Source organism: Blautia obeum ATCC 29174 (assembly GCF_025147765.1).
GTDB lineage: Bacteria > Bacillota > Clostridia > Lachnospirales > Lachnospiraceae > Blautia_A > Blautia_A obeum.
This window is the reverse complement of record NZ_CP102265.1, coordinates 322,672-380,342: the sequence shown is the minus strand read 5'-3', so window position 1 is coordinate 380,342 and position 57,671 is coordinate 322,672. Positions and strand designations below refer to the sequence as shown.

Here is a 57,671-nt window from a genome sequence, read left to right as displayed (position 1 = left end):
CAGCAGTTTATCACTACTGCAGAATACGATGAATATCTCTGCCGCAGGATTAATGAAGCTGTAAAATTTGCCGGAGACGATGAGATCCAGATCTATCTCTCTTCTTCCGACAAATCCAAAGCAAATGATCTTGCGCAGAAAACAGGTACCCCGCTCCAGGTCTCAAAAGAAGATTTTATCGGCGGTATCCGCGCAGAGATTCCACATAAAAACATACTTATCGATAATTCTTTTTCTGCAAATCTTGCTTCAATGTGCAGAGAATTCAAATTTGACGGAGGGCTGAAGAATGAGTAAAACTGGTATCATCTATGGCATCAATGGCCCTGTCGTTTACTTAAAAGGCGATTCCGGATTCAAAATCTCCGAGATGGTCTATGTAGGTAAGGAAAACCTGGTTGGCGAGGTCATCGGCCTTAAAAAGGGTATGACAACCGTTCAGGTATTTGAGGAGACCACAGGACTTCGCCCGGGCGAAACCGTTACCGGTACCGGCGATGCCATCTCTGTACTTTTAGGACCTGGTATCATCCACAATATTTTTGACGGTATCCAGCGTCCTCTGGAGGAGATTGCCAAATCCTCCGGAAAATATATTTCCCGTGGTGTCAGCGTAGATTCACTGGACACCAAGAAAAAATGGCACTCACATATCACAGTTAAAGAAGGAGACGTAGTAGGTCCTGGCACGATCATCGCCGAGACACAGGAAACTGCTTCTATCCTCCATAAATCCATGGTTCCTCCGAGTATCACAGAGGGAACTGTTATCAAGGCAGCTCCGGACGGTGATTACACCATTCTGGAACCAATTGTCACAATACAGCTGAATGACGGAACCACTAAAGAGCTTGCACTGGCTCAGAAATGGCCGATCCGTATTCCTCGTCCGACGCATTTGCGCTACCCTGCAAGCGTTCCGCTTGTCACAGGACAGCGTATCCTTGACACTCTGTTCCCGATTGCCAAAGGCGGTACGGCTGCCGTTCCGGGTGGTTTTGGAACCGGAAAGACCATGACACAGCACCAGATTGCCAAATGGTCCGATGCAGATATCATCATCTATATCGGCTGCGGCGAGCGTGGAAATGAGATGACACAGGTTCTGGAGGACTTCAGCAAGCTGATCGACCCGAAATCCGGAAACCTGATGATGGACCGTACTACTCTGATCGCCAACACATCCAACATGCCGGTTGCTGCCCGTGAAGCATCTATCTACACAGGTGTTACTCTGGCTGAATATTATCGTGACATGGGTTACGATGTAGCGATCATGGCAGACTCCACCTCCCGTTGGGCTGAGGCTCTTCGAGAGCTTTCCGGACGACTTGAGGAAATGCCGGCAGAGGAAGGTTTCCCTGCTTACCTGGCTTCCAAGCTTTCCGCTTTTTATGAGCGTGCCGGAATGATGCAGAATCTCAATGGTACAGAAGGTTCTGTCTCCATCATCGGTGCAGTTTCCCCACAGGGCGGTGACTTCTCTGAACCAGTCACTCAGAATACCAAACGATTTGTACGATGCTTCTGGGGACTTGATAAGGCTCTTGCTTATGCAAGACACTTCCCGGCGATCCACTGGCTCACAAGCTACAGTGAATACCTCGAAGACCTGACCCCATGGTACCGCGATCATGTATCTCCAAAATTCGTGGCTGACCGAAATCAGCTGATGGCGATCCTGAATCAGGAAAGCTCTCTGATGGAGATCGTTAAACTGATCGGCAGTGATGTACTCCCGGATGATCAGAAGCTGACTCTTGAGATTGCCAGAGTCATCCGACTTGGCTTCCTTCAGCAGAATGCCTTCCATCAGGAAGATACCTGCGTTCCAATGGAAAAACAGTTTGAGATGATGGAGATCATCCTTTATCTGTACGAAAAATCCAAAGCACTCATCAACCGAGGCATGCCGGTTTCTGTACTGAAAGAGGACAACATCTTTGAACGCATCATTTCTATTAAATATGATGTTCCAAACAATCAGCTAGACAAATTTGAACAGTACCGAAAAGACATCGACGCATTTTATGACAAAGTATTAGAGAAGAACGGCTGACAGGAGGAACGTTTTTATGGCAATTGAATATTTAGGTTTAAGTGAAATAAACGGCCCTCTGGTAGTTCTGGAAGGTGTAAAGAATGCCTCTTTTGAGGAGATCGTCGAATTCCATATGGATGACGGAACACAGAAGATCGGCCGTATCATTGAGATTTATGAGGATAAAGCAGTTATCCAGGTATTTGAAGGAACTGACAATATGTCCCTTGGCAACACACATACCCGACTCACCGGACATCCGATGGAGATCGGTCTTTCACCGGAAATCCTCGGCCGTACCTTCAACGGTATCGGTCAGCCGATCGACGGACTCGGTGCGATAACTCCGGAGGTTAACCTTAATATCAACGGTCTTCCGCTGAATCCGGTCACGCGAGAATATCCACGAAACTATATCAATACCGGTATTTCTGCAATTGATGGTCTGACTACTCTGATCCGTGGTCAGAAACTTCCAATCTTTTCCGGAAATGGTCTTCCACATGACAAGCTGGCTGCACAGATCGTACAGCAGGCTTCTCTGGGCGGTGATTCCGATGAAAACTTTGCAATCGTTTTTGCAGCTATGGGTGTTAAATACGATGTTGCAGAATTTTTCCGCCGTACTTTCGAAGAAAGCGGTGCTTCTGATCACGTTGTCATGTTCCTGAACCTGGCAAACGACCCGGTCGTTGAACGACTGCTGACACCAAAGATCGCACTTACCGCTGCAGAGTATCTGGCATTTGAAAAAGGCATGCATATCCTGGTCATTCTGACAGATATCACATCTTTCTGTGAAGCCATGCGTGAGGTTTCCTCCTCTAAAGGTGAGATTCCTTCCCGTAAAGGCTACCCGGGATATCTGTACAGTGAACTGGCTACTCTTTATGAGCGTGCCGGTATCGTACAGGGCGGCACCGGTTCTGTCACACAGATTCCGATTCTGACCATGCCAAATGATGACATCACACACCCGATTCCTGACCTTACCGGATATATCACTGAAGGTCAGATTGTTCTGGACCGCCAGCTGCATGGCCAGGCAATCTATCCGCCGATCAACGTACTTCCATCTCTGTCCCGTCTGATGAAGGATGGTATTGGAGAAGGCTTCACCAGAGAAGATCATCAGGACGTTGCAAACCAGCTCTTCTCCTGCTATGCAAAAGTAGGCGATGCAAGAGCTCTGGCTTCCGTTATCGGTGAAGATGAACTTTCCCCGATTGACAAACGTTACCTTGTCTTCGGTAAAGCATTTGAAGCAGAATTTGTCGGACAGGGTGAAACAGAAAACAGAAGTATCACAGAAACCCTTGATAAAGGCTGGGAGCTTCTGGGGCTTCTTCCGAAAGAAGAACTCGACCGAATCGATACAAAAATCCTGAACAAGTACTATAAAGAGACTGTACGCTAAGGGGAGGTGACTGTTTATGGATCCGAATACCTTCCCCACCAAGGGTAATCTGATACTTGCCAAAAATTCTCTGGCTCTTTCCCGTCAGGGATTTGAGCTGATGGACAAGAAACGAAACATCCTGATCCGTGAAATGATGGAACTGATTGACCAAGCCAAGGATATACAGGCTCAGATTGATGAAACCTTCCGTACCGCCTATGCAGCGCTCCAGAATGCCAATATGGAGCTTGGAATCGCATTTGTACAGCAGGTTTCTTATACTGTCCCTGTGGAAGATTCTGTGAGGATCAAGACACGCAGCGTTATGGGAACTGAAATTCCTCTGGTTGAATATGACAAACAGCTGACAAACACGCCTACCTATGCTTACTACAGCACCAGAGTTTCTCTTGATCAGGCAAAAGCTGCCTTCGAAAAGGTAAAAGAGCTCTCTATCCAGCTCGCCGGTATCGAAAATGCCGCGATCCGTCTGGCTGCAAACATCAAAAAAACACAGAAAAGAGCGAATGCTCTCAAGAATATTACGATTCCTCGTTATGAAGCACTTACCAAGGACATCCAGAATGCACTTGAGGAAAAAGAGCGTGAGGAATTTACTCGCCTGAAAGTTATTAAACGAATGAAGCAGAAGGGGTGATCCCCTCCTGCTTTTTTTGTCCCGGGCAGCAAATCATACCTATATACGGCCCGCATTATTGTCAGATAATTATTCTTTGAAAGTTTAAAATTTTTCTTTTGAATGCAAAATTCTTTAATATTTTCACTATGAAAAAGTCAATAGATTTTTTTATTTTTTTGTCGAATTTCTTAATTTCATCATTATTAACCAAAACATTTGTTTTTTATTTATTTATGTAAATCTCTTATTCCACATTAATTTTTTGTGGATAATGTGGATAACTTTGTGTATAACTCAAATATCTCGATTTTTCAACCTTTCCAAGATGTGGATAACTTTTACACCATTTTTCGCGTTATCCACATTTTCCCCCTTTATTCGACAGCCTTTGTGCAATTTGCTAAATACCCCTCTTTCTTCGACAATTTTTGCCAAAAGAAAAGAGTCACAGTTCTACAAATTGCGTAGAACTATAACTCTTTCTGTTTTATTTTATACTCCACAATAATTTTCCATTATGCGGAACTCTTTTCAGAATTCCTTTTGCTTTTAAATACTGACATTGTGCATGTGTTGTTGCATGTATCTGATAAGCCATCTCATATACCTGGTAATACTTGCCGTGCAGTTCTTTTACTATCTCATGTAATGCCATAGGCTTTTCAGCTTTCTTTAATGTATCAATAATGTGTTCCTGATGTGTGAGCATAAAAGCAAACGATTCCTTTATCAACTCATTCGCTTCCTCACGAGTCAATATTCCCGTATGTGCAGTACATACACAAGTACAATTTAATTCTTTTATTTTATTTAATGCATCAATATAATGTTCCACATTAACAAACAGAGGAAATGTTCCTATTCCACTCTCGTTCATGGTTCCTCGAACCTGAATGCAATCTCCCGTTATTATACAATCCTTTTCTTTAATGTAAAGAAGAATTTCTCCTGGAGAGTGAGCCCCCGTATGGTATATTGTAATTGTCATTCCATTTCCTATATCAATAACGGTTTCTTTTCCTTTAATAACCGTTGTTATAGGAGAATCGTGCCCACTAAAGTCAATAACCGCTTTTTCATATGCATCATCTGGGTACCATTGATCCGTATATGATAAATACATTTCATTAAAATGTTTCTGATGGTCTTCCATCCATTCATAGTCCATTTCATGAGCCATAAACTCAATTTCCGGATTGGAAGTATACATCTTAAAATTACCACCAAAATGATCATGATGACCATGTGTTATAATTATCTGATTTATATCATCGGGTGTCATTCCATGCTTTTCAAGCCAAGGCAGTATATGTTCTTCTGGTGTAGAATAAACTCCAGTATCAACTAACACTGTCTTTTTTCCCCGTAATAAATATAATAATAAGGGAAATCCTCCGAACGGAGCATCAATAACCTCTATTCCTTCTGGAAGACAAATCTTCTGTTCACTCACTTTCAGCTACCTCCTTATTATTTTTGAAACGATACTTTTTTACTTTTCGTAAAATCCGAGATTTTATCTGCTGATACAGCTAATAAAATTACTACACCTTTAAATACATACTGGTATTCAATACCAATTCCCATAAGATCAAATGCATTTGAAAGTACACCAAGTAACAAAATACCAGCCACAGTGCGTCCGACACTTCCTTCTCCGCCATTAATGCTTGTTCCACCAATTACAGTAGCCGCAATTGCATCCATTTCGTATCCAGAAGCGTATGTTGCCGATACAGAACCAAGTTTTGTTGTCATCATAATTCCAACTAATGCACAACAAAAGCCTGAGATTGCAAATGCAATAATTCCATATAAGTCAGTTTTTATTCCAGACAGTCTTGCTGCTCTTTCATTTCCACCTAAAGCATAAATATATCTGCCTGGCTTTGTTTTGCTCATAAATATCTGTCCAACTATAACACAAATAACAAACAACAAAAGGTTAAACGGTATATCCAATATTTTCATTTTTCCAATTGCTTTAAACAAATCATTCGTAGACATTATAGAATCTGAATGTGTATAAATAAGTGCAATTCCTTTCATTGCAATGTTCGTAGCCAGTGTTGTAATCAGTGCATTAATACCTATTTTTTTGACAATTAAACCATTACATGTACCAAAAAGCAGGCCTACAACCAATGCCCCTAACAGTCCTAGCAATACTGAACCAGTAGAATTCGAAACGATCAGCGCCACAGCACCACACATTGCAGTATTCGAACCTACTGACAAGTCAAATCCCCCAGAAATAATTACTATTGTCATACCAACTGACAAAATACCATTCATCGAGATCTGGCTTCCTATATTAAGAATATTATTTTTTGATAAAAATGCTGAATTTAATGTTCCAACAACTATAATTACCAGAATAAGAATAATGTAAATTCCCAGGCTTCTTAATTTTTCTGCATTTAAATATTTTTTCAATGTTTTTCACCCTTTCCAAGTATTACTACGAAATCGCCGATAAAATTTCCTGATCATTAAATGGCTTCTGGGTTTTCTCCCCTACAATCTGACCATTATTTATCATTATGATTCGATCTGATAGCTCTATTAATTCATCCAGTTCTGACGATACAACAATAACACCCGCTCCGTTTTTAGCCGCATTACGTATAATACTATAAATTTCTTGTTTGGCATGGATGTCTACACCATGTGTGGGTTCATCAAACATTAATATTTTTGCATCATCACGGACCCATTTTCCCAAGAGGACCTTCTGCTGATTTCCTCCGGATAACTCATTGCCCGTCTGTTCACAGTTATTTGCTTTTATAAGAAATTTATCTATGTATTTGTTTCCTTCATCCTTTTCCCATTTTGAAGAAATAAAACATTTTGTCTTTTCATAAAGATATGGAAGTGAAATATTCTGTTTAATAGACCATTTCAAAAAAAGTCCCTCAGCTTTTCTATCTTCTGGCAAATAAATTACTTTTTCTTTAATTGCATCTCTGACAGAATGAACTACTACTTTCTTTCCAAGGACTTCATATTCAGCATATCCAAGCGCCCCTCCAATTGCTCTCAAAAGAGAACTTCTTCCAGATCCAAGGGTTCCTGCAATCCCAACTATTTCTCCCTGATATACAGCAAAGTCTATATTATCCAATTTATTTTTCAAACTTCCTTTAAAATGCAATGCAACTGTATCTCTATGGATTCTGGCTTCTGCATTATCCTGCTCTTTTTCCCTTTCTTTCTCTTTCTGATCTGCTTTCTCTCCAATCAGATGCATAATAATATTTTTTTCTGTAAATTCATCTTTTTCGAGGTTCGCTACGACTTTGCCATTTCTAAGCACAGTTGCACAATCACAGATAAATTTCACCTCATCCATTCGATGGGAAACAAATATAATTCCAACACCTTGTTCTTTTATCTTTTTGATATCACTCATAAGATGAAAAGCTTCTTCTTTAGTAAGAGATGCTGTTGGTTCGTCAAGAATCAGAACCTTGGCCTTTGTAGACAGTGCTTTTACAATCTCTACAAGTCTCTTTTGTGCTGTACTAAGTTCAGACACCTTGGCTTTTACAGGTATTTGAAATCCAAATTTCTCTATTTCATCTTTAACTAGCTTTTGCATGGTGGAGAAATCCACTCCACCATGTAAAAGACATTCTCTTCCCAGGAGTACATTTTCATATACCGTCATCTGCTCAACCAGCTGACTTTCCTGATACACTGTTGCAATCCCCTGTTCAATAGCATCTTTTGGATTCTTTATAGTAATGGGGCTGTCCTCAATATAAATTTCGCCTTCATCTGCAGTGATATCTCCTGATAAAATTTTCATCAATGTTGATTTTCCCGCACCATTCAAACCAAGCATTCCCAAAACCTGCCCCTTTTCCAACTTAATGGATGCCTTATCAAGGGCGATTGTGCCAGGATATATCTTACTGACCTCTTTCATTAACAATAACGGCACTATGATCTCTCCTCACTTATTCTTTACCACTCTGCAGTAAATTTATCTACATTTTCCTGAGTACAAACATCTCCTGTTTCTGCAAACAATGGTAAATCCTGTACATTATAAAAAGTTTCTTTTTCAGCTTCTCCACGAACTACTTTTGCAGTTGCTTCCAGTGCTGTGTAGGCTTCTGTTTCTGGAACATACATAATCGTTCCATAAATTTCACCTTTCTTAATCAGATCAAGTGCATCTTTTGATCCACCAATACCTACAATTTTAACTTTATCTGTCATATCCGCATCTTCCAGTGCTTTCGCTGCTCCAACTGCCATATTATCCGAATGGCATATAACCAGTTCTACTTCTGGATTTGACTGAATAATATTTTGCATAGCAGTATATGCCTTATCTACAACCCATTCACCGCAAACTCTTGACACCACCTCGATATCTGGATATTCTTTATTTTCCTCATCAATACCTTTTTTTCTTCCTTCTGTATCTGACATTCCAGGTGTTCCTTCAATAATTGCAATTTTTCCCGATCTGTCAAGTGCCTCTGCTGCAATATCCATTGCTGTTCTTCCCACTTCCGTCTCAATATGTCCTACCAAACCGACAGTTTCTGGATAAACAGGGTCTTCCGCATCGCCAGTTCCAATTTGCGTTGTCAAAGCACATACCTCAATCCCTGCATCTAGTGCTTCGTCTACATATGTACATACTGCACTTGGATCTACCGGAGAAATGACAATGCCATCAGCTCCAGAAGAAATCGCATTTTGGATCGCATTTGCCTGCTGATTCGCGTCCCATCCACCATCTACTAAATTAACTTTAATATTTAAATCTTTTTCTGCTTTTTCGAAGCAATTCTTGTAAGCAGCAATATATGGCTGACCAGATCCCTGGTTAATAAGAGTAATATTCAGAGTATCATCATCTGTTTTTGACGCTGCATTTACTGCAATCGCACACTGTCCCATAATCCCCATTACTAACGCCATGCTTAAAACAACGCTCATTCTTTTTTTCATTTTTTCTTCTTATACGTGCTTCGTATATTTTCCTTTCTCTTTATTTTCACTTTTTCATTTACCTATTAAGAGTTCTTTTTCTGGCACAGTAATAAATGATCTGCTACCATTACCGTTTCCCCTTTTTGATTAATAATTTCAAGAGTTTCTGTCACAAATCCCATGTTTGCTCTCTTTTTATGATCCTTTTTCTCTTTGATTGTAACTTTGGTATGAATAGTATCTCCAATAAATACTGGCTTTATAAATCTGAGATGATCATATCCATATGAAAAAGCCACCGGATTAATCACTGTTGCGGTTAATCCTACACCAACTGAAAATGTAAGAGTTCCATGTGCAATTCTCTGTCCAAATTCAGTTGTTTTACACCATTCTGCATCCATATGATGTGGAAAAAAGTCACCTACTTGACCAGCGTGAATGACGACATCGGCTTCTGTGATTGTTTTTCCTATCGTCACCCTTTCCGCACCAACTTCATAATCTTCATAATAAATTTCCTGTTCCATTTTACTGCCACTCCCTTCTTTATTTTATAATAATAATTTATTATCTTCTCCGACTTCCGGTGCCGGTCTGTCACAAAAGTATTTTATTCCGTCTATCCTAATTGGACATCGAGTTGTCTCAAATACTGGCTCATCATCTTTTTTTATAGTCTGAATCATATCAAGCGTTTTAAATCCCTCTGTTGCAAAAAGTTCTTCCCAATTCATAACTTTTGCACACCAAATATCATTTGCTTCCAGTATTTCTAACCAATAATCAGCTGTCTGTGTTTTCAAATGTTCTTTCAGTATTGCCTTTATTTCATCACGCTTCGTCGCCCATTCTACAGGATTCTCATACTTTTCAAGTGCTTTGCACTCCAGCAAACGCCCAAGCACTACAATAGATGCCATCGCTAATGCCAGATAACCTTCTTTCGTCTCATAAATTCCATACGGTGCTCCAATATACGCATTTGCATTATTTACGCGACTTCTCTGCGGTGTTTTATGTCCATTATTCAAATATGCCGTAAACATCTCAAATTGGATATCAAGAATGGATTCCATAAGGTTTACGCTTATGCAAACGCCTTCGCCTGTTTTTTCTCTTTTTATCAACGCTGCAAGTATTCCCTGAACAAGATGCTGCCCTGCAAACATATCCGCCAGAGACAAGCCAAGCGGCGTAGGTGCGTTCTCGGCATTTCCATTAAGCCATGTCACTCCCGAAAGACTTTGCGCTAAAAGATCTTGACCCGGCTTACTTTTCCACGGACCTTTTTCTCCATATCCGGAAATTTTCCCATATATAATCCGAGGATTCCATTCCTTTAAATTTTCATAAGAAAGTCCGAGTTTTTCTGCTACTCCTGGTCGAAAATTGAAAACAGCAACATCCGCTTTTTGAACCAACTTTTCTATTTTTTTCAAATTTTCTTTTTGTTTAAGATCAATTGATATCCCCGATTTATTTCTATTAATTGCGTGAAATAATGTACTGTCATTTCCTATCTTGCAATCAGAAACGTACATTGTTCTTGCAATATCTCCGCCCGGACGTTCAATTTTAATTACCTCCGCACCAAGATCTGCCAACCTAAGAGTCGCAGACGGTCCAGATAAAAACTGGCTAAAGTCAAGAACTGTAATTCCCTCTAATGGTTTCAATCTGCCGCCTCCTCTCTAAGTTTCATTTCTTCTATAATTTTTTCTGTATGTTCTCCAAGAAGTGGGCCTCTTAAAGAACTCCCCATTTTTTCTCCATTCACCGAAATTGGGCACCTTGTGGTAGTCATAGACTCACCATTTGGAAATACAAATGTCTGCAGAAAATCAAGGTTTTTAAATCCTTCCGATTCAATCATTTTTTCCCAGCTATATACATCTGAACACCAATAATCTTCTTTTTGAAGAATTTCAAGCCAATGTGTGGTAGATTCTGTTTTTAATTTGTCAGCAATAATTTGTTTAATTTCATCTCTTTTTATGAATGCATCTTTATCTGAGTTATACAAGAAAAGTTTTTCAATTTTTAAAAGTCTTCCTAGCTGTTCCAAAGACCCCATTGCTAGCGCAATATATCCATCCTTCGTTTCATAAATTCCATATGGTGCTCCCAAAAGCGGATGCGCATTATTACAAGTAGCACGAACCGGAAGGTGATGACCATTACTGAGATATGTACTAATTCCCTCAAATTGCATATCCAACGCAGATTCCATAAGAGTTACCTCAACAAGTCCTCCACGTTTTGTCTTTGTTCTTCTTATCAATGCTGCAAGTATTCCCTCTGCCATATGTGTCCCTGCATAAGAATCCACAACCGAAAGGCCAAAAGGCGCCGGTGGATCTCCACCGTTTCCATTTAACCATGCGAGTCCAGACATCGACTGAATCAGAAGATCCTGCCCTGGTTTTGTCTTCCACGGACCTTCTTGTCCATATCCGGTAACTGTAGCATAAACAATTCCCGGATTCCATTGACTTACACTCGCATAATCCAGACCATTTTTTTTCATGACCCCCGGTCTGAAATTTTCAATCATGACATCTGCCTTCTTAATAAGTGCTTTCAGAATTTTCAGATCTTCAGGATCTTTCATATTTGCACAAAAGCTTTCCTTACCACGATTGATTGCAAGAAAATTCATGCTATCTTTACCAACCACAAGATTTTCAAGCGTCATTTTTCTTCCACTATCGCCACTTCCTGGTCTTTCTACTTTGATTACCCTTGCTCCCATATCAGCCAGCCGCATGGCACATGACGGTCCCGCCAGATACTGGCTAAAGTCAAGTACAAGTATTCCGTCTAGTAATTTCAACCTTTTTCCTCCTTTGATATGAGATAAAGCTCATTTAATTTACAGATTATTTTCTGTGGATTTCCACCATTCATTACATATTCGCGCACAAAATCACCTGCATTATCCTGAAACTCAAGATATCCACTATATCTTGGTCGAAGGTAAGAATGATCCAGTGTATAAAGCGTATCCTGGAAAAAGTTCATACATCTTCTATTATTTTCACCATCCAGCCAAGCTGATCGATGTCCTGGTTGCCCTCCATTATCAAAAAATATTGTTTTTTGAATTTCTGAGGATGCTGCATATGCTGCAAAATCCACTGCTTCTTCCGTATATTTTGTTTTAGCAGATATAGCAAGCCCTGTTCCTCCTAGTACTGTATGGAGTGGAACTCCATTAAAACTTACAACATCATTGGCTTTAAGAAGATATTTTGCATAACCGCGTCTAGAATAATTGGTATAACCATATGCAAAAGGACAATAATATATTTTATTTTCTGATGCCATCACTTCATGAACAGAAATAGGATCCCAGTTAAACATTTCCTGTGGACAATATGATGCAAGTTCTCTCATCTTCTCCAAAATTTCACATCCGCTCTCTTCATCAACCATGCAGTCATCTGTAAAAAATTTATCTGCCATATTGTCCGCAAACATATAAAAATCCATTAAAAGATTAATTGGAATCCCCGCATATGCGACAATTCCCTGTCTGGCAAGACCAAGAACCTCTTCAAATGTCTCTGGTATTTTCTTGTCTGTGAAATAATCTGGTCTGTACACAGCAATCGGAGTTGCTGCATCAATTGCCAATGCACTTTGATATCCATCAAAATTATAACTATTATGTGAAGCTCCAACAGAGTTCTCTGCCTGATCATTCAAATACTCTTCACTTAAATATTCCTGCAGCGGCAACAGAATTTTATGTTTTGCAGCAAATCCAGCCCATGGATGATCTATAATCAAAAGATCATACGCTTCAGCCAGTTTCTCAACCGGTGCATCCGCAAATTCCTGCAACGATCTTTTCTCCCATGTAATATCTATATCCGGATGTAATTCAGCATATCTCTGAGATACTGCTACAATAGATGTAAATCCACGACTATGTGCCCATGTAATTCCTTTCAGTTTCTTCATATACATTTCCCTTCCATTACAATATATGTGATAATACCAATATTTTTTGTTTGGTGGTACCAATTTGATTGTTTTTTGTTATTTCCATTATTTTTCCACGTTTGGTAGTACCAATTTTAATATACATAACCCTCTGTATTTTGTCAATATGTATATTTTCACTTATTTTTTTCTGTTTTATTGTGTATTTTCACTATTGAACATTATTTCACCTTTATATTATAATCAAAAAAATGATTTATTTTGGTAGTACCAATTCCAATTATTATTACAAATCCAGCTCTTGGTACTACCAATAGAAAGAAAGGAGATCAAAACACACAAATGGAAAAGACTAAATTAATTGCTGCATCCCTATCTATTTTTGACAACAATAATCAAGTAAATGACAGTGAAATGCTTAATTTATGGAATAAACTAGTCGAAGAAGGGGCTGATGGTATTTTCATAGGTGGAAGTGTTGGCGAATGCTTTTTATTAAAAAACAGCGAACGCATTCATATGTTCGAAGAAGCTTCTCGTTTTGCTGCTTCTACTAATCGACCGTTGGATATCTACGCACATGTTGGCGCGCTCTCTACTGATGAAGCAATCGAAATGGCACGCGCAGCTAAATCTGCTGGCATTAAACATATAGCTTCAACCCCACCTTTCTATTTCAGTCTATCTCGAAAAGAAGTGGCACATTACTATTATGATTTAGCCTCCGCAATCAATGATTCTGTATTATACTATGATATTCCTTCAAGCACACATATCGACTTGAACACAGATGATCCAGATATTCAGAGTCTTTTGAAATCTGGTGTAATTTCAGCTATCAAACATACAAATCTCCAATCATACAGAGTTAATAAAATCAAGTCCCTGAATCCCAATATTACAATCTTTGGTGGGTTTGAAAGTCGCGTAATTCCAATGATGGGGTATCACTGTAATGGTTTTATAGGCAGCACATTCAATTTCATGCTCCCACAATACAGAAAAATTATCGAAGTGTACCACAGCTCTCAGTCTTCAAAAGTATACAGAATGGTTCAGGATACCACTTCTGTTTTGAACGTTTTACTCGAAGTCGGATTACCGGCAGCGATTAAATACATTCTTGCCTCTCGTTACGGAATCCAAGCCGGTGAAGTCCGTCGTCCGCTCCTTCCATTAACGTTGGAAGCAAAGAAAAAAATTGATGAAATCCTGAACCAAAAATTATTTGATGTCACTTCTCTTTGATGTTACAATGTATGGTAGATTTAACGAAATTCGAAATTCAGAAAAGAGACAATTTACCATGGCATCAAATAACGATAAAAAACTCACTTCGACAGAAATAGTAATTCAGGAAATTGCAGAGACTATTCTTTCAGGAGAGTTAAAACCTGGCGATAAACTTCTCACCGAGAGAGAACTTGCAGAAAAATATCAAGTCACTAGAAGTTGCGTTCGAGAAGCAATTCGATCACTTTCTTTAATTGGAATGCTTGATATTCGTCCCGGTGGTGGTAGCTATGTTGCCGATTCTCAAAAGGCAATTCCTGCTAATACAGTATTGTGGATGTACCACCAAAATCTTCATGAATACGGAAATATTTACGCCGTCAGAAAGTTAGTTGAAACAGAAGTATATTTGGAATGTTTTGATCATATGACCGACGCGGCGCGTAATTATATTGCGCAAGCGCGAGACATGCTCTTAAATGTAAATACTGAAACGATTAGTGCTCAAGAAATGGAAGCTACTTTAGCTGATATTGATTTGAATATTGGTAATTTCTGTGGAAACAATATTCTGTGTAAACTAATGCAAACTGTTATCACCTTACGAATGGAAGCTTCTTTAAACATCCTTTCTCTTAACTCTTCAAGAGTAAGCGCTGTATATTATAGATGTAAAATATTAACTGCTATGTTACAGGACGATCGAAAGATAGTAAAAGACAGTATTAGAAGTTTCTTCAAAAATTCTATCAAAGAATTAAACCTTAATAAAAAAAGCAATTCTTAAATTATGCCCAAAGAAAAGAGTTACAGTTCTACAAATTGCATAGAACTATAACTCTTTCTGTTTTATTCCATATAGGTTCCAACGCCTACCGGTGTATCATAATTATAATCTGTAATCACAATTCCTTTATTGGAATTCAGTGCATGAACAACTTTGCCATTTCCGATATATAAAGCCACATGAGAAATTCCGTTTCCGTAGAAAACAAGATCCCCGACTTCCATATGGCTCAGATCTTTTTTCACAGAAGCACCATACTGAGCTGCTGCCACTCGTGGAAGCGCATAACCAAAAGATGCAAATACGGACATAACAAAGCCGGAACAGTCAGCACCATTCGTAAGGCTTGTTCCTCCCCATACATACGGATTACCAACAAACTGTACAGCAAAGTCGGCAACTTCCTGACGCTTCGCCACACGTTTCTCTTCTTTTCGCTTAGCAGCTTCTTTCAGCGCCTTTTCGCGAATACGGGTAGTTTCCTCTTTCATCTCCTGCGCACGTCTTGCCACTTCCTGCGCATCTGCATATTTCTTCGCTTCTTTTTTCAGCTCCTGGTACTCCTGTGCACGGACTTCTGCATGTGCCACGATCTGATTCGCCATCGCACTGATATCACCACCGGATACACTGTCATCCTCTCCATCAGAGAAATCCTCATCTTCCTGGTCTTCTTCTGCAATCTCCATTTCAACATCTGCAGAACCACTGGAAAAATCCGCCGCCTGCACGCTCCATGTACTGCTGATACAACATATTGCCAATAACATTGCTGTTATTTTTTTCTTCATCTATTACTCCTTTGCGTTTGTTAAATACATAATTTACGCGCAACAGTTATGTATCTTAACACAATTGTAATAGATTTGTCAAATTTTTCTTTATTTACGCTTTAATACTCCATCAAATAGCGCTGAACAGATGCCACTGCATTGGCTCCATCTGCCACTGCAGTTACTACCTGACGCAGATTCTTGGTTCGGATATCGCCGGCGGCAAAGATGCCCGGTGTACTTGTCACGCCATCTTCTCCAGCAATGATATAGCCGCTTTCATCCATCTTCACAAGATCTTTGAACTTTCCACTTCCCGGCACGATTCCTACTGCAATAAATACTCCATCCACCGAAATTTCCTTTTCCTCATCCGTTTTTACATTTCGTACTTTCAGTGCCGTCACTTTGTCCTCACCTTCCACAGATACCGGTACACTGTCCCACACCAGTTCAACATTATGGCAGGCAAATAAGCTGTCCTGAAGAATTTTTTCCGCACGAAGTTCATCACGTCTGTGTACCAGATAAACTTTCTTGCAAGTCCGGGAAAGAAGAATTGCATCTTCCACAGCCACATTTCCGCCTCCTACTACTGCAACTGTCCCTTCCTGAAAAAAGGCCGCATCACAGGTTGCACAATAGGAAACTCCCATACCACCCAGTTCTTCCTCTCCGGGAATTCCAAGATGACGGTGTGTCGCTCCACAGGCTATGATTACCGCCCTTGCATGATATTCATTCTTTTTGGTCCGGATCACCTTGATCTCTCCCTCGTCTGTAACAGAAAGAACTGGCTCTCTCTTTGGTTTCAGTCCAAGTTTTTCCGCATGGCCTGCCATCGCCTCACCCAGATCCAGTCCGGTGATTCCAGGAAGTCCCGGATAATTGTCTACTTCATATGTGTCCACGATCTGTCCGCCCTGCACAAATTTTCTGTCCAGCCAGATTGTATTTAACTTTGCTCTTGTGGCATAGATTGCAGCACAGATTCCTGCCGGCCCTGCACCAAGAATTGCCAGATCATATATATTATTTTCCATCAGCTTCCGCCTCACTTTCTACGTTGCTGTTCACTCACAGCTGCTGCCTATCAGTTTAGCATACAATCGTTTTTTTTCCAATAAGATAGTAAAAAGCACTCCTTCGAGGTCTTTATGAAGTTATCTTTCCACAGACCAACATCCCGTATTCTGATTGCAGGCACGTTGTGTCTCGTTTTTCTGCTTGGAACTATCCTTGGCTGGGCAAACACACACCTGCTCTCCGCAGACAATCGTTTTGAGCAATTTACAGAAGAACTTTTTCAAAAAGAAGTTTCCGGCAATATGCTGAACCTTCATTATTCACTGGCTTATCCGGAAAAGAAAGGGATACAACGCCCCAAAGCTACACTTGGTACAATTTCTCTGCCTTCTTCACAATTAACAGACACATCTTCTGCCTCCCTTTCCAATACCTCCTCTGAAGCAGAAGATTTTACATCCCAAACGCTCAAAAAGCTTCAGACATTCAAAGCCTCCGGTCTTTCTGAATCCAACCGGCCCACACTCGACATGCTTCTTCTGTATTACAAAACACAGGCTGACTATCAGGACTATTCCATCCTTTATGAACCTTTAAGTCCCAGTCTTGGAATTCAGGCACAACTTCCCGTCCTGCTCGCCGAATATGCCTTCTATCAGAAGCAGGATATCGCAGACTATCTGAACCTTCTTGTCTCTGTAGAACCATATTTTGAAAGCATTCTTGCTTTTGAACAGGAAAAATCACAACAGGGATATTTTATGAGTGATACAACACTGGACCGTGTTCTGGACCAATGCCGTAGCTTTATCAAGGAGCCCGATTCCAATTATATGCTGGATATTTTCGCCGAAAAATTGAAATCTTTCGGAAAACTTCCTCAAAAAGAACAGGATATTCTCATCCAAAAACATAAACAGATTCTTCTGAACAAGGTAATTCCTGCCTATCAGAATCTGATTCTTGGTCTGCAGTCCCTCCGTGGCACCGGCCGCCCAAGTCAGGGACTTGCACACTTAAATGGAGGAAAAAAATATTATGAATATCTGATAAAGAGCCAGACCGGCTCCTATACACCAGTCAGAGAAATGCAGAAACGACTTGCCGGGCAGATTGCAGCTGATATGAACAATGCACAGAAGATTCTGAAGCAAAATCCTTCTCTGCTTCGCAAATTGAACAGCCATTTCGACCTTCCCGAAATGGAACCACAGGACATTCTCACTGCTCTCTGCCAAAAAACTGGTAAAGATTTTCCGGCTCTGCCAGAGACAGACTACACCGTACGCTATGTACATAGATCCATGCAGGAATACCTGAGTCCGGCTTTCTATCTGACTCCTCCGCTTGACACCCGAACACCCAATATCATCTATATTAATCCTTCAGACCAGCGCAGTAACCTGGAACTTTTTACAACTTTGTCTCATGAGGGATTTCCAGGACATCTGTATCAGACTATCTTCTTTGGAAACACAGAACCTTCTGATATCCGCTATCTGATCACCTCCAGCGGCTACATCGAAGGCTGGGCAACTTATATAGAATCTTATGGATATCAGTATGCTTCCAATTATCTGGATGATAATGATGGCTCTGACTATGTCTGCCTTACCTGGCTGAACCGCAGTATTAATCTGTGCATCTATTCCCTTCTGGACATCGGCATCCATTATTATGGCTGGAGTCAGGACGAAGCCGCCAGATTGCTGAAACTTTTTGGAATCACAAATACAAATGCAATATCTGAGATCTACCAGTATATCGTGGAAACGCCCGCCAATTATCTGAAATACTGCTGGGGATACCTCTGTTTTCTTGATCTGAAGACAGAATGGCAAACTGTACTCGGCAACAACTTTAATCCAAAAGCTTTTCACCAATATCTTCTTGAAATCGGTCCTGTCCAGTTTCCAGTACTGCAAAAATACATGCAGAAACATCTCCAAAAACTGACAGTCAAAGAAAACGGCCATTCTGCCGCTGTAAATTCAGATACAAAAAGGAGGTGCAGCTATTTGCACCTCCTACTCTTTTCCGTAATCATCAAAAAATCTCTGCAGTTTCAGCAATGCTTTCGTTAAATCCTTGGTTTCCTGCGGATTCAGGCTGTCAAGCACTGCCATGACCATCTTCTCATGAAAGATTTTATGATGAAGATAAGCTTTTTCTCCTTTTTCTGAAAGAGAAACCAGGACAACTCTCCTGTCCTCTTCACTTCTGGTTCGTTCTATATAGCCTTTTTTCACAAGATGGTTGATTGCAATCGTCAGTGTTCCCACCGTAACAGACATTGTTTTGGCCACTGTAGACATATTCTTGGATTCCTGTATACCGATCGCTTCCATAATATGCATATCATTTACTGATATATCTTTATATTCTGATGTGATCAGTGCTCGTTCTTCAATATCAAGAATATCTTTAAACAACCTCACCAGAATATTATTCACTGTTTCATATGAATTCATGCGTCTCTCCTCCGCTTCCTGACCCCTGGGCGCAGTCTCTCTGTATTCGTTATTTTTTATTATAGCGTATCTTTATTTGAAGCACAAAGTATTTTTACACTTATTTTTTTACTTAATTCTTTCTTTAAAGTAATCTATTTGCTATAATGGTGAATTGAACATAAACAGACTTTTTTAGGTCTCACAAAATACACAAAGGAATTTATTATGAAAAAAAACAAAAACATCCCCTTAAACCTGAAAGAACAGATCAATTCCCGCATTGGCCTGATCTGTTCCATTGTAGTCATGCTCCTTCTGGTTCTTGTTTTTCACCAGCTTGATTATCAACTGATCCAGAAACCTGCAGACCAGGCTGCAAAAGAAGCAGCCAAGCAAAAGGAAGAAGCCGAGGCAGCTGCCAAAGCTCCGGAAATTTCCACTGCAACTGTTGTCGCAGTCGGTGACAATCTCTTTCATGATTCACTGATTGAATCCGGCAAATCCGACTCTGGTACATGGAACTATGACAAAATTTACGAAAATGTCAAAGATGAGATCCAGGCTGCCGATATTGCCATGGTAGACCAGGAAACCGTCTTTACAACAGACCATGATGCTGTCAGCGGTTATCCATCCTTTGCAACTCCGACGGAAGTTGGTGATGCACTGATCAATGCAGGATTCGATGTAATCGAGTCTGCAACCAATCATATCGATGACTACGGATATGACTGTATGGCACAGACACTGAATTACTGGAAAACCAGCCATCCGGATGTACCGGTTCTCGGAATCCATGAGACAGAAGAAGATGCAAATTCCGTCAAAGTGCTGGAGGTAAACGGTATTAAGATTTCTTTCCTTGATTATACATATGGTACCAACAATTCCGGTGCCGGCGAAGGCAAAGAATACATGATCGACATCTTTGAAAAAGACAAAGTAGCTTCCATGATCCAGAAAGCCAAAGAAAACAGCGATGTATTGATCTTTGTCGCTCACTGGGGCAAAGAAATGGAACCAATGCCTACTGAATACGAAAAAGAATGGGCAACCTTCCTTATGCAGCAGGGTGTTGACGTTGTGATCGGCGGTCATCCGCATACCCTTCAGCCATACGGAACTATGTCTGATAAAGAAGGCCACAGTATGCTGCTCTTCTATTCACTCGGAAACTTCGTATCCACTCAGGAGTCTTTTGATGCACTTCTCGAAGGAATGGGCTGCTTCACTATCCAGAAAACAGTCAAAGACGGACAGACTTCTATCGAGATCATTGATCCGCAGATCAAGCCAATGGTAATGCATTACAACAAAGACGCTGGCGTATTCAGTCCGTACATGCTGTCCGATTACACCGAAGAACTTGCTTCACAGCATGAACTACGAACAGTCCTTGGAGATGACTCCTTTACACTCGCCAACCTTCAGAACCGCTTTAAAGAAATCATGTCCCTGACCGTAAAACCATCCTCCAACACCGATCTCCTCGATGTTACCTTCAATTCCGATGGTGATATGGTCAACTCTAATGGAGAATACGTAGACGATACCTGGTCTGTAAGTGCAGCCAACGCCCAGGATGATACCGCTGCCGATAACTCCGACAGCTCTGATGACTCCTCAGACAGTTCTGATGATAGTTCCGACTCGTCTGACGACTACGATTACAGTGACTCATCAGACAACTCTGATGACTCCGACTACTCCGACGAGTCTGATTACAGTGATGACTCCGACTATTCAGACGACTCTGAATACTAACACCTACCTTCTTCCGGTCCAGGCTCACCACCTGTTCCGGAAGCTGAGAGAAAAAGAAATAACGAATTTACGGAAATGTAGAATAAAATTCCATTTATGTATTCGAGCATACAGACGTCTGAGAAAATTTGTAGAAGTACTTAAAGACAAAATATTATGTTGTATCAAAAAATGATGCTGTCTGAGCGTAGCGAGTTCATCATTTTTTGATACGCTTTTAATAATATTTTTTCTTGCTAGTACTTCTGAATTTCTGAATTGTCTATTGCTGAATACATAGCAGGAGTTTTAATTATATTTTTTAGTTCTTTCTCACTTCCGGAACAAAAGCCGCTTTGCATTCTCCTCTGTCACAGCGATCACTTCTTCGCCGCTGATTCCTTTCAGCTCCGCGATCATCGCTGCCACATACGGAAGATTCAGCGAACTGTTTCTTTTACCACGATTCGGCTCCGGACTTAAGTACGGACTGTCCGTCTCCAACACAAGCTGCTCAAGCGGCGCATACTCCACCACTTCCTTCAGCTTCTTCGCACTCTTAAACGTTACAACTCCGCCAATTCCAAGATAAAGTCCCATATTCAGGTATTCCCTTGCTATTTCCTTTCCATAAGAAAAACAATGGATAATCCCTCCATGCATTCCCTCTTTCATGCATTCCTTCACCAGCTCCAGCGTATCCCTGGCTGCATCCCTGCTGTGGATCATAAACGGCATTTTTTCCTCTCTGGCAATCTCCATCTGTGCGCGAAACATCTTCTTCTGAATCTCATGTTCCCGTTCTTCTTTATGCCAGTAATAATCCAATCCAATCTCTCCGATCGCAACTGCCTTTGGCAGATGGCACAGACGACGGATTTCATTCAATGTATCCTCTGTCATCTTTTCTGCATCATCCGGGTGAATTCCAAAGGCGCCATAGACAAAGGGATATTTTTCCATCAGTTCTTCTGTCGCTTTCAGACTCTCGATCGATGCACATGCATTTACAATATGTCCAATTCCATGTGCTTCCATAGAATTCAATAATGCCTCTCTGTCCTGTTCAAAAGCCTCATCATCATAATGTGCATGTGTCTCAAAAATCATATGTGTTTCCATCCGTCTTTCCGCTCCTCAATCATAAACTCTCATCTCTGTTTACTCCGTCAATCTGTTCAAACTCCATTCCCGCACGGATGCTTCCTCCATGCAGAACTCTTGTAAAAACACCCTCTCGCGGCATAATACAATCCCCCATCTTCTGAAAGATTGCACATCCATGATGGCATTCCTTACCAATCTGCGTCATTTCCAGAACAACTTCTCCACAACGAAATCTGGTTCCAACCGGAAGTGATGAAAAATCAAACCCCTGCACTACAAGATTTTCTCCAAACGCTCCATCCTCTACTTCGGCACCTCTCGCACGAAAAGCTTCTATTTTTTCATAAGACAGAAGGCTGACCTGTCGATGCCATTTGCCTGCATGTGCATCATTTTTAATTCCCCAGTCCTCTACAAATTCTGCTTCCTCTACCGGATGTTTCTGCGTCCCCTTTTTTTCACTGATACAGACTGCGATCACTTTACCCATAATCAAATTCTCCTATATTACAATTGACCAGTCCTGGACTGGTCATCTGTATTTTTCTATATTATTATTTTCGTGCACAATTACCGGCTTCGCCCGTAAGGATCTCTATTCCATGTCCCAGTGCATCAATGATATATTCCAGACTTTCCCGCACTGCCTTTGGACTTCCCGGCAGATTGATGATCAGTGTCTTTCCTCGAATTCCTGCAGTTGCACGGCTCAACATTGCACGCTTTGTGATCGTCATACTATAAGCACGAATCGCTTCCGGAATTCCCGGAACCTTACGTTCAATGACTTCCTCTGTTGCTTCCGGCGTTACATCTCTCTCAGAAAAACCAGTTCCACCTGTCGTCAAAATCAATTCTGCTTTTTCTGAATCTGCTATTTCCTGCAATTTACCTGCAAGCATTACCTGATCATCCGGAAGGATATCCATGGAAATCACTTCATATCCTTCTCTTTCCAGAATCTCCCTGATCGCGGGCCCGCTTAAATCTTCCCGTTCTCCCCTGTATCCGGAATCACTTGCTGTTATAATTGCTGCGCGTTTCATATTATCCTCCTATCTGTGACATGCACAAACTCTCTGTATCGTCTTCTTTTGCTTTTTCTCTGAAATGATGGCCATCCGGTTTTTCTGCCAGTGCGGCTCTGATCCTGTCCTTCAGCTCCTCATCTGTTCCTCCGTTTCTGAGAACGGCACGCAGATCACGTCCCGCCGTATATTGCAGACAGGTTTTCAGATATCCCTGTGACGTAAGCCGTATACGATTACACTGGCTGCAGAATTTATGGCTGATTGCGCTGATAAACCCAATTTTTCCCTCAAATCCATCAACAGTATAATACGTACATGGCCCATTTCCAAGAGGTTTTCCATTATATGGAATCATTTTTCCAAATTTCTGTTCCACCAAATTCATAATCTTTTCCTGTGTCATTCCTGCAAAAGAACTTCCATATCCAATCGGCATCATTTCAATAAAACGTACATGAACCGGATTTTTACGTGCAAACTCTGCTATCCCACAAAGATCCTGTTCTTCCAATCCCAGTGGAACACAATTGATCTTTAACTGTACTTCCGGATATTTCATTGCCTCTTTGATTCCATCAAGTGTTCCATCCAAAAGATCCCTTCGGGTAATTTTGCAGAAACATTCTCTGTCCAGAGTATCAAGGCTGATGTTCAGACTGTCCAGCCCGGATTCTGCGAGTGCCTTCATCTGTCCTTTCAGAAGGATTCCATTTGTCGTCAGTGTGACCTTCTCAATCCCTGAGATTTCCTTTATCTGGTAAATCAGTTCCGGAATCCGCGAACGCACTAATGGTTCCCCTCCGGTAATCTTAATTTTTGTGATTCCAAGTTCCGCCATCACTTTGCATACGCGAATGATCTCCGGCTCCTGCAAGATTTTTTCTCGCTCTGTCAGCCGGATTCCCTCCTCCGGCATACAATAAATACACCGGAGATTACAACGGTCTGTCACGGAAATCCGGAGATAATCTATATTTCTCCCACAACGGTCAATCATTGTTCTTCCTCAAAACGAAAATCTCCGCTCTTTCCTCCTGTTTTTTCTATCAGATGAATCTCTGACATAACCATGTGTTTGTCGATGGCCTTGCACATGTCATAAATTGTCAGAAGCGTTACCTGAACACCAGTCAGGGCCTCCATTTCCACACCTGTCTTTCCCTCCGTTTTTACGGTACATAAAACATGTATCCGGTTCTTTTCCTGATCCAGTTCATAATCGATCGCACATTTCTGAATCGGAAGCGGATGACACATGGGAATCAATTCAGATGTTTTTTTCACGCCCATGATTCCAGCCACCCTCGCCACGCCAAGGACATCGCCTTTTTTGACATTTCCCTCCGTAACGCATGCCATGATCTCCGGACCTACCGCAATATATCCGGTTGCCAGTGCAGTCCGATAAGTAACATTCTTTCCGGAAACATCCACCATCACTGCATTTCCTTCTTTATCAAAATGTGTAAGTCCATTTTCCATGGCTTTTTCCTCCCTGAAATCTTACGCAGATTATTTTGGACACATGTCTGATCTTACGCCTGACTGTTATCTGCAATATTAATTATCTACAGTATACCCATAAACCATATTGCTTCGCAAGTATAATACAAAAACAAATCCCCCGTGTTCGCTTTCACGATACACAGGGGATCAGACTTTCAGTTACTATAATTTTATTTACACTAACTATTCAAATGCTATCTTATATTTAGCAGATTTCTGCTCCTGCCGGCATTTCTTTTTCCGGCACCATCAGAGAAAGATTTCCATCTGCATCTTCTGCACAGAGAATCATTCCTTCACTGAGGATTCCGGCAAGTTTGGCTGGTTTCAGGTTCGTAACGACCATAACTTTCTTTCCAACCATCTCTTCTGCACTGTAATGAGATTTAATTCCGGATACGATCTGACGTACCTGACTTCCGATCTTGACCTGAGAACAGAGAAGTTTACGGGATTTCTTCACTTCTTCACAGGCAATGATCTCCCCAACCTGGAACTGAAGTTTCCCAAAATCGTCAAATGTGATCTCTGGTTTTGCTTCAATATCAATCACATTTTCTTCTTTTTTCTCTTCAACCGGTTCTGCTTTCTTTGGATGAAGTTCTTCTACTTTTGCAAGCACTTCTTTGAGGTCAAGACGCGCAAACAGGATCTCCGGTTTCTCTGTTACTTTGTTTCCTGACGGATAGAGTCCGAAGGTCTTAAGGTCTTCAAGAGTACGTTTTTCTGCATTTAACTGAGCAAGGATGCGCTCTGTTGTCTCCGGCATGAAGGATTCCAGAAGAGTTGCACCCATTGTGATTCCTTCGACCAGATTGTAGAGAACTGTTGCCAGACGGTCTTTCTTTGCTTCATCTTTTGCAAGTGCCCATGGCATAGTTTCGTCAATATATTTGTTCAGACGTTTGAACAGAGTAAAGACTTCTGTCATTGCATCTGCGACACGCAGTTTGTCCATCTTCTCAGCAACTTTGCCCGGAACAGCCAGTGCAAATGCTTTGAGATCTTCATCAACCGGTTCAACGACACCTTTGTTTTCTACCACGCCGCCAAAGTATTTATTTGACATGGAGATGGTACGGTTTACAAGGTTTCCGAGAGTGTTTGCAAGCTCGGAATTCAGTCTTTCTACCATCAGTTCCCATGTGATCACACCATCATTTTCAAACGGCATTTCATGAAGTACGAAATAACGGACAGCATCTACACCAAAGAAATCTACAAGTTCATCTGCATAAATAACATTTCCTTTGGATTTACTCATCTTGCCATCGCCCTGAAGCAGCCACGGATGCCCAAATACCTGTTTCGGAAGCGGCAGGTCAAGTGACATCAGGAAGATCGGCCAGTAAATAGTATGGAAACGGATGATATCTTTACCGATCAGATGAAGGTCTGCCGGCCACAGTTTGTTGAACTGTTCGGAGCTTTCGCCATCGCAGTCATATCCGATTCCTGTGATATAGTTTGTCAGAGCATCCAGCCATACATAAACAACGTGTTTCGGATCGAAATCTACCGGAATACCCCATTTGAAGGAAGTTCTGGATACACAGAGATCCTGAAGTCCCGGAAGAAGGAAGTTGTTCATCATCTCGTTTTTACGTGATTCCGGCTGGATGAAATCCGGATGTGTATTAATGTAATCGATCAGGCGGTCTGCATATTTGCTCATTTTGAAGAAGTATGCTTCTTCTTTTGCCGGAACACATGGACGTCCGCAGTCCGGACATTTGCCGTCTACAAGCTGTGACTCTGTAAAGAAAGATTCACAAGGTGTACAGTACATTCCTTCGTAATGTCCCTTATAGATATCTCCTTTTGCGTACATTTTCTTAAAGATCTTCTGAACCTGTTTCTCGTGGTCAGCGTCTGTGGTACGGATGAATTTGTCATAAGATGTATTCATCAGATCCCAGATTCTCTTGATCTCGCCGGATACGTTATCTACGAATTCCTTTGGTGTGATCCCTGCTTCTTCTGCTTTGAGTTCAATCTTCTGGCCATGCTCGTCAGTTCCTGTCTGGAAAAATACATCGTATCCTTCCTGTCTCTTGTAACGTGCGATCGCATCTGCCAATACGATCTCATAGGTATTGCCGATATGCGGTTTACCGGATGTATAGGCGATCGCGGTTGTAATATAATACTTCTGCTTGTCCATTTTATCTCCTCCTGAATATGAAATTTAATAATACTCAACGGATTGCTGCGCAGCACGCTGCTTCCGCAGTCCTTGGGTATAAAAAAACGCCCTCTCTATTCTATATAGAGAAGACGAGTCCTGCCCGTGTTACCACTTCTGTTCGTTCCTGCCTCGCGGTCAGAAACCTCATCGGGTGCGATTCCAGTCTGACATTCCAATCATTTCTATGATGATCTGTCGCTGTCATGATACCCTTCCGCTATAACAGGCGGTCCTGTTGCAGTCTGAATAATTGCCGAACTATCATTTCCAACATATCACATGATTGCCTCATTGACATCGATGCTCATCTCGACTGCACCTCTCCCAAGCCATCTTCCATCTGCACCTGCACTTCCCTCTCAGCCACAGGAATCGAATGATTCTTTTTCATTCTGCACTACTCTTCTACTCATAGAATAGCAATTCTTCCATCGGGGAATTCTCTGTAATGTGGCCAACAAATGTACTCTCTTGTTCGTTGAGTTTGCTTATATTCTGCGGAAATTCATGTTTCCGCTTCTTTAGAAATAGTAGCATATTTGCCTATATTTGTAAACTGTGAATTTCGATGCCATAAATATGCATAATCCTACATATTTAGCACACACTACCTCCTGTCAGCATCCTCTATCTAACATGAGAATTGACTACCTGATGTTCCAATTGACGAACATATATTCTGAGTTGTATTATAAATTCAAGAAGCAACTCTTAAATTATCTGACACTAACTATTTCTATTTTTCCCCAAAGGAGGGATTTTTATGCAAGCTTTATCACAGACAAACACAGGCGATACCTGTACCATTAAATGGATGTTCGGTGTTCCGGAAATCCTTGAAACTATGAGAAACATGGACATCAAAGAAGGCAGCACCATCCAGGTTATTCAGAAATGCCGCGACTGGCTGATCATCGGAAGCAATAACCGCCGGCTGGCAGTTGGAAATGAAGTAGCAGACCGGATACAGGTATAAAACAATGTTAAATACCCGACATCTGTCCGAAAAGTCCAAAGAAATTGAACTCCAGAAAGATCCTCAGCGCAAAACCCTGAACCTGATCTCCGACTGCCTCAAAACACATAATGTGGAGTATATGCTGATCTGAAAATCGACAAAAGACCTCCTTCTGACATCATTCAGAACAAGGTCTTTTATTATTATTTCATCTTAAATTCAATCGTCACCTTAAACAGATCCCCATCGAGATACAATCTGAACTCTCCACCCTGGAGCTGTACCAGATCCTTCGCGATCGACAGTCCCAAGCCGCTTCCTTCGGTATTTCGTGAAACATCACCGCGGATAAACCGCTCCGTCAGTTCATCTGCCGAGATATTCAGTGGCTGTGCGGAAATGTTTTTGAGGGAAAGCTGCACATTCGGTCGATCAACTTTTACATCCACATAGACTCTCGTATTTTCCATTGCATATTTCGATACGTTTCCAAAAACATTCTCCAGTACTCGCCAGAGTCTGCGTCCGTCTGCACAGATGATTGCTTCTTCTTCATCGAAATGGACCACCATCTTCAGGTTTCTTTCTTCAAATTTTTCTTCAAATTCTCCAATCACCTGGTTTACAAGTTCAACAAAATTGAGTTCTGTCATTTCCAGGGAGATATTTCCGGTACTTGCCTTAGAAGCTTCTACGACATCTTCTGTCAGAACTTTGAGGCGCTGTGCTTTATTCTCTAAAACATCCAGATATCCTCTGATTTTAGGATCTTCAGGATTTTCTCGTTTGAGAAGATCAATGTAATTTATGATCGAAGTCAGCGGAGTCTTAATATCATGAGAAACATTTGTGATCAGCTCTGTTTTCATTCGTTCGTTTTTCAGACTGTTTTCCACTGCTGCATCCAGTCCCTCTCCGATATGGTTGATATAATCCGCTATCTTCTTCTGTTCACCGAAAAGTTTCTCTGTCGGAATCTTATATTGAAGATCTCCGTCGGTGATTTTTTTCAGACCATCAAGAATCTGTTCTCTTCCCCAGGCTTTTTTGAGCAGATAATAAAGAGCTACCCAGCAGGTCACTACAAACACCAGAAGGAAAAATGGAATATCTGCGCCAACAAATAATCCTGTCGCCATAAATAGCAAAAATACAAATACACCAAATGCCACGATCGTCTTTATTCTGCTGACCGTATTATTACTCAGAAAAACAATCATATCCGCAAATTTCGAAAAAATCTTTCTGATAAAAAGCAGGACATGTCTGAGTACGCTGTCCCGCCAGATTGATCTCGCCTTAATACGACGTACCAGACTGAGCCATCCCATGAGGAACCATGCGCCGCTCCAGATGCCCAAGATTCCCATTCCGACCAGATAACCTGCCATTCGCATATCTCCCGAATCCATCATCTGCATCATGATCGCAACTCCATAGATCCAGATTCCAAATACTAGCAATGCCGCGATTTCTGTATACCACCGGTCAAAGAAATTCAGATGCACTTCCTGATCTTTATTTGTCTTTCCTGCTGCGATCGTCAGGATTACCAGACCGATAAGTGCCAGAATAAATCCCACACCAGTCAAAATGAGCAGTGGCATGATCCATGGTTCAAATTTATCGTAATATGTTTTCTCCTGTGCAACATAGTCCAGTACAGGAAACGCAGAATCCGCTGAAATACAGTAAATATAATTTTCTCCTGCCGGGCCAGAATTTTCGATCATTTGCTGCCAGTATGCCAGCGTTTGATCTAAAGTGTTTTCCATTCCCACCATGCAGTCCTGCTGTTTCGGTTCAATAACCATGAACGCCTCATTGCTGTCCACAATATCGGTCATTATCTTCTTATAGTTGGAGAAAGTCACTGACTTTATATTGCTATATACTTTTTTTGTTTTTGTATCTACGTAAAGATACTTATAATTTGTATTTCCCTGCGCATACGCATCCAATACATCTTTAGAATCCACAGCATTATTGTATTTTACCAGTGCTGCATACAAATACTGATATGCTTTTTGAAGATTTCCGTTCCATTCTTTATTGTTATTCACAATATCAAGGATACTGTCTGCCCCGTCTGGTTTGTATTCCTCTTTCAGTGCCGCATCATTGTTTCCACTTGGTTCATAATTCCAGATATTTGTATAAACAACATTTCCATCTGCATCTTCTACATACTCTACATCATCCATGCGAATTCCGGAATAGTTATATCCATCATCATAGTAAGCATATTCTTCTCCGGAAAGCATCGATAATATATCCTTTGTATATTCCTGGCTTAGCTTTTCTTCATCACTTCCCCAGACAAACTTCAGCTCTCCACTGATGATCTTATCCGCAAAATCATTATAGTACATATAATAATCACTGCTGTCCGGTCTTCTGCAGATCAGGACATTCACACTTCTGTCCCAGGAACCCTTTGACCACTCTGTCAGGTCACCGGCTTTATATGCAAGCCCGGATGTATTTTTATTTGAGAGACTTTTACCTTCTTTCAGCTCTGTAAGATCGACCAGATCTTCCTTACTGCTTTCATTTAAAATCTCCGTTTCGCCAAGTGCTTCCAGGATCGTATGCGATGTTTCGTACATGTTTTCCGTAAATCTCTCAGAGTCTACATATTTACGGCTGTCCAGCGGACGAATGCCCTTGCTCATAAGCAATATCGATGCGCCACCGCAGACACAGCCTACGACCAGAGCAACTATCGTCAGACAAACCATCAGGCCTTTCAGTCCACTTTTTTTATACCATCTTTTTTTCATTTTACCCCATTTCCTTTCTGTATAAATGCCCTTCCGGAAGTGCCGGGATTATCCACTTTCCATAGCAGAAATTCAGATCTTTTCCACTTTATACCCAAGTCCCCATACTACTTTGAGGTAGCGTGGCTCTTTGGGATTGATCTCAATCTTTTCTCTGATATGGCGAATATGAACAGCTACCGTGTTATCTGCTGCGATTGCTTCTTCATTCCAAATGTTCTCATAAATCTGATTAATAGAAAAAACTCTGCCCTGATTTTGCACAAGAAAAAGGAGAATACGATATTCAATCGGAGTCAGCTTCACACTTTCTCCATCAACAGTAACTTCTTTACGGTCATCATCGATCATAAGTCCGCCCGTTTCGTAAATATTCTCTTTTTTCTCGGTCATTGCCCCCAGCTGTGTATATCTGCGGAGCTGAGATTTCACCCTAGCCACCAGTTCCAACGGATTAAAAGGCTTTGTCACATAATCATCTGCCCCGACATTCAACCCAAGAATTTTGTCCGCATCTTCTGATTTTGCAGATAAAATTATAATAGGAAGAGCGTTTTTTTCACGGATCTTCAATGTTGCCCGTATTCCATCCAGCTTCGGCATCATCACATCAATGATCAGAAGATCCACCGGATGATTCTGCAAAACTCTTATTGCCTGTTCACCGTCATATGCTTTCAGGATATGATGTCCCTCCTGCGTCAGATAAATCTCTATTGCCTCTACGATTTCCTTGTCGTCATCGCATACCAGTATCTCTGCCATTTCCCCTGCCTCCTGTTTTTCATGCTTTTACTATACCTGTTAAGAATTAATATCCATGAGGTAAAATATTAAGATTTTCTTATGATATTAAACGAAGTTGTCCATTGGTATCCTATTATAGCAAATAATATATAAAAACTCTTCAAAAAAGTATAATTTCTCTGTTGACAAAGCTGGACCATTATGGTACAGTATAGTCACAGCAAGAAGCAATAACGATTACTATTATTAAATAAAACAATTTTCAATTATGTAAAGGAGATTAAGATTATGGCAAAATGGGTATGTAATGTATGTGGTTATGTTCATGAAGGTGACGAGGCTCCGGAAGTCTGTCCAGTATGTAAAGCACCTGCTTCCAAATTCACAAAACAGGATGAGAACCTGACATGGGCTGCTGAACATGTTGTTGGTGTAGCTCAGGGTGTCAGCGAAGACATTCTTGAAGATCTGAGAGCAAACTTCCAGGGTGAATGCTCCGAAGTTGGTATGTACCTTGCAATGGCAAGAGTTGCCCACAGAGAAGGTTATCCGGAAATCGGTCTTTACTGGGAAAAAGCTGCTTACGAAGAAGCAGAACATGCTGCTAAATTCGCTGAACTTCTTGGCGAAGTTGTTACTGACAGCACAAAGAAAAACCTTGAAATGCGTGTAGAAGCTGAAAATGGTGCTACCGCTGGTAAATTTGACCTTGCAAAACGTGCCAAAGCTGCCAATCTTGACGCAATCCATGATACTGTTCATGAGATGGCAAGAGACGAGGCAAGACACGGCAAAGCATTTGCAGGTCTGCTTAAGAGATATTTCGGTTAATAAATTGTAGAAAGGAAACGATATATGGCAACCTTAAAATACAGCCGTCAGCGAGAAGCCATCAAGGACTTCCTTATGACCCGCAAAGACCATCCTACCGCAGATGTTGTTTATGAAAATATAAAGAAAATATATCCCAACATCAGTCTGGGAACTGTATATCGCAACCTTTCTCTCTTATCTGAGATCGGAGAGATTCAGAAGCTGTCCAATTTTGGAGGTGCTGACCATTTTGATGGATGCGTTACTCCACACTGCCACTTCATGTGTAAGGAATGCGGACAGGTTCTTGATCTGGAAACCGAGGATTTAAACAGCCTTGCAGAAAAAGCTGTCAAAAACTTTCCTGGTAAGATTTCAGATTGTGATATACGCTTTTTCGGAATATGTCCGAAATGTGTGAACAAATGATGTATTTTTTGATATTTGCTTGACTTTAACTATTTGATATGATAGATTGAAGCTACAGTTATTGAGAATAATTACTATTATTAAACAAAACTAACTTAATTAAGAAAAGGAGATTACGATTATGGCTAAATGGGTATGTAGTGTATGTGGATACGTTCATGAAGGTGACGAGGCTCCGGAAGTCTGTCCAGTATGTAAAGCACCTGCTTCCAAATTCACAAAACAGGACGAGAACCTGACATGGGCTGCTGAACATGTTGTTGGTGTAGCTCAGGGTGTCAGCGAAGACATTCTTGAAGATCTGAGAGCAAACTTCCAGGGTGAATGCTCCGAAGTTGGTATGTACCTTGCAATGGCAAGAGTTGCTCACAGAGAAGGTTATCCGGAAATCGGTCTTTACTGGGAAAAAGCTGCTTACGAAGAAGCAGAACATGCTGCTAAATTCGCAGAACTTCTCGGCGAAGTTGTTACTGACAGCACAAAGAAAAACCTCGAAATGCGTGTAGAAGCTGAGAACGGCGCTACAGCTGGTAAATTCGATCTTGCTAAACGTGCAAAAGCTGCTAACCTCGATGCAATCCATGACACAGTTCATGAAATGGCAAGAGACGAAGCAAGACACGGAAAAGCATTCGCTGGACTGCTTAAGAGATATTTCGGAGAATAAAATTTTAAATTTTATATGAAACAGCTGATCCCCAGGGCATATGCCCCGGGGATCTTTTTTAATCAGATTTTTTTATACTCTCCGCAATCTTTTTCTTACTGTCATTCCGCACTTCATCACGGAGACGTGTCAGATACTCCGAAAACTGCACTTTATCATTTCCGTAAGTCATCTGCAGATCATATTCCAGCGGAATCCATGTACTGATATCCGACTCATTATGCTGGATCAGAGCTTCCAGATTATCCAGTGCCTTATAGATTCTGGCTTCCAGCGTCTTCCGCTCTTCCATTTCTCTGTAAAGCTCCTGCATTTCACTGACAAAAGGTTCCGGCAGCTGCATCATCCATTCGTTTAAAAGTGATGCTTCTTTTTCTTCATCTTTTTCTGACTTTTCAAAGGTTGGTATGTCCCCGGTAAATGCCTCTCCAAGGTCATGGATCAAGCACATTTTCATTAATTTTTCCAGATTTGCTTCCGGAAACTCATCACTGACAAGATATGCCATCAACGTAATTCTCCAGGAATGCTCCGCCACACTTTCCCTGCGGCCTCTGGATGTATAACAGTGCCTGGTGGCATCTTTCAGACGCTCCGCCACAGCTAATGTTTCTATCAGTTTCTCAGGTTCCATCTATCTGCTCAGTCCCCTTTTTGTATTTTAAGTTGTTTTATTATAACACTTTTTAAGCAGTATCGTCTATAAATAATCTTTTTCATACTCAGGCAAAAGCCTCTGGTACCTGGCAGAAATCTCGCATTTCAAACAAAAACGATCTCCGCAATTGCTCACGGAGATCGCCTCTTACACTTTATTTGTTGCTGCGAACAGTAACCTTCATTTTATTATTTCACAGTCACTTTGCATGTCATTTTCTTAGAACCACTCTGAACTGTGATCGTTGCTGTTCCCTTTTTCAGGCCTTTCACTACACCCTTAGATGTTACAGTTACAACTTTTTTGTTAGATGATTTAAAAGTAATTTTTTCATCTGTGTTCTTTGGTGTTGCTATGGCTTTAATCTTGAAAGATTTTCCCTTGGAAACACTTTTTGCTGCCGGAACACCGGAAAGATTTGTTGTTTTTACGCCGGTAACCTTTACAGTTACAACAACTTTCTTACTTCCTGATTTGACAGTGATCTTTGCTGTGCCGGCTTTTTTCGCTTTGATCACACCTTTGGAGCTGACGGTAGCTACCTTCTTATTTGAAGAAGAATATGTAACTTTCTCTTTGCTTGTTACTGGTGTAACTGCAATAGAAGAAGCCAATTTCTTGTAGGTAGCTCCTTTTGCAAGTGTCAGTGATTTCGTTGTTGTTGTAATCTTAGTGGTTTTTACTGCTGCCTTCTGAACAGTTACCTTGAAGCTTGCTGTCTTTTTGCTTGCAAGAGTAACAGTGACTACAGCACTTCCCTTCTTCTTGCCGGCAGTCAGCTTGAATGTTCCATTTTTGTTTACATTTGTTACTTTTACAGTTCTCGGTTTATTTGAAGTAACTGCTGTAACATAGTCTCCTTCTGAAAATCCCGTTGCTTTGAATGCAGTTGTGGACTGACCTGTTTTCATTTTCAATGAAGAAGCTGTCAGATAAATGGTACCTGGAACTTTTGCTATTGTATTCTGCTTCTCAAGGACTGTACCACATACAGAACAATGACTTCCTTCGGTCTTTCCGTCTGCAAATACAGTCGGAGCTACTGCTGCATCTTTCATTACAGTATGGCCTTTTACAGGGATTGACACAGTCTGCACTGCATCACAGGAAGCACAATTTTCAACCTTACTTCCTGCTTCTGTACAGGTAGCTTCTTTTACAACATTTTTAGTCACCCAGCTGTGGCTGTGTACTTTATCTGTGGCATCAAATTCATATCTCTTTGTATCAATTATTTCCCATCTTCCTGTCTCCAGTTTTTTCTCCCATGCCTTAAAAAAGATCCATGTAGCATCTTTTGTCTTTCGGGTCATGGTCGGAACATCCCAGCCTTCCGTATACTGTACGCTCCAGTCATTTTCATCATACACCGTTTCAATTTTTAATGTCTCTGGATCTCCAACACCTGTTAAATTTCCATTTACATAATGATACAGAGCAACGCCCTTCTTCGCATAATCAATTACTTCTCCAACCTGCGGATTCAGTTTATTTCCATTTGCATCTGTAAGAACATCCGGTCCCAGCATCGGTGTGTTATTACCATGGTCTCCGTTATCTCCATCATCCCCGTCATCTCCATCATCATGTAAAGAATCTACCTGATAATCACGTCTTGCGATATAATTCCATCTTCCGTCTTCATCTTTCTCCAGAGCTGTCAGAGCAAAGCTGGTACCGTTTTCCGTTATTCTCTCCAATATCGGAAGTTCCTGCCCGGAAACTTCAATCCATTCCCATCCTTCTGTATCGTAGTCATTATCAGGTTCACCTGTTTCCTCATCTGTCCCTCTATAAATAATAATCTTATAATTATCTCCTGTTACAGGACTAAGCTTCTTCGTATCTTTTTCATAACGGAAAAGCTGTGGTTGCATATCTTTGGCAATATCAATCTGTTCTCCCACCTTAGGATTAAGTACATTTCCATCTGCATCCGTGGCATTTTCCGGCATGATCACATATTCACTGATTTCAAAATAAACTTTACTGGTAAATGTTTTAAAAGCATCTGAGCTGACTGTCACATAAATACCAAAAGCTCCTGTTACCCCATGAGAATTTATAACAATATTATTATCATCTACAGAGACATCTACCTTTCCGGTATAGTCCCAATCATCTTCCATTGGTTTAAGTTCTAATTTGTATGCTTCTGAAATTGTCTCATCGCCATCTTCATCAGAATGATACACGCTGGTTGAAATCGTCATCTGGCTGTTTGGAAGCATAGTACCATTTCCTGTATGCCCGTCCATAAAATCATACATCAGACTATATTTGGATTCTTCTTCCCCTACAGCCTCTATGCTTTCATCTCCGGCTGTAAAATCCACATTCTGCGTTTCTTCCGCTTCTTCCTGGATTTCTGCATCCTCACCGTCTCCTACGGAAAACTCATCCTCCTGAATATTTACTTCTGCATCCTCTGAAGCAGCCCCTTCTGATTCTACTGCTGCTTCTGCATCAGCATCATCCTGGCTCATTTCCACTTCCTGCTCAACATCTGCTGTGAGTTCTTCCGCTGCTACCGGTACAACTACACTCTGTGTAACAGTAAGCGCCATTGCCAGAAGCATTGCGATTTTGTTTCTTTTCATATAAACCCCATTCCCTTCTTTTTTATTGTCTGCAAACAGACTGATAAATTATTATAAAATGAAAAAGAAACAAAACCCATTACCTCGCAGCATAGTTTATGTTTTTATTTACAAAAAAGCTCCTGCAAATTATATCGCAGAAGCTTTCAGACTGTTCTTTATTCAAATGTCGCTTTCGCTGTATCTACTGCATGATCTGCTTTATTCTCAATATCCGCATCATTTCCCGAGAACACGCTTCCGGCAAAATCAATAACCTCATTTCCCGGCAGACTGTCAATGCAGACAGCAGTTCCATTATCCGTAAATGTATTATTCACATAGTTTGGCGCAGTACCGTAAGCCATAGAGGTATTAAATTTCAAACCAACCGTATTATTCGCGAACGTACATTCCATTGCATTAACCCATGCACCATTCTGTGCAACAGCAGCCGTATCCCAACCCGTGAAGTTGCAATCGGTAAGAAGCACCAGACAATACGCATCCAGTCCGATTCCACCCTCACCTTCAAAATTAATCCCCGACAGATCTGCATAGTTGCCATCATGTCCCTTTATACTGACAGTTCCGGTAAAAGTAGTCACCGCATCACCGTCTTTGCTTCCTGAAATGCCCCAGACATGATCGCCAAAAGTGATATCTCCGTCATAGGTCACTGCCGGAAGATGCAGATATACCGGAGTATCTGAGGGTACCTCTTCTTCAATGGAAGCAAGCAGGGCATTCAACTCTTCGGTGGTCTCCATCGGTGTATCTTCCGGATAATAGCTGACTGCCGGCTGTTTTTCAATCGTAAGTCTCGTACTGAGAAAAATTGTATCTCCATTCTTCATGGTAAGTGTCCACTGGATATCATTCGTTCCACTGTCAGATACATAATTGATATCAGAAACATACGCTGCATTTGGGAAGCTTTCATTGTATACCGGTTCTACATATTCCATTTTCTGCGATCCCTCTGATGGCTTTGTATCTACTTTACAGGACTCTACCTCTTTGGAAAAATCTTCTCCAGCCAGTTCTCCTGTATCTTTGTTTAATACATACAGCTGACATGGAAGTGCACTGTTCATGCCTTCCGACAGCGTATCTGTGCGCTCACCCTGGGCATGTCCAGTCATACCGCCTTCCTCAGAAAAACTCAGCAGAACTTTGTATGATTTTCCCTTATCCGTATAAGTGATCTGAGCACCGCCTTCATATGTTTTTGGTCTGTGATAGATAGAAAAAGCGATTCCGATAACCGCAGCTACGGCCAGAACTGCCACTCCTATCACTGCTTTCTTTCTCCACTTTCTTGGCGTCTTTATCTCTTTCTTTTCTGTCTGAACTGTTGTACAGTGCGGGCAGAAAGACGCGTCATCCGGCAGTATCTCCCCACATTTTATACACTTTTTACTCATTGACTTTCCCCTTTATCTCTTTTTGTTTTCTTCTCTATTTTTATAGAAAATTTGCTACAGAACCTCCAGCAGATGAAGAATATTCTTGTATCTTTTTGATGGATTAACCATTGTACAGCGTTGAACAATTCTTCCCATTCTGCCACCTGCAAGTTTCCTGGAAGGATGTTCGCCGGTCAGCATAATATTAAGTAAAACACCAAGCGCATAGATATCTGCCCGTCCATCCGACTGCGAAAGGCCATACTGCTCCGGTGCTGCAAATCCAGTTGTTCCCAGAATCTGCGTATCTTCCTGAATTGTGCTTTTATATATTCTTGATGCATCAAAATCGATCAGAACAGCTTCTTTTCCACGTATAATAACATTATCCGGCTTCACATCTCTGTGCACCACACCCATAGAATGAAATACCCACAATGCAGAACAAAGCTGTCTTGCAATCTGTTTCGACTCCGCAATTGTCAGAAGACCGCCTTCTAGGATCTCGCTAAGCGTATCGCCCTGCACATATTCTTCCAGCAGAGCTGTCTTTCCATCTTTTTCTCCGACTTCCATTATTTGCGGCAGATTTGGACAGGAAACATTCAGAAGTTTCTGATAAACTTCACTGTTTCCATAAAAATGCCGGAAAATATAACGGGTGCCGCTGTCTCTGTGACGTACAAGTGAGACCTCGCCCCGTTCACTTTTTTTGATCAGCATGAGCACATCATATTCGCTATGAACTGCACCCAAAAGACTGTCGTAAATATTCATATTTCTCATCCTTACTCGTTACTGTTGTAACTGATATTCCTTTTTACTATGCGGTCTGCATATTGTTTTTCAGAACTGTTTATAGTATATTTTAATTTATGTATACTATTTAAAATATTATAACTTATTAGTAATTATTCAGCAAGTAATATAACAAATAGAATATTTGTATTACTATTAATACTATTCGTAAAGCAGCACGAATAGCAATATATTGTTCAAAAATAACGATGAGTAAAGGCGCGGATTATGAAAAAGAAAAATACAGATGGTTTACAGCAGGAACTTATGGATTCACCAGATCTGACTCAGTTTCTGTCACAAAACCAGGAACAGTTTGTAAATAAAAATGTAGCAGAATTATTAAACCATCTGTTTGAAAAGAAAAATATCTCAAAAGCAGCTCTCGCCAAACAGGCAGGCATGAGCGAAATCTATCTGCACCAGATTTTTGCCGGTCGCCGGAATCCTTCCCGAAACCGTCTGCTGTGTCTGTGTTACGGTCTGAATGCAAGCGTAGAAGAAACCCAGGAATTATTGAGACGTTGCGGAAAAGCCCAATTATATCCCAAGCTGAAACGTGATGCAATTATATATTACGGACTTCTGCACAAACTTGATCTTTTTGAGATCAACGACAAACTGTTTGATGAAAACGAAGAAACTTTATTCTGAAACTACATCTTTTCATTTATCACATAATAGAGCAAAATCCCCTTTAAAACATGATATGCTATCAGTACCTTGGATATATCAATGTTTTAGGGGGATTTTTTCTGTCTGTCACTAATAAAATGGTTGAAAGTCTGTTGCAATGCCAAACATTTTCCCAAATGTTCTTTCATATTATAGAAAAAGTGCGTATACTAAATATATATATATATATGAAACAGTCTCTCAAACAATAAAAAGGAAGTGTCATTTATGAGCGTAATGAATACATACAGTGGGCGAAAATTTGATCCCATGAAGATCGCCCCGGAAGATGTTTATCTGGAAGATATTGCACATGCTTTAAGTCTTGTCTGCCGCGGTGGCGGGCAGATCCGGTGGTTTTATTCTGTAGGCCAGCATTCCATTAACTGTGCTCATGAAGCTCTGGCACGTGGATGGTCTGACCGAATGGCTCTTGCCTGTCTTCTGCACGATGCAAGTGAATGTTACATTTCCGATGTCATCCGCCCGGTTAAAGTCCATCTGCAGAACTACCTGGAAATCGAATCTATGATCATGGATGCGATCTGGGAAAAATTTCATCTTGATGACCTAACTGATGAAGAGAATCAAAAATGGAAACAGATTGATAATGAAATCCTGGAACTGGAATTAAAAACTCTTATGAAAGGTGAAAAAGACAGGGAGATCATCCCCCTGTCTTCTACTCCCGACCTGTCTGAGCGCACTTTCAGTTCTGTAGAAAAAGAATTCAAAGAACTTGCACTTGAACTGTTTCAGAAACTTTCTTAATTTCGTCCAAAACTTCGTATCTCCTGCCGCACATTATCTTCCATACAATACAGAGGATGACTCACCCAGCCGGTTATACAATTTTACTGCATCATCAATATGCGGATTACCCGTGCCCGGTGCACCAGCTGTTACAAGAATGTATTCTACTCCATCAATTTCTGCAAAACTTGCGAGGCAATGACCTGCCTGACTCGTGTATCCGGTCTTGCCTCCTTTGATCTCTCCATCGATCACAGAAGTATCCGACAAATTCTTAAACATCGTACTGTAAAATGTGATTCCATCCGGATGAATATTTGTTCCTGATGTAGAATGATATGGACTTTCAATGATCTCACGGAAAGTGTCATTTTTTATCGCATAACGAAGCAACAGCGCAATGTCTTTTGCTGTGCTGTAATGATCTTCCCTGTGCAGTCCTGAAATGGAACTGAAATGAGTACCTGTCATTCCAAGCTTCTCTGCTTTTTCATTCATAAGAGTTACAAAATCACTCACCGAACCCGCAACGGTGTCTGCCAATGCTACGCAGCACTCTGCACCGGACGGAAGCATGACTCCGTAGAGAAGATCAATTGCCTTCACTGTCTCATTCGGCTGAAATCCAGCCTGCATTGCATCCTGCACATAAAGATCCGCTACCATATCGTTTGTAATCGTAATCTCCTGATTCAAATCCTTGAGATTTTCAATCGCAAGGATTGTAGTCATGATCTTTGTCATAGAAGCCGGATACATCTGTTCTTCACCATTGATATCACCGATGACTTTACCACTCTTTGCATTCATGAGCACCGCATAAGGGCTGTTGATCCCTGTGATATCCAGTTCCTCGACTGCAGGTTTACGGATACTGTTTACGAAGTTGGTGATTCCTGTTCCCAGTCCCAGATTATGCCCCACGATCATTACAAGAACGACAACTACGATCAGTTCTGCAGCAATCAGACCCTTGAGCCTGCCCTTCTTTTTTCTTCGACCGTTATTTCTTTTATTTCCTGTATTTGGAGTATTTCTACGTTTCTTATCAGCCATACCGCCCCTTCTTTTCTATTGAAGTTTCTTATTATTGTATCATATTACCACAAAATCCTGTAAAAAACTTTAATGTTTTATTAAGAAAAAAAGGGAACCCTGTGATGGGTATGATTGGAGATGCAAGGGCGGGGGTGGGTGTATCCGGAGTGGGAAAATTCATCGGTTCTAAAGTACTAAGACTCTGATATTTTGCTAAAAGCGATCATAAAAATGTCAAACTCGCTTCGCTCAAACAGTGCCATTTTTATGCTCAACACAAAATCCCAGAGCCTAAGTACTTTCACGAACCTCTTCAGGCTTCCCCCTCCCGGATACACCCACCCCGCCTCCAACATACTCCACAAACTCACTCACCAACCCTTGAAATAAATTGTCGCTCCACCACATCGCAACCATTCCTAAAAAGTATCCACCATATTATATCTCTATTATCCATTTCTTCCCCAGCAAACTCAGCCTTTTTGTTTTTCAGCGTGGCCGACAAGGGGGAGTCCGAGGGGGAACAGCGGCCTTCGCAACTGTGAGCGAGTTCCCCCTCGGATTTTTTTCCCATTTGCCAAATAGCGGGACCCCGGGCAGTACCCGGCAAAATTAGGGAAATAAAAAAGACACCCTTTTAAAGGATGTCCTTTTGTCATTTATTTAGGCGAATTTAGCCGGGTTAACCTTCACACCAGGTCCCATAGTAGGTGTAAGAACGATACTCTTCATGTACTGTCCTTTCAGTGTGCTTGGTCTAGCTTTAACGATCGCCTCAATCAGCGTCTGGAAGTTGTCGCTTAACTGTTCCTCAGTAAAGGAAGCTTTACCGATCGGAACATGGATGATATTGGTTTTGTCAAGACGGTATTCAATCTTACCTGCTTTGATATCATTGATCGCTTTTGTAACGTCCATAGTTACTGTTCCAGCTTTCGGGTTTGGCATAAGACCTTTTGGTCCAAGTACACGACCAAGACGTCCTACAACACCCATCATGTCTGGTGTAGCAACAACAACGTCGAAATCCAGCCATCCTTCGTTCTGAATTCTCGGGATGAGATCTTCTGCTCCTACGTAATCAGCTCCAGCTGCTTTAGCTTCTTCAGCTTTAGCGTCTTTTGCGAATACAAGAACACGAACTTTTTTACCAGTTCCATGAGGCAGAACTACTGCACCACGGATCTGCTGATCTGCATGACGTCCATCGCAGCCTGTACGGATGTGAACTTCGATAGTTTCGTCAAATTTAGCAACTGCGGATTTCTTTACAAGGCTGATAGCCTCAGCGGTATCATATAATGTTGCGCGGTCTACTGCTTTAGCAGCTTCCACGTATTTCTTTCCTCGTTTCATTTCTATAACCTCCTGTGGTAATTGCGGGAATTTCCCTCCCACTCACTTCAATTAATTTTTTCTCAGTCTACGACTTCGATTCCCATACTTCTAGCAGTACCAGAGATCATGCTCATAGCTGCTTCAAGGGATGCTGCATTCAGGTCTTTCATTTTCAGTTCAGCGATTTCCTGAATCTGAGCTTTTGTTACTTTTGCAACCTTTGTTTTGTTCGGTACGCCGGAACCTGATTTGATGTTAGCTGCTTTCTTAAGAAGAACAGCTGCCGGCGGAGTTTTGGTTATGAAGCTGAAACTTCTGTCTGCATAAACAGTGATAACTACAGGAATGATAAGATCTCCCTGATCTGCTGTTCTTGCATTAAACTCTTTTGTGAACTGTACAATGTTTACACCGTGCTGTCCAAGAGCCGGACCAACCGGTGGTGCTGGAGTTGCTTTACCAGCAGGAATCTGTAATTTAATATAACCTGTTACTTTTTTTGCCATTTTTCGGCACCTCCTATGTGGTATTGGCGGGGGTTCTTCCCTCCCACTTGAATGTGTTACGCCTTCTTAATATCTGCGAAACTTATTTCTACCGGCGTTTCGCGGCCAAACAATTCAACATTGATAGTAACCGTCTGCTTCTGAGTGCTGATTGCAGTAATAACACCTGCAGTATCTTTCCATGCTCCAGCTGTTACAACAACCATATCACCCTCTGCAAAGTCTACCTGAATGTCATCATTCTTGATTCCTAACGGGAGCATTTCTTCTTCCGTAAGCGGAACCGGTTTGGATCCCGGTCCTACGAATCCGGTAACACCTCTGGTGTTGCGGACAACATACCAGGTATCATCATTCATGACCATGTTGAGAAGCACATAACCAGGAAACATCTTTTTCTGGACCTGCTTGGCAGCACCGTTACGCATTTCCACAACTTCCTGCAGCGGAACGCGAACCTCCAGAATCTGGTCTTCCAGGTGTCTGTTTTCGATTGTTTTTTCAATGTTGGCTTTTACTTTGTTTTCATACCCTGAATAAGTATGAACAACATACCATTTCGCTTCTGACATACAATCACCGTTATCCTTATTTCACTAAAAGATTTATTCCTTCCAGAATAGCTGAGTCAAATACACTGATGATCACAGCAAGTACAACTGTAATAATTGTAACTGCTATAGTCTGTTTTACAAGTGTAGCCTTGTCAACCCAGACAATCTTTTTGAATTCCGATTGAAGTCCCTGAAACCAATTTCTCTTCTGACCTTTGCCAGCAGATTTTTCTTTCTCTTGCATAGTCTAACCTCACAATCGTTTGTGATTATTTTGTTTCCTTGTGCAGAGTATGGGTACGGCAGAACTTACAATATTTCTTTGTTTCAAGACGCTCAGGATGATTCTTTTTCTCCTTGGTCATATTGTAGTTACGCTGCTTGCACTCCGTACATGCCAATGTAATCTTAACGCGCACAACTTCCACCTCCAGTGTTTTCATTTGCGTGGGCCTTTTTGCCTTTTTCGGGCATAAAAAAAAGACCTAACTTCCATGTCGCTCGTCTAGTTTAGCACAACCATACTATATAAGTCAAGCTTTTTCCTGCAAAATACAAGCTTTCTTGCAAAATAATAAAGAAAGAACAATAGATTTCTCTTGTCAACAAACCTTTGGTAGTGTATGATAAGTAAGGTCACAGCCCTCAGATTACTGGGGGTTCTATAATTTAATAAAGAAAATATAGGAGCGGATTTTATGTTTAAACGATTTAGGGATGACATGAAGAAGTACTGGAAGTATGCCATTTACTCTTCTAAAGCCCAGTTGAAAGCTGAAGTAGCCAATTCCTATCTGAACTGGCTCTGGTGGGTACTGGATCCTCTGTGCTTCATGTTGATCTATGTATTCATGTTCGGATATGTATTTAAGTCTAAAGAACAGTACTTTGCGATCTTCGTTTTTGTCGGCATCACTCTCTGGGACTTTTTTAACAAGTGTCTGTTGCAGAGTGTCAAGATCATCAAGAACAACAAACCAATCGTATCCAAAGTATATATACCAAAATTCATCCTTCTGGTTATCAGAATATGTGTCAACGGCTTCAAGATGTGCATTTCTCTGCTGATCATCGTTGCTATGCTTGCTATATGGCGCGTTCCGCTGACTCTGAATATCCTGTATGTGATTCCAATTCTGATCACACTGGTTACTGTAGTTTTTGGTATCAGTTGTTTTCTGCTTCATTATGGTGTATTTGTAGAAGACCTTGGCAATGTTCTGCGTATCGCACTTCGCCTTGTATTCTACCTGACCGGTGTATTCTGGAACATCATGAGTCGTCTGCCGGCACCATACAACAACTACATCGGCAAGGGAAACCCGATCGCATTTCTGATCACATCCATGCGTCAGTGCGTAATCTACGGACAGGCACCTCATCGTAAGCTTCTGCTTCTGTGGTTCCTGATCGGGCTGGTACTCTGTGCCCTTGGTATCCGCAAAATCTATAAGAGCGAAAACAGCTATGTAAAGGTGATTTAATATGGAAGAAAAGCATGCAATCGAAGTCAAAGATCTGGTTATCAGCTACCAGAATCTGAAAAAAACTTCTATTAAGAAAACTCTGCTTCATCTGAAACGTCAGAAACCTGACCGTTTTGTTGCAGTAAAAGGAATTTCCTTCTACGTTCGCGAAGGCGAGATCCTTGGTATCATCGGTAAGAACGGAAGTGGAAAATCCACCACACTGAACGCACTGGCTGGTATCTTTTCTCCGGACAGTGGTTCTATTGACCTGAACGGACACAGTATTTCACTCCTGTCCATCGGTGTCGGTTTCATCCGTGAGATGACCGGCCGTGAAAATATCACTCTTTCCGGTATGCTTCTTGGTTTTACTGAAGAACAGGTCAAAGCCAAAGAACAGGAAATCATTGATTTTGCTGAAATCGGCGAGTTCATTGATATGCCAGTCAGAACTTATTCCAGCGGTATGTATTCCAAACTGGCTTTTTCCATCACAGCTATTCTTGAAACAGACATTATGCTGATCGACGAAGTATTGAGTGTCGGCGACCAGAAATTCAAAAAGAAGAGTTATGAAAAGATGAAGAGCCTGATCTCCAACAAAGATCGTACCGTAGTTATCGTCTCCCATAGTATCGAAACTCTGAAACAGCTTTGCGATACTGTTATGTGGATGCACGAAGGACAGATCAAGCGAATCGGTGATCCGGACGAAGTCCTTGATGAATATGTAGCTTTTATGGAAAAAAGCTGAAAAAAAGTCACGGGGTAAACCCCCGTGGCTTATTCTTTTTCTTCCGGATCCACCGGTTCTTTCTCAGAAAGTTCTTTTACCGGATCCACTGAATCCTTCAGTGCATTTGTCTGATTATCATTTACTCCTTCAGAAACTTCTTTCTGGAAGAATATCTTCACTGTCATCATAAGCAGTTTCAGGTCAAGTACAAAAGAGTAATTCTCAATATAGAACAGGTCCAGCTTCAGTTTATCATAAGGTGTGGTGTTGTATTTACCATATACCTGCGCATAACCGGTAAGTCCTGCCTTAACCTTCAGGCGATAATAAAACTCTGGAATTTCCTTGCAGTATTCGCGGACAAGCGTCTGTCTTTCCGGTCTCGGTCCAACCAGAGACATATCCCCCATAAATACATTAAATAACTGAGGCAGTTCATCCAGATGCAGATTGCGGAGTACTCTTCCTACCGGGGTGATCCTGCTGTCATGTTTGGATGCAAGTCTTGCACCGTTCTTCTCGGAATCCACGCACATACTACGGAACTTACAGATCTTAAATGGTCTTCCGCCCTCCGTAAGTCTTTCCTGTCGATATAAGACCGGACCTCTGTCATAAAACTTCACACACAATGCAATGATCAGCATCAGTGGAGATGCAACTATGATTCCAATACCCGAAACAATAATATCCAACAGCCGTTTTGCTGCACGCTGCTCAATAGAAAGTCCCATGTTCTTCGCAACAAGAAGCGGTGTGTCAAACAAATGAATGCGTTCGCTTCCCATCAGGATCACATCAGAAATCTTCGGACTGAGATAGCACCGGATAGAATGTGCAAAACAATGTTTCAGATAACGGTTACGGATATTTGCCGGAAGATCCCATATGATCACTCCGTCATATTCCTTCATCATCCGGTAAATTTCTTTCTCACCCACACTGATATGAACTTTTCCGCTGATATCATATTTATCACGTCTGGAATTCATTTTACTGATCAGATCACCAGGATCACGGTCTCCATAAATCACCAGAAGTTTCCTTGCCTGATATAATTTTGAATAAATATATCTGGAACCCCATATCCATACAAGGATGATCACAAACTGAATCAGTGTCATCTCTATCATTGGCCATGGTCTCAGGAACCATCGGTTGATCAACGTGATCTGAAAATATGTCACGATATTTGTACAGATCGTAGCCAGCGTCAGAGAATAAAATACATCTATGCGTTTCAGATATCCTACTTTCAGACCTCCATAAAGTCTGGAAAACAAAACATTGATCAATCCGTAGATTGCAATCAGGACCCAGTTACCTTTTCTCCAGAACGGTTCAAAAATAAGTCCTCTGTAATAGTCATACCAGATATATGCAAAAACAGCTGTCTGTGCGATCACAACAAGACTTGCCAGACAAAATACTATAAAACGTTTAAAATCCTCTCGTCTGTTCACTATATCCCTCTCATCCGTCAAATAGCACTTTTATTTTTCCCTTTAACCTTGTTATTATAACGTAAAACATACTTTTCGTCCAGTGATTGTCGGCTCCTTTCCAGCCTTGTATACAGCATTTCTCGTCCGCTCCTCTGTTTTTGTTACTTTTTTATGTTTTTGTCGAAATTTTTCCATCAATTTAATACACACTTAACAATCATCAAAAAAAAATATCAATCAAGCCACACTTTTTTGCTCAAAAATGTAGAAATGTTTTTGTAAAAAATGTATAATAGATTCATATAAGCAATCTAAAAGGAAAGTGAGGGTTCACTATGAAACAAAACAACATGTTAGCGATGATCCTGGCTGGCGGACGTGGAAGCCGTCTTCATGAACTCACCAACAAAGTAGCCAAGCCGGCAGTTTCATATGGCGGAAAATACCGCATTGTTGATTTCCCGCTCAGCAACTGCGCTAACAGCGGAGTGGACATTGTCGGAGTACTGACTCAGTACGAATCCGTTCTTCTGAATAGTTATGTAGCAGCTGGCGGACGCTGGGGACTTGATGCCAGAGAAAGTGGAGTCTTTGTTCTTCCACCACGTGAAAAAGCTGATGCAGATCTTGACGTTTACAGAGGTACTGCTGACGCGATTTCTCAGAATATCGATTTTATCGATAAATATTCTCCGGAATATCTTTTAGTTCTTTCCGGCGACCATATTTATAAAATGAATTACGACAAAATGCTGGATTACCATAAGGAAATGAATGCCGATGCAACGATCGCAGTCATTGAAGTACCGATGAAAGAAGCAAGCCGTTTCGGTATCATGAACACAGATGGCAACGGCCGCATCGTTGAATTCGAAGAAAAACCAGAGCATCCGAAGAGCAACCTTGCTTCTATGGGTATTTATATTTTCAACTGGAAGCTTCTCCGCAAGATCCTTCTTGCAGATATGAAGAATCCTGATTCCCACCATGACTTTGGTAAGGATGTTATCCCGTGTCTCCTTAACGACAATAAAACACTTGCCGCATATAAATTCAAAGGTTACTGGAAAGATGTCGGAACCATCGACTCTCTCTGGGAAGCAAATATGGACCTCATTGATTCCAGAAATGAGCTGAATCTGAACGATCCAACATGGAAGATCTACACAGAAGACACACCTGCTCTTCCTCAGTACATAGGACCAAATGCCAAAATCGACAAAGCATTTATCACACAGGGCTGTGTTGTCGAAGGTGAAGTTAAGCATTCTGTACTGTTCACCGGATGCAAAGTCGGCGAGGGTGCCAAGATCATTGACAGTGTACTGATGCCAGGCGTAGAAGTTGCCGCCGGCGCAGTTGTTCAGCGTGCACTTGTTGCTGATAATGTCAAGATTGGCCAGGATGCTGTTGTAGGCAGTGCAGACAGTGAAAATATCGAACTCGTGTCCAAACGTGTAAAGGGGGTAGAATAATATGGCAAGAGCATTTGGAATTGTCACATCTTCCGGAACCCATATCAAAGTAGAAGGACTTCAGCAGTATCGTCCAATCGGTGCTTTTTCCTTCCTTGGAAGATATCGTGTCATTGACTTTCCTATTTCAAATATGAGCAACAGCGGTATCGACCGCATCCAGGTATATGTAAGAACCAAGCCACGTTCTCTGGCAGAACATCTCGGAACCGGACGTCATTACAACATCAACTCCAAACGTGGCAAGCTGCAGCTTATGTTCGCTCAGAACAGTTCCGAAAATGATGTATACAATACAGATATCGCATCATTTTATGAAAATATTGAATTCATTGAAAGAATGCATGAGCCATATGTGATCATCGCGCCATCTTACATGGTATATGCAGAAGATTACAGGGAACTTCTTCAGACACATATTGATTCCGGTGCTGATATCACACTCCTGTATCATTCTGTGGACAATGCAAGAGAAAAATTCCTGAACTGTGATATTCTGAATCTGAACAAACAGAAAGGTGTTGAATCCATCGAAAAAAACCGTGGAAGTGCCCAGAAACGCAACATCTTCATGGATACATATGTTATGAGTAAAGAGCTTTTCATTGAACTGATCAAAAAAGCCCGGAAAATTTCTTCGATGTACACTCTGCCTCAGATTGTCAATGAATCTTCTGCGGATCTCGATATCCGCGGTGTTTCACACAGAGGATATTTTGCATCCATTACTGACTTTAACAGTTATTACAACGCAAATATCTCTCTGATCGACATCAAAACTGCAGAAGGACTGTTCAATCCGGAATGGCCAATTTATACCAAAACCAACGATTCCTGCCCGACCCAGTATCTGGAAGGTGCATCTGTCAAGAATTCTGTTATCTCCAATGGCTGTCTGATCGAAGGAACAGTCGAAAATTCCGTTATCGGACGTGGATGCCAGATCAAAGCCGGTGCTGTCATTAAAAACAGCATTGTATTGTCTCATACTGTTGTCGGCGAGAATGCTCATCTTGAAAATCAGGTAATGGATAAATGGGCCAAGGTCATCCACGGCAATGAGATCATCGCAGAAGAAGGACATCCTGGATATATCCGCAGAGAAGATGTTCTTTAATCAGAATATGCCATTAATTAAAATCATTCTTTAACCTCAAAAAGCGCAGTCGCATTTATTACGACCGCGCTTTTTACTTTACTTTATAGGAAATTACTCCGTAATGTTCCAACAATTCAGCCTCTGTATTATTTTTCCGTCATTGACATATATTCATAATTAAGAAGCAGTTTTTTCTTTCCGCACTGCTCACGATATTGACTGAAAATACGTTCCATGATATTTGGAATTGTTTTTTCATCTGGTTCAAACAGAATGATCAGATACTGCATGGAACTGTAACGCGTGCACACATCAACCTTTCGTATTTTTTGTCGTATTGCCTGCTCCATACATTCCAGTGCATATTCTATGTCTTCGATATTTAATACAGAATCCGCTTCCGTTTCCAGCGTTACCATCACCAGATAACAATGACATTTGTATCTTTTTTCCATACTATTCATATATTCATATATCTTGGCGAATTCACGATAATCCAGCTCAAGTGCCCCGGAATAATCGCCGCTGGCGCTCAGTGCTTTGGAAACCAGTGTCAGATCTTTTCCTGTTCCATAGCCAACAATCTTTTCCCCTTCCATCTGTTGATAGAAGAAAAAGCTTCCTTTTCCATTCTGTTTCACATAATACAGGGCCTTATCTGCCTTTGAATAGCATTCTTCAAAAGGATCTCCTTTATTTACTTCACAGATTCCGGCAGAAACAGAAGCACAACGGATCGCTACATCCTTTTCCTTGCTCTGTTCAAATTTTTCCTGGATTTCTGTGACGATCTCTGTTATCTTTTCTTTTGAAACGTTCGGCACAAACATCAGGAATTCATCCCCACCCAGGCGGCAGACAACGGAATGATGTGCATATTCCATCAAGAAAGATCCAAGTAATTTCAATGCTCTGTCTCCTGCTTTGTGTCCATAAAGGTCATTCATCTTCTTGAGGTTATCCATGTCAAGAAATACCAGATAACCGCTGTCCTGCTGCATAAACTGTGCCGCAAGCTTTTCACCACGATTTCTCATTGGCAATCCTGTCAGAAAATCAAATCCTTCACTGTCTTCCTGTGTTTTCATTGTTATCATTACAGTGGAGATGAACTTTTCAATTTCTGCTTCCATATTCAGAAGATTATCTTCTTTATCTGCAAGCTTGCCGTCTTCTCTGATCACTACGCGACCTTCATTCAACATTTTCAGAAAGACTCCTGCGATCTTGGGGTCAAACTGTGATCCACAGTTTCTGGATATTTCATTATATATAACTTCATCTCCAAGCGGATTTCTGTAAATCCGCCTTGACTTCATAGCATCATAACAGTCTGCTATGGCTATAACTCTTGCATACAGCGGAATTTCTTCGCCCTTCAATCCATCCGGATACCCCATACCATCGTATCTTTCATGATGGCTTCGAGCCACCTCTTTCACATGATCGATCAACGTAATATTTTTTAGTATCTCTGCTCCAATGACGGTATGCTCTTTAATTACCTGAAACTCTTCTTCCGTCAGTCTGGTTGGCCTGTTCAGAATGTTATCCGGAATACCGATCTTACCGATATCATGCAGATGTGCTGCATTTTTAAGATTTCTGATTTCTTTTTTATCCCACCCAAGTTCTTCTGCAATCAGAGCTGCGTATTCTGCCACCCGATAAGAATGTCCTCTTGTATACTCATCTTTCGCCTCAATCGTTGTGGAAAGTGTCCGCATCATCTGCAGTGACATGGTTTCCATCTGTTTCCTGCGCTTATTTAACTCTGCTCTCTGACGGCGGCTTTCCACTTTCTGGATATTTTTGATCGTTTTCAGCAGGTTTGTGCACAGCAGTATGATCATTCCGATTCCTATAAAGATTCCTGATGCGGAAACTCTGAAATAAACCAGGCTCGACTCTGCTATAATAGCGATCATTGCCAATATAATACTGAAAAAAGTATATTTTTCTGACACATATCCTCTTTTCAGGTCACAGACCATCGTAATGAACCCAATCAGAACGCTGCCTGCAAGGATCACATGGGCAACAGGAAGTGTCTCGATATAATCCGCAATCCCAAGAATATGAAGTGCTGAACAGATCAGAGCATTCAGAAATGCTATGCTTTCTACCACTCCAAATACTTTCCGGTATCTTCCTTTCTGCAGCGTATCCATATAATATCCGATTGCGATCGGACTTAACATGATCATTACAAAACACAGCGTTGCAAGTGCTGACGGATTCGGAAAAAACAGCTGCCGCATCTTGGACTCACCAAGCATCCAGATTGCTGCCATAAAAACGCACCAGCCCAGATATTCCATATCAAATTTCGTCTGATAGGCAATCCCGAGAGAAAACCCAAAAATGATCGTAATGATTCCGGCAAACAACAAAAAAAGAGCAATGACAGTCTCCAGTCCATACGTCTGAAACAGATACCCCCAGATTGCTGCCTCATCTCCACAATAAACAGTATTTACCACTCCAGAATATTTTGCTGTATTTGTGGTAAGTTCAATACGCACTTCTTTTCCTGCATCATCTTCTGATGTCGGACAGAACACATAACAGCTTGCTGAGTTTTTTCCGACAAGTCTAGTCCCTGATGTATCATATTCCATTCTCAGTTCTCCATCCACATAAAATCGGACCGACTGAAGTGATGAACGGATTGCCAGTGTATTCTCATGATAATCTTCCGGCAGTCTGGTCAGGATAGTCATCGTATCCTTTGCTTTTACATCATACTGTCCCGGAACGCTGATCTTTTCACTGCTTCCATCTGATTTCTGCCAGGTAAAAGTTCCCTGGTAAATAAGATTTTTTCTGTTGTATTTCCATCCCTTTCATTCTGTCCAAAAAACTGCAATGCTATGATACAGAGCAGACTTAATATCATCAGAATATAGAACAGAAATCTTTTTCTGCTGCTTACGGTATAATTATTTTTCAAAACTTCTCCTCCCTTTGTCATTGAACCCTAAGAAGTTTTATTTTATATATTTTACAATATAAAAAGCCACCGCACAAGAGTGCGGCGGCTTTGTTCACATATTCTTCTTTTTATAGAAGAATCGTGATCGTCAATCCTTTTCCGTTTTTATTTTCTGCGGTAATTTTACCTTTATGCGCCTGTACGATTGCTTTTGCAACTGACAGGCCAATACCAGATCCACCTGTACCTGAATTTCTTTTTTATCTGTAATATTGTCTACCGTCCAGTCCAACAAGAATGAGCTCCACTCCCTCAATGATCATGAAGCCTCCTACAAGCACACCCATGGAAAGGATCGTGATCATCGGCCGGAAGATCAGAAGGATTCCAACGAGCAGACCAAGGATATTCAGAATCAGTGAAATCGTATAATAAGTCATTCCGTAATGCATCTTCATATACTGCAGATGAGAAAGTCTGGAAATACAATGCGCAATAATCCAGATTGGAAGAATCATTGCAAGCGCCCAGTTTCCTGCTTCCGGATGCGCCGCGAGCATAAATCCGGCCATCACACTCAGGATTCCTGTGACAAGTGAAACTATCGGTCCAAACCCGGTAAAGTGTTCCATTTTGACATACAGAACAATATCCCCAATTCCGCTTAAGATTGCAAGCACACCACACAGAATCACGATCCAGGTAAGTACCCCTACCGGCTGACGCATGATTACAACACCAAATATGATCAGAATGATACCCACGATTAATTCAAACCATCCAATATCAGATCGTCTGTTCATCTGCATCCGCCTCCTTCTTCTCAGCTCCTGATTCTATTTTCGTTTCTGTATTTGTCTCTTTTTTTGCCTCGCCATTCAGGATTGCCATAAATTCATCTCCTGTGATCGTCTCTTTTTCATAGAGATAATTGGATAACTCATCCAGTTTCTGACGGTTATCAAGAAGAATTTTTTTCGCTTTCTCATGCTCTCTCTTAACCAGTTCCACAACCTTACGATCAATCTCATTCTGCGTATCCGCAGAGCATGCCAGGGATGCGTCACCGCCAAGATACTGATTTGTCACGGTTTCCATAGCCACCATATCAAAGTCATCACTCATACCATAGCGGGTGATCATGGCCCGGGCAATCTTGGTTGCCTGTTCAATATCATTGGATGCGCCGGTTGTTATCTCACCAAATACCACTTCCTCTGCAGCACGGCCACCGGTAAATGTTGCAATCTTATTTTCCAGTTCCTGCTTTGTCAGAAGATATTTGTCTCCCTGCTCTACCTGCATGGTATAACCAAGCGCACCAGAAGTTCTTGGAATGATCGTAATCTTCTGAACCGGTGCAGAATGTGTCTGCATTGCTGCTACAAGAGCGTGTCCAATCTCATGATATGCGACTACCTTTTTCTCCTGATCTGAAAGTACCGCATTTTTCTTCTGATATCCTGCAATAACAACTTCAATACTTTCTTCCAGATCTGCTTCTGTGACTACTTCACGATTATCACGAACAGCACGAAGAGCTGCCTCATTTACAATATTGGCAAGCTCTGCACCGGAAGCTCCTGAGGCCATTCTTGCGATCGTATGGAAATCCACATCGTCAGAAAGCTGAACTTTTTTTGCATGTACTTTAAGGATTGCTTCACGACCTTCAAGATCCGGAAGTTCTACAGGTACACGGCGGTCAAAACGGCCCGGACGGGTCAGTGCCGGGTCAAGAGATTCCGGACGGTTGGTTGCTGCCAGAATAATAACACCGTTATTTCCCTCAAAACCATCCATCTCAGTAAGCAGCTGGTTCAGAGTCTGCTCACGTTCATCGTTTCCACCTGCCATCTGTCCGTCTCGTTTCTTACCGATAGCATCGATCTCATCAATGAATACGATACAAGGTGCTTTTTCCTTTGCCTGTTTAAAGAGATCACGAACCTTGGAAGCACCCATACCAACAAACATTTCCACAAATTCAGAACCGGACATCGAGAAGAACGGTACATTGGATTCTCCGGCTACTGCTTTTGCCAGCATGGTTTTACCGGTACCTGGAGGGCCGACAAGCAGAACACCTTTCGGCATGGAAGCTCCCACCTTGGTGTATTTCTCCGGATTATGCAGATAATCAACGATTTCCTGCAGATTTTCTTTTGCTTCTTCTTCACCGGCTACATCACTGAAGCGGATACCTTCGGTTGACGGTACATAAACTTTGGCATTGCTTTTTCCCATTCCAAATGCCATGGAATTCTTACCGCCCATCTGATTCATCATTTTGCGGCTCAGGTACTGTCCCAGGGCAATAAAGATGATCAGAGGAAGTACTCCTGTCAGCAGAAAGCCTGCAACCGGTGACAGTTGCTGATCGATCTCTTTTGAGAATTTTGCACCAGCCTTGTAAAGACGTTCTGTCAAAGTCGGGTCTTCCATCACGCCTGTTTTATAGATGGTATTTTTATCATCTTTATCTGTAAAAAGGATCTGATTATCCTCAATCTGGACATCATCAATCTTTTTATCTTCGATCTTCGACATAAAAGTTCCATAATCGACTTCTTTGACCATTGTTTTTGTGAGCATCGGGGTTACAAGCACATTAAAAACAATTATGATCAGAAGCACGATTCCATAATAATAAAGTAACGGCTTCTTTGGCGATTTTACTTCTTTCATTCGTGTCTCCTCCGATTTTTCTTCTTTTTATATATTATAATTCCAGTTTCTGTCCTTTTGTATAGACAAAAAAAGAAAAGTGTTCGGTTTTTCCACACTTTTCCTTTTCTGTCCCAGATATTTTTCTTTTCCTGCGCGCCTTTTTCTATATAATGTAGGAAAAGTGAAAGAAGTGAGTCGCGTGATATTTCAATTCAGAACTTACGAAAACGGGCGTATCTTGTTTCGAGAAGCTCTTCCTCGGAAAGAGATGTATATTTTTGAAGGAAAGTACAGATTTTATCGTTCAGGCGTTCAGCCACCTGCCACATACTTTCCGGTGTCAGATTCTCCGGTTCAGGAATCACCTGCTCAATGATTCCTTTCTCATACAGATCCGATGCTGTCAGTTTCATGACCGCGGCAGCTTCTTTTGCCTTAGTACTGTCCTTCCAGAGAATACTTGCAAATCCTTCCGGTGAAAGAATAGAATATATGGAATTCTCCAACATCCATACCTGATCACCTGCTGCCAGGGCAAGTGCCCCACCGCTTCCACCTTCTCCTGTCACAATAGACAGAACCGGTGTTTTCAGTCCGGCAAGCTCCCAGAGATTACGGGCAATAGCCTCGCCCTGTCCTCGTTCCTCTGCCTCGATACCACAGAAAGCTCCCGGCGTATCCACAAAACAGATTACCGGACGCTGAAACTTTTCTGCCTGCTTCATCAGGCGCAGCGCCTTGCGATATCCTTCCGGCATCGGCATGCCGAAATTGTGTGCAATGTTTTCTTTGGTGTTGGTTCCTTTTTCCTGCACGATAACAGTGACCGGTTTTCCATGAAATTTTGCGATTCCACCAATGATTGCCTTATCATCTCCGTAATTTCGGTCTCCATGAAATTCCATAAAATCCGTAAAAAGTGCTTCTATATAATCACTGCCGGATGGACGGTCAATCTTGCGTGAGATCTGTACACGATCCCAGGCTGTGAGGTAAGGGTTGATGCCAGCGTTAATCAGACTGGAATCTCCTTTGTCGGAGTTACCCTTGTCAGAATCACACTTGTCATTTACCAGGTTTTCAAAACCTGCTTCAGAATCACTCGAGTGATGTAATTCAGCTGCATCCGTTCTGATCCTGTTTTCTGTTTTCCAGGATACCGCATGTATCTCCAGGATCTTACCAAGTGTTTCCCTCAGATTCTCACGCCTTACAATATCATCTACAAAACCATGCTCAACCAGAAATTCTGCTCTCTGAAATCCTTTCGGCAGTTTCTGACGAAGAGTCTGCTCAATGACACGCGGACCTGCGAAACCGATCAGTGCACCTGGTTCCGCCAGAATGATATCCCCCAGCATCGCAAAACTTGCCGTCACACCACCTGTCGTAGGTTCTGTCAAAACACTTACATAAAGCAGTCCGGCCTTGCTGTGACGTTCCAGCGCCGCGGAAGTTTTTGCCATCTGCATCAGAGATGTGATCCCTTCCTGCATTCTGGCACCACCGGAACAGGCAAAAATGATAACGGGAAGTTTTTCCTCCGTTGCACGTTCTACTGCTCTGGTGATTTTTTCGCCAACTGCCCAGCCCATGCTTGCCATCAGGAATCTTCCATCGCAGACTGCGATCACAGTATCTCTGCCATTTATTTTGCCTTTGCCTGTGACAACAGCCTCTTTGAGCCCGGTCTTCTCCTGAAGTGCCTGTACTTTTTCCGGATACCCTTTGTAATTTACAGGATTTCCACCGATCAGATCCTGATTCCATTCCTCAAAAGTTCCCTCATCGATCACCATCTGGATTCTGCGATATGCATGTACGCGGAAATATCCTCCGCATTTCGGACAGATATAATATCCCTGTTTTACATCTTCTGCAATGATGGCAGCTCCGCACTTGTTACATTTACGAAGAAGTCCTTCCGGTACCTCCGGCCTGGAAGCACGGACCGCACTATGGCTCTGTATTCTGGAAACAATTCTTGTCTTTTTGAACATGTTATCCAACTTCATGATCGTTCACTCCTGTTAATACCAAAACTATACGTTACTGTTCACTCCGTTTACAGTAACACTTTATTTATCTGCTTCCATTCTTTCGATGAATTCTACATCTGTATTTCCTGACTGAAAATCCGGATGATCCAGGATTTCATACTGATAGTCTACATTGGTATCGATTCCCTCTATGATCACTTCACCAAGCGCACTCTGCATCTTACGGATTGCTTCGGTACGGTTCTTCGCCCACACGATCACCTTCGCGATCATGGAATCATAATACGGTGGGATCGTATATCC

General features: G+C 41.5%; 54 protein-coding genes and 1 pseudogene (2 of these 55 only partly in view). 18 read left to right on the top strand and 37 right to left on the bottom strand.

Annotation, left to right across the window (positions count from 1 at the left end; all coding sequences use genetic code 11):
- The 4 genes in view from NQ503_RS01745 to NQ503_RS01730 are tightly spaced (at most 16 nt apart) and all read left to right on the top strand, a layout consistent with a single transcriptional unit that may run on beyond the window.
- Nucleotides 1-297, top strand: partial view of a V-type ATP synthase subunit E gene (locus NQ503_RS01745; RefSeq protein WP_005425715.1) — the 3' portion only. It extends 291 nt beyond the left edge of the window; 297 of the gene's 588 nt are visible here — the last part of the coding sequence; its start codon lies beyond the left edge, outside the window; it ends in the stop codon at nt 295-297.
- Nucleotides 290-2,059 (top strand): V-type ATP synthase subunit A, encoded by a 1,770-nt coding sequence (locus tag NQ503_RS01740; RefSeq protein WP_005425713.1) that lies wholly within the window; start codon nt 290-292, stop codon nt 2,057-2,059. Before NQ503_RS01745 ends, NQ503_RS01740 begins: the two co-directional genes overlap by 8 nt.
- A gap of 16 nt (nt 2,060-2,075) precedes the next feature.
- The gene (locus NQ503_RS01735; RefSeq protein WP_005425711.1) at nt 2,076-3,458 is read left to right on the top strand and encodes a V-type ATP synthase subunit B; all 1,383 of its coding nucleotides are present in this window, start codon (nt 2,076-2,078) and stop codon (nt 3,456-3,458) included.
- Between the two features lie 16 nt (nt 3,459-3,474).
- Nucleotides 3,475-4,098, top strand: coding sequence for a V-type ATP synthase subunit D (locus tag NQ503_RS01730; protein ID WP_005425709.1), 624 nt, complete (start codon nt 3,475-3,477; stop codon nt 4,096-4,098).
- Nucleotides 4,099-4,567: 469 nt separating this feature from the next.
- Here the strand turns inward: NQ503_RS01730 and NQ503_RS01725 are convergent, their stop codons facing one another.
- From NQ503_RS01725 to NQ503_RS01690, 8 genes are all read right to left on the bottom strand, one after another.
- Nucleotides 4,568-5,533, bottom strand: a complete 966-nt coding sequence (locus tag NQ503_RS01725) for an MBL fold metallo-hydrolase (RefSeq protein ID WP_055066433.1) — start codon at nt 5,531-5,533, stop codon at nt 4,568-4,570.
- Nucleotides 5,534-5,550: 17 nt separating this feature from the next.
- On the bottom strand, nt 5,551-6,516 hold the full coding sequence (locus NQ503_RS01720; protein ID WP_044925793.1) for an ABC transporter permease: 966 nt from the start codon (nt 6,514-6,516) through the stop codon (nt 5,551-5,553).
- 25 nt (nt 6,517-6,541) lie between these two features.
- The gene (locus tag NQ503_RS01715; protein ID WP_005425698.1) at nt 6,542-8,014 is read right to left on the bottom strand and encodes a sugar ABC transporter ATP-binding protein; all 1,473 of its coding nucleotides are present in this window, start codon (nt 8,012-8,014) and stop codon (nt 6,542-6,544) included.
- Nucleotides 8,015-8,052: 38 nt separating this feature from the next.
- The gene (locus NQ503_RS01710; protein ID WP_005425697.1) at nt 8,053-9,054 is read right to left on the bottom strand and encodes a sugar ABC transporter substrate-binding protein; all 1,002 of its coding nucleotides are present in this window, start codon (nt 9,052-9,054) and stop codon (nt 8,053-8,055) included.
- 65 nt (nt 9,055-9,119) lie between these two features.
- Nucleotides 9,120-9,566, bottom strand: a complete 447-nt coding sequence (locus tag NQ503_RS01705; RefSeq protein ID WP_005425695.1) for a MaoC family dehydratase — start codon at nt 9,564-9,566, stop codon at nt 9,120-9,122.
- A 24-nt stretch (nt 9,567-9,590) separates the two neighbouring features.
- The gene (locus tag NQ503_RS01700; RefSeq protein WP_044925790.1) at nt 9,591-10,715 is read right to left on the bottom strand and encodes a CaiB/BaiF CoA transferase family protein; all 1,125 of its coding nucleotides are present in this window, start codon (nt 10,713-10,715) and stop codon (nt 9,591-9,593) included.
- Nucleotides 10,712-11,872, bottom strand: a complete 1,161-nt coding sequence (locus NQ503_RS01695; RefSeq protein WP_044925788.1) for a CaiB/BaiF CoA transferase family protein — start codon at nt 11,870-11,872, stop codon at nt 10,712-10,714. Before NQ503_RS01695 ends, NQ503_RS01700 begins: the two co-directional genes overlap by 4 nt.
- A complete protein-coding gene (locus NQ503_RS01690; RefSeq protein WP_005425689.1) occupies nt 11,869-13,005 on the bottom strand; it encodes an ABC transporter substrate-binding protein in 1,137 nt (378 codons plus the stop codon). The genes NQ503_RS01695 and NQ503_RS01690 overlap by 4 nt, the downstream gene beginning before the upstream one ends.
- Nucleotides 13,006-13,329: 324 nt before the next feature.
- On the opposite strand from NQ503_RS01690, the gene NQ503_RS01685 reads away from it, so the two are divergent.
- Nucleotides 13,330-14,235, top strand: coding sequence for a dihydrodipicolinate synthase family protein (locus NQ503_RS01685; protein WP_005425683.1), 906 nt, complete (start codon nt 13,330-13,332; stop codon nt 14,233-14,235).
- A gap of 58 nt (nt 14,236-14,293) precedes the next feature.
- A complete protein-coding gene (locus NQ503_RS01680) occupies nt 14,294-15,007 on the top strand; it encodes a FadR/GntR family transcriptional regulator (protein WP_044925786.1) in 714 nt (237 codons plus the stop codon).
- A 62-nt stretch (nt 15,008-15,069) separates the two neighbouring features.
- On the opposite strand, the gene NQ503_RS01675 is transcribed toward NQ503_RS01680, so the two are convergent.
- Both NQ503_RS01675 and trxB read right to left on the bottom strand, forming a co-directional pair.
- Nucleotides 15,070-15,798, bottom strand: a complete 729-nt coding sequence (locus NQ503_RS01675; protein ID WP_005425679.1) for a C40 family peptidase — start codon at nt 15,796-15,798, stop codon at nt 15,070-15,072.
- A gap of 101 nt (nt 15,799-15,899) precedes the next feature.
- Entirely contained in the window at nt 15,900-16,823 is a 924-nt protein-coding gene (gene trxB, locus NQ503_RS01670; RefSeq protein ID WP_005425673.1) for a thioredoxin-disulfide reductase, read from the bottom strand.
- A 114-nt stretch (nt 16,824-16,937) separates the two neighbouring features.
- On the opposite strand from trxB, the gene NQ503_RS01665 reads away from it, so the two are divergent.
- On the top strand, nt 16,938-18,890 hold the full coding sequence (locus tag NQ503_RS01665; RefSeq protein ID WP_227234262.1) for a DUF885 domain-containing protein: 1,953 nt from the start codon (nt 16,938-16,940) through the stop codon (nt 18,888-18,890).
- On the opposite strand, the gene NQ503_RS01660 is transcribed toward NQ503_RS01665, so the two are convergent.
- On the bottom strand, nt 18,834-19,277 hold the full coding sequence (locus NQ503_RS01660; RefSeq protein WP_259893040.1) for a MarR family winged helix-turn-helix transcriptional regulator: 444 nt from the start codon (nt 19,275-19,277) through the stop codon (nt 18,834-18,836). The two genes, NQ503_RS01665 and NQ503_RS01660, sit on opposite strands and share 57 nt — an antisense overlap.
- A 207-nt stretch (nt 19,278-19,484) precedes the next feature.
- Here NQ503_RS01660 and NQ503_RS01655 point away from each other — a divergent pair, with 207 nt between their 5' ends.
- A complete protein-coding gene (locus NQ503_RS01655) occupies nt 19,485-21,023 on the top strand; it encodes a CapA family protein (protein ID WP_005425661.1) in 1,539 nt (512 codons plus the stop codon).
- A gap of 312 nt (nt 21,024-21,335) precedes the next feature.
- Here the strand turns inward: NQ503_RS01655 and NQ503_RS01650 are convergent, their stop codons facing one another.
- From NQ503_RS01650 to metG, 6 genes are all read right to left on the bottom strand, one after another.
- The gene (locus NQ503_RS01650; RefSeq protein WP_044925830.1) at nt 21,336-22,112 is read right to left on the bottom strand and encodes a TatD family hydrolase; all 777 of its coding nucleotides are present in this window, start codon (nt 22,110-22,112) and stop codon (nt 21,336-21,338) included.
- 31 nt (nt 22,113-22,143) lie between these two features.
- Nucleotides 22,144-22,599, bottom strand: a complete 456-nt coding sequence (locus NQ503_RS01645; RefSeq protein WP_005425654.1) for an MOSC domain-containing protein — start codon at nt 22,597-22,599, stop codon at nt 22,144-22,146.
- A gap of 64 nt (nt 22,600-22,663) precedes the next feature.
- Entirely contained in the window at nt 22,664-23,155 is a 492-nt protein-coding gene (locus NQ503_RS01640) for a MogA/MoaB family molybdenum cofactor biosynthesis protein (protein ID WP_005425653.1), read from the bottom strand.
- Nucleotide 23,156: 1 nt separating this feature from the next.
- The gene (gene moaA / locus NQ503_RS01635; RefSeq protein ID WP_044925784.1) at nt 23,157-24,137 is read right to left on the bottom strand and encodes a GTP 3',8-cyclase MoaA; all 981 of its coding nucleotides are present in this window, start codon (nt 24,135-24,137) and stop codon (nt 23,157-23,159) included.
- Complete coding sequence (moaC, locus tag NQ503_RS01630; protein WP_005425651.1) at nt 24,134-24,622, bottom strand: cyclic pyranopterin monophosphate synthase MoaC; 489 nt, start codon at nt 24,620-24,622, stop codon at nt 24,134-24,136. The genes moaA and moaC overlap by 4 nt, the downstream gene beginning before the upstream one ends.
- 229 nt (nt 24,623-24,851) lie before the next feature.
- The gene (gene metG, locus NQ503_RS01625; RefSeq protein WP_005425650.1) at nt 24,852-26,810 is read right to left on the bottom strand and encodes a methionine--tRNA ligase; all 1,959 of its coding nucleotides are present in this window, start codon (nt 26,808-26,810) and stop codon (nt 24,852-24,854) included.
- 787 nt (nt 26,811-27,597) lie between these two features.
- Between metG and NQ503_RS01620 the strand changes: the two genes are divergently transcribed.
- Nucleotides 27,598-27,810, top strand: coding sequence for a FeoA family protein (locus tag NQ503_RS01620; protein ID WP_022388190.1), 213 nt, complete (start codon nt 27,598-27,600; stop codon nt 27,808-27,810).
- Nucleotides 27,811-27,995: 185 nt separating this feature from the next.
- Here NQ503_RS01620 and NQ503_RS01615 read toward each other — a convergent pair whose 3' ends face one another.
- The gene (locus NQ503_RS01615; RefSeq protein WP_117739269.1) at nt 27,996-30,575 is read right to left on the bottom strand and encodes a sensor histidine kinase; all 2,580 of its coding nucleotides are present in this window, start codon (nt 30,573-30,575) and stop codon (nt 27,996-27,998) included.
- 72 nt (nt 30,576-30,647) lie between these two features.
- Nucleotides 30,648-31,340 (bottom strand): response regulator transcription factor, encoded by a 693-nt coding sequence (locus tag NQ503_RS01610; RefSeq protein ID WP_005425640.1) that lies wholly within the window; start codon nt 31,338-31,340, stop codon nt 30,648-30,650.
- Between the two features lie 270 nt (nt 31,341-31,610).
- Between NQ503_RS01610 and NQ503_RS01605 the strand changes: the two genes are divergently transcribed.
- From NQ503_RS01605 to NQ503_RS01595, 3 genes are all read left to right on the top strand, one after another.
- Nucleotides 31,611-32,153 (top strand): NADH peroxidase, encoded by a 543-nt coding sequence (locus NQ503_RS01605; protein ID WP_055055811.1) that lies wholly within the window; start codon nt 31,611-31,613, stop codon nt 32,151-32,153.
- 24 nt (nt 32,154-32,177) lie between these two features.
- The gene (locus NQ503_RS01600; protein ID WP_117739270.1) at nt 32,178-32,564 is read left to right on the top strand and encodes a Fur family transcriptional regulator; all 387 of its coding nucleotides are present in this window, start codon (nt 32,178-32,180) and stop codon (nt 32,562-32,564) included.
- Between the two features lie 121 nt (nt 32,565-32,685).
- Complete coding sequence (locus tag NQ503_RS01595; protein ID WP_055055809.1) at nt 32,686-33,231, top strand: NADH peroxidase; 546 nt, start codon at nt 32,686-32,688, stop codon at nt 33,229-33,231.
- Nucleotides 33,232-33,289: 58 nt separating this feature from the next.
- Here the strand turns inward: NQ503_RS01595 and NQ503_RS01590 are convergent, their stop codons facing one another.
- From NQ503_RS01590 to NQ503_RS01575, 4 genes are all read right to left on the bottom strand, one after another.
- Nucleotides 33,290-33,865, bottom strand: a complete 576-nt coding sequence (locus NQ503_RS01590) for an HD domain-containing protein (protein ID WP_005425278.1) — start codon at nt 33,863-33,865, stop codon at nt 33,290-33,292.
- A gap of 212 nt (nt 33,866-34,077) precedes the next feature.
- Nucleotides 34,078-36,489: an Ig-like domain-containing protein gene (locus tag NQ503_RS01585; protein WP_005425276.1), complete on the bottom strand. Its 2,412-nt coding sequence runs from the start codon at nt 36,487-36,489 to the stop codon at nt 34,078-34,080.
- 158 nt (nt 36,490-36,647) lie between these two features.
- Nucleotides 36,648-37,895: a zinc ribbon domain-containing protein gene (locus tag NQ503_RS01580; RefSeq protein ID WP_005425275.1), complete on the bottom strand. Its 1,248-nt coding sequence runs from the start codon at nt 37,893-37,895 to the stop codon at nt 36,648-36,650.
- A 54-nt stretch (nt 37,896-37,949) separates the two neighbouring features.
- Entirely contained in the window at nt 37,950-38,654 is a 705-nt protein-coding gene (locus NQ503_RS01575) for a serine/threonine protein kinase (RefSeq protein ID WP_022388037.1), read from the bottom strand.
- A gap of 249 nt (nt 38,655-38,903) precedes the next feature.
- Between NQ503_RS01575 and NQ503_RS01570 the strand changes: the two genes are divergently transcribed.
- Both NQ503_RS01570 and NQ503_RS01565 read left to right on the top strand, forming a co-directional pair.
- A complete protein-coding gene (locus NQ503_RS01570; protein WP_005425272.1) occupies nt 38,904-39,329 on the top strand; it encodes a helix-turn-helix domain-containing protein in 426 nt (141 codons plus the stop codon).
- Nucleotides 39,330-39,578: 249 nt separating this feature from the next.
- Nucleotides 39,579-40,121, top strand: coding sequence for a phosphohydrolase (locus NQ503_RS01565; RefSeq protein WP_044925726.1), 543 nt, complete (start codon nt 39,579-39,581; stop codon nt 40,119-40,121).
- A gap of 33 nt (nt 40,122-40,154) precedes the next feature.
- On the opposite strand, the gene NQ503_RS01560 is transcribed toward NQ503_RS01565, so the two are convergent.
- From NQ503_RS01560 to rpmG, 6 genes are all read right to left on the bottom strand, one after another.
- Nucleotides 40,155-41,159: a D-alanyl-D-alanine carboxypeptidase family protein gene (locus tag NQ503_RS01560; RefSeq protein ID WP_005425267.1), complete on the bottom strand. Its 1,005-nt coding sequence runs from the start codon at nt 41,157-41,159 to the stop codon at nt 40,155-40,157.
- Nucleotides 41,160-41,804: 645 nt separating this feature from the next.
- A complete protein-coding gene (gene rplA / locus NQ503_RS01555; RefSeq protein WP_005425261.1) occupies nt 41,805-42,497 on the bottom strand; it encodes a 50S ribosomal protein L1 in 693 nt (230 codons plus the stop codon).
- A gap of 62 nt (nt 42,498-42,559) precedes the next feature.
- Nucleotides 42,560-42,985 (bottom strand): 50S ribosomal protein L11, encoded by a 426-nt coding sequence (rplK, locus tag NQ503_RS01550; RefSeq protein ID WP_005425256.1) that lies wholly within the window; start codon nt 42,983-42,985, stop codon nt 42,560-42,562.
- A 56-nt stretch (nt 42,986-43,041) separates the two neighbouring features.
- Entirely contained in the window at nt 43,042-43,557 is a 516-nt protein-coding gene (nusG, locus tag NQ503_RS01545; protein WP_005425255.1) for a transcription termination/antitermination protein NusG, read from the bottom strand.
- Between the two features lie 16 nt (nt 43,558-43,573).
- Nucleotides 43,574-43,783 (bottom strand): preprotein translocase subunit SecE, encoded by a 210-nt coding sequence (gene secE, locus NQ503_RS01540; protein WP_005425254.1) that lies wholly within the window; start codon nt 43,781-43,783, stop codon nt 43,574-43,576.
- 25 nt (nt 43,784-43,808) lie between these two features.
- The gene (gene rpmG / locus NQ503_RS01535; protein ID WP_044925727.1) at nt 43,809-43,958 is read right to left on the bottom strand and encodes a 50S ribosomal protein L33; all 150 of its coding nucleotides are present in this window, start codon (nt 43,956-43,958) and stop codon (nt 43,809-43,811) included.
- A gap of 279 nt (nt 43,959-44,237) precedes the next feature.
- Here rpmG and NQ503_RS01530 point away from each other — a divergent pair, with 279 nt between their 5' ends.
- A complete protein-coding gene (locus NQ503_RS01530; RefSeq protein ID WP_005425252.1) occupies nt 44,238-45,023 on the top strand; it encodes an ABC transporter permease in 786 nt (261 codons plus the stop codon).
- A gap of 1 nt (nt 45,024) precedes the next feature.
- Complete coding sequence (locus NQ503_RS01525; protein WP_005425251.1) at nt 45,025-45,762, top strand: ABC transporter ATP-binding protein; 738 nt, start codon at nt 45,025-45,027, stop codon at nt 45,760-45,762.
- A 29-nt stretch (nt 45,763-45,791) separates the two neighbouring features.
- On the opposite strand, the gene NQ503_RS01520 is transcribed toward NQ503_RS01525, so the two are convergent.
- Nucleotides 45,792-47,207 (bottom strand): exopolysaccharide biosynthesis polyprenyl glycosylphosphotransferase, encoded by a 1,416-nt coding sequence (locus NQ503_RS01520; protein ID WP_022388032.1) that lies wholly within the window; start codon nt 47,205-47,207, stop codon nt 45,792-45,794.
- 317 nt (nt 47,208-47,524) lie between these two features.
- On the opposite strand from NQ503_RS01520, the gene NQ503_RS01515 reads away from it, so the two are divergent.
- Both NQ503_RS01515 and glgD read left to right on the top strand, forming a co-directional pair.
- A complete protein-coding gene (locus tag NQ503_RS01515) occupies nt 47,525-48,664 on the top strand; it encodes a glucose-1-phosphate adenylyltransferase (RefSeq protein ID WP_005425248.1) in 1,140 nt (379 codons plus the stop codon).
- Nucleotide 48,665: 1 nt separating this feature from the next.
- Nucleotides 48,666-49,781 carry a glucose-1-phosphate adenylyltransferase subunit GlgD gene (gene glgD / locus NQ503_RS01510; RefSeq protein WP_005425247.1) on the top strand — a complete coding sequence of 372 codons (1,116 nt, stop codon included), beginning with the start codon at nt 48,666-48,668 and terminating at the stop codon, nt 49,779-49,781.
- A gap of 128 nt (nt 49,782-49,909) precedes the next feature.
- On the opposite strand, the gene NQ503_RS01505 is transcribed toward glgD, so the two are convergent.
- From NQ503_RS01505 to NQ503_RS01475, 7 genes and pseudogenes are all read right to left on the bottom strand, one after another.
- Nucleotides 49,910-52,486, bottom strand: a complete 2,577-nt coding sequence (locus tag NQ503_RS01505) for an HD domain-containing phosphohydrolase (RefSeq protein WP_022387849.1) — start codon at nt 52,484-52,486, stop codon at nt 49,910-49,912.
- 14 nt (nt 52,487-52,500) lie between these two features.
- Entirely contained in the window at nt 52,501-52,716 is a 216-nt protein-coding gene (locus NQ503_RS01500; RefSeq protein WP_227190348.1) for a hypothetical protein, read from the bottom strand.
- 110 nt (nt 52,717-52,826) lie between these two features.
- Nucleotides 52,827-52,943: pseudogene (locus NQ503_RS17680) on the bottom strand (ATP-binding protein); the annotation flags it as partial.
- Nucleotides 52,944-52,958: 15 nt separating this feature from the next.
- Complete coding sequence (locus NQ503_RS01490) at nt 52,959-53,501, bottom strand: HdeD family acid-resistance protein (protein ID WP_022387847.1); 543 nt, start codon at nt 53,499-53,501, stop codon at nt 52,959-52,961.
- A complete protein-coding gene (gene ftsH, locus NQ503_RS01485) occupies nt 53,485-55,386 on the bottom strand; it encodes an ATP-dependent zinc metalloprotease FtsH (RefSeq protein WP_005425239.1) in 1,902 nt (633 codons plus the stop codon). Before ftsH ends, NQ503_RS01490 begins: the two co-directional genes overlap by 17 nt.
- A 194-nt stretch (nt 55,387-55,580) precedes the next feature.
- Nucleotides 55,581-57,383 (bottom strand): acetyl-CoA carboxylase carboxyltransferase subunit alpha, encoded by a 1,803-nt coding sequence (locus tag NQ503_RS01480; RefSeq protein WP_259893037.1) that lies wholly within the window; start codon nt 57,381-57,383, stop codon nt 55,581-55,583.
- Between the two features lie 63 nt (nt 57,384-57,446).
- Nucleotides 57,447-57,671, bottom strand: partial view of an acetyl-CoA carboxylase biotin carboxylase subunit gene (locus NQ503_RS01475; protein WP_005425236.1) — the end only. 1,122 nt of this gene lie beyond the right edge of the window; 225 of the gene's 1,347 nt are visible here — the last part of the coding sequence; its start codon lies off the right edge, out of view; it ends in the stop codon at nt 57,447-57,449.

Excerpts from the sequence above, each read along its gene's own strand:
- NQ503_RS01740 (WP_005425713.1), top strand. The coding sequence starts at position 290 with ATGAGTAAAACTGGTATCATCTATGGCATCAATGGCCCTGTCGTTTAC.
- NQ503_RS01735 (WP_005425711.1), top strand. The coding sequence starts at position 2,076 with ATGGCAATTGAATATTTAGGTTTAAGTGAAATAAACGGCCCTCTGGTA.
- NQ503_RS01730 (WP_005425709.1), top strand. The coding sequence starts at position 3,475 with ATGGATCCGAATACCTTCCCCACCAAGGGTAATCTGATACTTGCCAAA.
- NQ503_RS01715 (WP_005425698.1), bottom strand. The coding sequence starts at position 8,014 with ATGAAAGAGGTCAGTAAGATATATCCTGGCACAATCGCCCTTGATAAG.
- NQ503_RS01710 (WP_005425697.1), bottom strand. The coding sequence starts at position 9,054 with ATGAAAAAAAGAATGAGCGTTGTTTTAAGCATGGCGTTAGTAATGGGG.
- NQ503_RS01705 (WP_005425695.1), bottom strand. The coding sequence starts at position 9,566 with ATGGAACAGGAAATTTATTATGAAGATTATGAAGTTGGTGCGGAAAGG.
- NQ503_RS01690 (WP_005425689.1), bottom strand. The coding sequence starts at position 13,005 with ATGAAGAAACTGAAAGGAATTACATGGGCACATAGTCGTGGATTTACA.
- NQ503_RS01685 (WP_005425683.1), top strand. The coding sequence starts at position 13,330 with ATGGAAAAGACTAAATTAATTGCTGCATCCCTATCTATTTTTGACAAC.
- NQ503_RS01680 (WP_044925786.1), top strand. The coding sequence starts at position 14,294 with ATGGCATCAAATAACGATAAAAAACTCACTTCGACAGAAATAGTAATT.
- NQ503_RS01675 (WP_005425679.1), bottom strand. The coding sequence starts at position 15,798 with ATGAAGAAAAAAATAACAGCAATGTTATTGGCAATATGTTGTATCAGC.
- trxB (WP_005425673.1), bottom strand. The coding sequence starts at position 16,823 with ATGGAAAATAATATATATGATCTGGCAATTCTTGGTGCAGGGCCGGCA.
- NQ503_RS01665 (WP_227234262.1), top strand. The coding sequence starts at position 16,938 with ATGAAGTTATCTTTCCACAGACCAACATCCCGTATTCTGATTGCAGGC.
- NQ503_RS01660 (WP_259893040.1), bottom strand. The coding sequence starts at position 19,277 with ATGAATTCATATGAAACAGTGAATAATATTCTGGTGAGGTTGTTTAAA.
- NQ503_RS01655 (WP_005425661.1), top strand. The coding sequence starts at position 19,485 with ATGAAAAAAAACAAAAACATCCCCTTAAACCTGAAAGAACAGATCAAT.
- NQ503_RS01650 (WP_044925830.1), bottom strand. The coding sequence starts at position 22,112 with ATGATTTTTGAGACACATGCACATTATGATGATGAGGCTTTTGAACAG.
- NQ503_RS01645 (WP_005425654.1), bottom strand. The coding sequence starts at position 22,599 with ATGGGTAAAGTGATCGCAGTCTGTATCAGTGAAAAAAAGGGGACGCAG.
- NQ503_RS01640 (WP_005425653.1), bottom strand. The coding sequence starts at position 23,155 with ATGAAACGCGCAGCAATTATAACAGCAAGTGATTCCGGATACAGGGGA.
- moaA (WP_044925784.1), bottom strand. The coding sequence starts at position 24,137 with ATGATTGACCGTTGTGGGAGAAATATAGATTATCTCCGGATTTCCGTG.
- moaC (WP_005425651.1), bottom strand. The coding sequence starts at position 24,622 with ATGGAAAATGGACTTACACATTTTGATAAAGAAGGAAATGCAGTGATG.
- metG (WP_005425650.1), bottom strand. The coding sequence starts at position 26,810 with ATGGACAAGCAGAAGTATTATATTACAACCGCGATCGCCTATACATCC.
- NQ503_RS01620 (WP_022388190.1), top strand. The coding sequence starts at position 27,598 with ATGCAAGCTTTATCACAGACAAACACAGGCGATACCTGTACCATTAAA.
- NQ503_RS01615 (WP_117739269.1), bottom strand. The coding sequence starts at position 30,575 with ATGAAAAAAAGATGGTATAAAAAAAGTGGACTGAAAGGCCTGATGGTT.
- NQ503_RS01610 (WP_005425640.1), bottom strand. The coding sequence starts at position 31,340 with ATGGCAGAGATACTGGTATGCGATGACGACAAGGAAATCGTAGAGGCA.
- NQ503_RS01605 (WP_055055811.1), top strand. The coding sequence starts at position 31,611 with ATGGCAAAATGGGTATGTAATGTATGTGGTTATGTTCATGAAGGTGAC.
- NQ503_RS01600 (WP_117739270.1), top strand. The coding sequence starts at position 32,178 with ATGGCAACCTTAAAATACAGCCGTCAGCGAGAAGCCATCAAGGACTTC.
- NQ503_RS01595 (WP_055055809.1), top strand. The coding sequence starts at position 32,686 with ATGGCTAAATGGGTATGTAGTGTATGTGGATACGTTCATGAAGGTGAC.
- NQ503_RS01590 (WP_005425278.1), bottom strand. The coding sequence starts at position 33,865 with ATGGAACCTGAGAAACTGATAGAAACATTAGCTGTGGCGGAGCGTCTG.
- NQ503_RS01585 (WP_005425276.1), bottom strand. The coding sequence starts at position 36,489 with ATGAAAAGAAACAAAATCGCAATGCTTCTGGCAATGGCGCTTACTGTT.
- NQ503_RS01580 (WP_005425275.1), bottom strand. The coding sequence starts at position 37,895 with ATGAGTAAAAAGTGTATAAAATGTGGGGAGATACTGCCGGATGACGCG.
- NQ503_RS01575 (WP_022388037.1), bottom strand. The coding sequence starts at position 38,654 with ATGAATATTTACGACAGTCTTTTGGGTGCAGTTCATAGCGAATATGAT.
- NQ503_RS01570 (WP_005425272.1), top strand. The coding sequence starts at position 38,904 with ATGAAAAAGAAAAATACAGATGGTTTACAGCAGGAACTTATGGATTCA.
- NQ503_RS01565 (WP_044925726.1), top strand. The coding sequence starts at position 39,579 with ATGAGCGTAATGAATACATACAGTGGGCGAAAATTTGATCCCATGAAG.
- NQ503_RS01560 (WP_005425267.1), bottom strand. The coding sequence starts at position 41,159 with ATGGCTGATAAGAAACGTAGAAATACTCCAAATACAGGAAATAAAAGA.
- rplA (WP_005425261.1), bottom strand. The coding sequence starts at position 42,497 with ATGAAACGAGGAAAGAAATACGTGGAAGCTGCTAAAGCAGTAGACCGC.
- rplK (WP_005425256.1), bottom strand. The coding sequence starts at position 42,985 with ATGGCAAAAAAAGTAACAGGTTATATTAAATTACAGATTCCTGCTGGT.
- nusG (WP_005425255.1), bottom strand. The coding sequence starts at position 43,557 with ATGTCAGAAGCGAAATGGTATGTTGTTCATACTTATTCAGGGTATGAA.
- secE (WP_005425254.1), bottom strand. The coding sequence starts at position 43,783 with ATGCAAGAGAAAGAAAAATCTGCTGGCAAAGGTCAGAAGAGAAATTGG.
- NQ503_RS01530 (WP_005425252.1), top strand. The coding sequence starts at position 44,238 with ATGTTTAAACGATTTAGGGATGACATGAAGAAGTACTGGAAGTATGCC.
- NQ503_RS01525 (WP_005425251.1), top strand. The coding sequence starts at position 45,025 with ATGGAAGAAAAGCATGCAATCGAAGTCAAAGATCTGGTTATCAGCTAC.
- NQ503_RS01515 (WP_005425248.1), top strand. The coding sequence starts at position 47,525 with ATGAAACAAAACAACATGTTAGCGATGATCCTGGCTGGCGGACGTGGA.
- glgD (WP_005425247.1), top strand. The coding sequence starts at position 48,666 with ATGGCAAGAGCATTTGGAATTGTCACATCTTCCGGAACCCATATCAAA.
- NQ503_RS01505 (WP_022387849.1), bottom strand. The coding sequence starts at position 52,486 with ATGACTATCCTGACCAGACTGCCGGAAGATTATCATGAGAATACACTG.
- NQ503_RS01490 (WP_022387847.1), bottom strand. The coding sequence starts at position 53,501 with ATGAACAGACGATCTGATATTGGATGGTTTGAATTAATCGTGGGTATC.
- ftsH (WP_005425239.1), bottom strand. The coding sequence starts at position 55,386 with ATGAAAGAAGTAAAATCGCCAAAGAAGCCGTTACTTTATTATTATGGA.
- NQ503_RS01480 (WP_259893037.1), bottom strand. The coding sequence starts at position 57,383 with ATGAAGTTGGATAACATGTTCAAAAAGACAAGAATTGTTTCCAGAATA.